We start from the raw sequence: 52746 nt of genomic DNA on the forward strand, positions 1-52746 counted from the left end.
GCGCTACCCCCGCGCCGCCCGCCGCTTCATCCGCTGGGCGAACCGCCGGTCGCTCCCCGCCGGCTTCCCCCTCGATCCCCATTTCACGCCCCCCTATGCGCCATGGGACCAGCGGCTGTGCGCGGTGCCGGATGGCGACTATTTCGCCGCGCTGCGGGGCGGGCGGGCATCGATCGTCACCGGTACCATCGCCCGCTTCGACGAAACGGGCCTCGTCATGGCGTCGGGCGAGCGGATCGCGGCAGATATCGTGGTGACCGCGACCGGCCTGAAGCTGCAACTGTTCGGCGGCGCGACCCTCTCGATCGACGGCAGGACGATCGATCCGGCGGAGCATCTCGTCTACAAGGGCATGATGCTGGACGGCGTTCCGAACTTCAGCTTCACCGTCGGCTATACCAACGCCTCCTGGACGCTGAAGGTCGGTCTGATCTGCCGCCATTTCTGTCGCTTGCTGGAAATGATGGATGCACGCGACGCCCGGATCGTCGTTGCCGAACGGCCGGACGGCCCGATCGAAAACCGCCCCCTGCTCGACTTCGCCGCCGGCTACGTCACCCGCTCCCTCGACTCCCTCCCCAGACAAGGCGACGCCGCCCCCTGGCAAATGACCGTCGACTATGCCCGCGACACCCGCCACCTCACCCGCGACCCCATAACCCACCCCGCCCTGCACTTCCTACCGGGGCCACAGGAAGCCCGCTGAGTCGGCCCTCAGTCGCTCGGCATCATGAACGATGACCTCCAACAGGCGGAGGGTCGCGCCCGATGCTGGTCCAATCGCTGCTCATGCCGGGGGGGGAGTGGAGCCTGATCGCTGCGCTGGCATATGCTCCGGACGCGCCTTGCCCAGCTTCACCATCTCCTCATCCAGAAACGAAAAAGGGCGGCCCCGAGGGACCGCCCTGTCTTCTTTCACCTGACCGTCAGCGATCAGAAATCGTTGCGATACTGCTCGTTGCCGATGAAGCCGAGCTTCGTCACCGCCGACCGCTTGATCACCGCGAGCGTGCGGTCCACCGCTTCATACTTCGCGTTGGGCGCGGGCTGGAAGTGGAGTTCCGGCTCGGGATTGATCGCAGCCGACTGGTCGAGATACTGGCGCAACGTCACCTCATCGACCGGCGATCCGTTCCAGGTGACGACACCCGCCTCATCGATACCCACCTTGTTCTTCTGCGGGTCGACAGGGTTCTGCGGCGCGTTCTTCGAGTTGACCGGAAGGTCGACCTTCACCGCGTGCGTCTGGATCGGGATGGTGATGATGAACATGATGAGGAGAACGAGCATGACGTCGATCAACGGCGTCGTGTTCATTTCCATCATCGGCTCGCCGTCGTCAGATCCGGCGCTCATTGCCATGGCAAGCTACTCCTTCAGGCCGCGTGTCAGGCGCGCGGGTTTTGGCCGGGGGCCGGCTCGGAGATGAAGCCGACGCGGGCGAAACCGGCCTGCTGCATCGTGTAGATGGTGCCGCCGATGCACCGGTAGGGCGTATTCACGTCCCCGCGGATATGCGCTTCGGGCAGCTGATCCGGCGTGATGTTCGGGCCAAGCCGATCCACCTCGGCCTGGAGCTTGGTGACGGCACGTTCACGCAGTTCGTTGGAATTGACCCGGGTCAGGTTCCAATAGACCGCGCACTGGCCGTTCTCGGACGTGACGGAAAGCGACACGTTTTCCGGCTTGGTCGTGGTCGGGTCGAACCGCACATCGGGCAGCTTGAGCGGCACCGACTGGATCACAACGGGAACCGCGATCAGGAAGATGATGAGAAGCACCAGCATGACGTCCACGAGGGGCGTCGTGTTGATCTCCGACATCGGTTTCTCGGAGGAGTCCCCTCCAACGCTCATCGCCATGTGCGAGCTATCCTATCCATCATTCTGTCGCCGGTGTGGTTACACCGGCCCGACCGAGGGTTCATACCCGCGGCCGGGTTGCAGGGCCGCCACCACGGCGACCCTGCCCCTGCTTGGTTCAGGCGCGCGTCTGAACACCACCGGCCTGGCCGGCGGTCGTCGTGGCGGGGGTCGCCTTCACGGTTGCGGGCTTGCCGGCGGCAGCCGAACCGGTCGTCGGGCGAACCGCACCGTTCGAAGCCAGGAAGCCGAGCACGTCGTTCGAGAAGGCCGACAGGTCTTCCGCGATGCCCTTGTTGCGGCGCTGCAGCCAGTTGTAGGCGAGCACGGCCGGAACCGCGACGACCAGGCCGAGTGCGGTCATGATGAGCGCCTCGCCGACCGGACCGGCGACCGCGTCGATCGATGCCTGGCCCGACGAACCGATCTTGATCAGTGCGCGGTAGATGCCGATCACGGTGCCGAACAGACCGATGAACGGTGCGGTGGCGCCCACGGTCGCGAGGAAGGCGAGACCGCCACCCAGCTTCGAGTTGATCGCCGCTTCCGAACGCGCCAGCGAGCCGTGCAGCCAGTCATGCGCCTCGACCGGATCGGTCAGCTTCGAGTGCTGGTCCTGAGCCGCCAGGCCGTCGTCGACGATCTGCTTGTAGGCCGAGTTCTTCTCGAGCTTGGCCGAACCCTCGCGCAGCGAGTTCGAGCTCCAGAAGCCCTGACGGACGCGCTTCGCCTGGTTGATGATCTTCTGCTGCTCGAACAGCTTCGAGAACAGGATGTAGAAGGACACGACCGACATGAGCACGAGGATCGTGAACACCGACTGCGAGATCAGGCCGCCTTCGCGAAGCGCAGCGCCGAGGCCGTAAGGGTTTGCCTCGGCTCCGGCCGCAGCGCCGCCCGCGGCGAGGATGGTGGTGAGCATGATTGGTTAGGTCCTCTGACTAAATCGTAAAAACGGGATGGTGCTGAACGTCACTCTTGCGGCAGGCGCCACGTCACGCGTCGCGACGAGCTCGACCGGATCGGATTGCCCGACTGATCCATGGCGGGGCTGTAGCGACCGCGGCGCGTGATCGCGCGGCATGCCGCGTCGTCCAGCGCTCTGGATCCGCTCGACTGGGTCACCACGCAGTTCTCCACACGGCCTTGCGTGTTGATGTCCCACTTGATGGCGGTCGTGCCCTCTTCCTGTGCGCGGATCGAGCTCGGCGGATAGTCGTCCGTCGAGATCCACTGCGCGGGATCACCCTTTGCACCCGCGGCCTTGCTGACCACCGGAGCCGCAGGCGGCGCAGGCGGGGCGGGCGGAGCAGGCGGAGCGGGCGGCGCCGTCGGCTGGCTCAGCGGGATGATGCTCGTCGTCGAGATCGACGGTGCCGGAACCGGCACGTTGACGATCGGCGGCGGCGTCACCACCGTGGTCGGCGGCGGCGGCAGGTTCGGCTGATCCGGCGGCGGGGGCGGCGGCTCGTCCGGCGGCGGCGGGGGCGGTGGCTCCTCGACGTCGAACGTATTCAGCTTTTCGGCAGCCTTCTTCACGAAATTGGTCGCAAGACCAGTGACGAGGGCATAGCCCAGGACGGCGTGGATCAGCACCACGATTACGATGGCGCCGATTTTGCCCCCAGACATCTTCTGGTCAGTATAGGCCATTCAGCAACGACACTCCTCAATCTGCCAGTTTCGCTTCGCCGTGGTCGGGAATGCGGAAACTCCTGCCAAGGCGCATAGCATGCACGGCAGAGCCTCAACCCTATCGCGACCCATGCCGTGGTGCAAACGCTTTGTCAGACGTAATAATCCTACAATCCAGCCGTGACGGAATTATTTCTGTATCGTTAATCCGCAACCGCCTATGTGCAAGCGCATGATGCGCTGTAGCTCTTCTTTTTTCGCCGCCGCCACCGCGATGCCCGCCCTGGCGCTCGCATTCGCCGCGATCGGCACGCAGCCGGCCATTGCCGCGAATCAGGCAGCCGCCATTGCACCGGTCGGCCCCGGCTATGCCGATCTGGCCGATCTGGTCCTGTCGGCACCGGTGATCGTCGACGCAACCATCCGTTCGGCGACCAGGATCAAGGGCGCGGAAGCCGCCTCGGTCCCACCAGGACAGCAGCGCTTCTATATCGAGGCGGACGTGACCGCGCTGGTACGCGGTGCCGGTGGAGTGCCGCCGCGGGTTGGTTACCTGCTAGATGTCGGGCTGGACGCACGCGGTCGCGCGCCCAAGCTGAAGAAGATGCGCGTGCTGCTGTTCGCACGGCGCGTGCCCTCCGCGCCCGATCAGCTGCAGCTGGTCGCACCGGACGCGCAACTGCCCTGGTCCGCGGATCTCGATGCGCGCACCCGCGCCATCACCCGCGATGCCCTGGCGCAGGCGGCGCCCCCGGTCATCACCGGCGTCGGCAACGCCTTCCATGTTCCCGGGTCACTACCGGGCGAGGGCGAGACGCAGATCTTCCTCACGACCTCGGACAATCGGCCGGTGTCGCTGTCGGTGCTGCGCCGGCCGGGCGAACAGCCGCGTTGGGCGGTCGCGCTCAGCGAGATCGTGGACGAGGCCGCCGGGCCGCCGCAGCGCGACACGCTGCTCTGGTACCGCCTTGCCTGCGCGCTGCCCGACACGCTGCCCGATGCCAGCACGGATCAGTTGCAAGGCAGCGATGCCGAGATCGCGCGCGAGGATTATCGCTTCGTCTTGGCAGCGCTGGGCCCTTGCGGGCGTGCGCGTCAGGTGCCGACCGCCAACACCTGACCCGTGGTGGACGGGGCGGCGTCCAGAAATGCCGCCGCGGCCTTCACCGCGGCGGCCCCCGCCCCCTCCCCCACTACAACCGCGTTGATCCGGTCCGGCGCGCGTTCGACCGCCAGCGGCCCGATCGCCGCCAGCGCAAGCGCCTGCGCCAGATCGTCGCGACCGGGATGGATCACCAGCACCACCGATTCGCCGCGCGTGCCGCGGATCAGGCCGGCGACATCGTCACCGGGATGGGCATCGACCCGCACCGGGTTCAGCGCCGATGGCGGACCAGCGTGATGCCGATCGCCTCGCCATCCTCGGCGATCGCCAGCTTCACGATCTTCACCTGCACCCGCCGCACCCGCGCATCCTGCAGGAACAGCGTTTCGCAGATATGGTCGGCCACCCCCTCGATCAGGGTGAAATGCACGCCCGCCGGCAACGCCGTGGTCGCGGCATGTTTCAGGTCGAGATAGTTTTTCGACGCGCCCAGCGGCGTATCGGGCGCGAACCGGGCGGGGCATTCCAGGTCCACCGTCAACGAGATGCGCAGCGGTTGCGGCAGATGCGTCTCTTCCGAATAGATGCCGGTCAGCACCTGGACTTCGAGATCGTGAACTTCGAGCTGAAGGCTGTCTTCCATGGGCAGCGGCCTCTACTCGCTTGGCCTCCAAAGGCAATGCCGCTTGCGTTCGCCGCCCGCCGCGGTAAGGCGCGCGCGTTTCGTGGCCTTCCGGCCCGGCCAGGAATTTTGCGCCCGTGACGACCTCCCCGATAGCGATCGCCCCGCTCGATCCCGCCGACGCCGCCGACGTGGAGGCGCTGCTCGACCGTGCGTTCGGAGCCGGCCGCCACACCCGCACCGCCTACAAGGTCCGCGGCGACGCGCAGGCGATTCCCGAACTCGGCTTCGCGGCACGGGAAGATCGCACGTTGATCGGCTCGATCCAGTGCTGGCCGATCGCGCTCGCCCGCGACGACGGCACCGCGCATCCGCTCGTGATGGTCGGCCCGGTCGCGGTTTCGCCCGATCGCCAGCGCGACGGCATCGGTCGCCGCCTCGTCGCCCGTACGCTGGCGGCCGCCGCCGAACACGGCCTCGACGGCGCCCTGATGCTGATCGGCGACCCGGAATATTATGGCCGCTTCTTCGGCTTTTCCGCCGAGCATACCAGGGGCTGGCGCCTGCCCGGCCCGGTCGAGCGGCACCGCCTGCTCGCCCGCGGTGGCGACGTGCCGGATGCTCCCGGCCTGCTCGGGCCCCGCCACCGCGCGCCCGCCTGAACCTTTACGTCGCTCGCCCGCGCGCCTACCTCGCACGGCGATGCCCATGGATCTTCCCCCCGATATCGCCACGATGAGCCTGGCCGAGATCGCCCGCGCCGTCGACGAGGCGCGCCTGCCGCCGGTCGACAGCTGGACGCCCGCGCATTGCGGCGACAGCGAGATGCGGATCGCGCGCGATGGCACCTGGTATCACCAGAACAGCCCGATCGGTCGCCCGGCCATGGTCCGCCTGTTCTCCACCATCCTGCGCCGCGAGGCGGATGGGTCGCATGTTCTCGTCACGCCGGTCGAAAAGCTCGACATCGCGGTGGAGGATGCGCCCTTCGTCGCGGTGGCGATGCAGGCGGAAGGGCAAGGCCGCACCGCGCGCCTGGCTTTCCAGCTCAACACCGGCGACCTCGTCACCGCCGGCCCCGACCATGCGCTGCGTTTCGTGCCGGGCGAGGATGGCCCCCGCCCCTATCTCCACGTCCGCCGCGGGCTGGAGGCGCTGGTGGCGCGGCCGGTCTATTACGAACTGGTCGAGCGCGCGCTTGCCGGCGACGATGCGGTGCCGGGTCTGTGGAGCAACGGCGCCTTCTTTCCGCTGGAGCCTGCGGCATGACGCTGGCCCGGCGGCTTGCCGCCGCGATGGCCGAGACGCCGGTGGTCGACCTGCTCGCCGGCGACATGGCGGACGACATCGCCGATCCGTCGTCACTGACCGATGCCGGCGTCCTTGTCGCGATCACCGACCGCGCCGCCCCCGGCGTGATCCTGACCCAGCGGACCGAAACGCTGCGCCGTCATGCGGGCCAGATCGCCTTTCCCGGCGGCCGCGCCGATGCGGAGGATGCCGACATCGTCGCCACCGCACTGCGCGAGGCGGAGGAGGAAATCGCCCTGCCCCCCGCTGCGGTGACCGTGGTCGGCATCGCCGATCGCTATCGCACCGTCACCGGCTATGCGGTCACCCCCGTCATCGGCATCGTCCCGCCGGACCTGCCCCTCGTGCCGGCCGAGGCCGAGGTGGCCAGCGTGTTTGAGGTCCCCCTCGCCTTTCTGCTCGACCCCGCCAACCATGTGCGTGCCAGCGCCCATTGGCGCGGGCAGGATCGCCATTTCTTCGAGATCATGTGGAACGACCGTCGCATCTGGGGCGCCACCGCGGCGATGATCGTCAACCTGTCGCGGCGCCTCGCCGCCACGCCGGCCTGGGTGCGCCCGGCGGCATGACGACCCTTCTCTCCACCGCGTCGTGGCAGACGCATGACGGACTGCCGGCGCTCGCCGCCGCGCTTGCCGCCATACCGGGCAACCCCCGCATCGTCGGCGGGGCGGTGCGCGATACGCTGCTGGGCATCGCGGTCGCCGATATCGATCTCGCCACCCCCCTGCCGCCGGATGCGGTGATGGAACGCGTCGCGGCGGCCGGGTTCAAGGCGGTGCCGACCGGCATCGCGCACGGCACGATCACCGCGGTCCTGCCCGGCGGCCCGGTCGAGGTGACGACGCTGCGCCGCGACGTCACCACCGACGGCCGGCATGCCGTTGTCGCCTTTACCGACGATTGGCGCGAGGATGCCGGTCGCCGCGACTTCACGATGAACGCGCTGTATGCCGATCCGGTCACCGGCGAATTGTACGACTATTTCGACGGGCTGACCGATCTTCATGCCGGCCGCGTCCGCTTCATCGGCGATCCGCGGCAACGCATCGCCGAGGATCACCTGCGCATCCTGCGCTTCTTCCGCTTCCACGCGCGTTTCGGGGATGCGATCGACGATGCCGGCCTGGAAGCGTGCACGCAGCGCGCCAACGACCTGATGGCGCTGTCGCGCGAACGGATCGCGAGCGAACTGCTGAAGCTGCTGGTCACTGCCGGCGCGGTCCCGGTCCTCGGCCTGATGGTCGATCGCGGCATCCTGCGGGCGGTGCTGCCGGAAATCGACAGCGACGGCGTCGCCCGTCTGGCGCTGCTCGCCGGGCGGGAGGCGGAGGCGGGCATGGCGGCCGATGCCGTTCGCCGGCTGGCCGCGCTGGTGCCGGCCGCATCCGCCGAAAGCGTGGGCGCGCGGCTGAAGCTGTCCAACACCGATCGCAAGCGGCTGGTCGCCGCCACCCAGGGTCCCGGCGAGGAAGGCGCCCGCGCGCTCGCCTATCGCCACGGCCCCACGCTCGCCATCGATCGCCTGTTGCTGTCCGGGGCCGACCCGGCGGCACTGGCCGGCTGGACCCCGCCGACGCTGCCGATCGGCGGCGGCGCGCTGGTCGAACGGGGTTTGCGCAAAGGGCCGCAGGTCGCCGCCGTGTTGCGCGCGATCGAGACGCAGTGGATCGCGGAAGGCTTCCCCCCTGCCCCCCGCGTGCTCGAACTCGCCGACGATGCGGTGGCTCAGGCGTTGCGCTCGGCCAGCATCGACCAGGCGGCCGCCGCATCCAGCGGCCGGGCATAGACATAACCCTGCCCGTAGTTGCAGCCGAGCGCCCCCAGCGTCTGACCCAGCTCGATCGTCTCCACCCCTTCGGCGGTGGTCCGCATCCCCAGGGCCTGGGCCAGGCCCAGGATCGCGCGCACGATCGCAAGCTTGTCGCGATCGGCGAGCATGCCGGTCACGAAGCTGCGGTCGATCTTCAGAATGTCGATCGGCAGCTTCTGCAGATAGGCCAGATTCGAATAGCCGGTGCCGAAATCGTCGAGCGCCAGCGTCGCCCCCAGTCCCTTCAGCGCCAGCATGGTGTCCGCGATCCGGTCCGGGTCGCTCACCATCACGCTTTCGGTCAATTCCAGCGTGAAGCGGTCACCGGTCAGCCCGGCGGCGGTCAGCGTCCGCTCGATCACGTCCACCACGGTATCGCGCTGCAACTGGATCGCGGACAGGTTCACCGCCATGCGCACGCCGCTATTGCCGCCCGCGGCCCTGTCCCACCCCGCCAGCGTCGACGCCGCTTCCTCGATCGCCCAGCGGCCGAGCGGCACGATCAGGCCGGATTCCTCCGCCACGGGAATGAACTCGGTCGGTGAAATCTCGCGCCCGTCCTGCGTCCGCCACCGCGCCAGCGCCTCGAACTTGGTGATCCGCCCCGATGCCAGGTCGCAGATCGGCTGATAATGCAGCCGCAGGCGCTTTTCCTCCACCGCGTGACGCAGTTCGGTTTCCATCGCGAATTGCGCGCGCGCGATGGTGAACGCCGCCGGCTGATAGACTTCGGACCGGCCGCTCTCCTTGGCCCGCTTCACCGCGAACTGCGCGTGGCGAATCATCTCCTCGGCGTCGTCATCCCCTTCGAAGCCATAGGCGATGCCCACCGCCCCCTCGACGCTGATCTCGTAATCGGTCAGGCGAAACGGCGCGGCGAACGCACGCTGGATGCGCTCGGCCAGAATCTGCGCTTCCTCGGCTTGGTCGTCGATCGCCATCAGGATGCCGAACTCGTCGCCGCCGATCCGCCCCAGCGTGTCGCGCCCGCGCAGCGCCCCCTTGATGCGGCGCGCCACCGTGATCAGCAGCTCGTCGCCGACCAGCGATCCCATGCAGGCATTCAACTGCCCGAATCGGTGCAGATCGACCACCAGCACCGCGTGATGCCGCCCGCCCACCGTCGCCTGTTCGATCAGGTCGCCGAATCCTTCGCGATTGGGCAATCCGGTCAGCGCATCGGTCTTCATCTCGCGGCGCAGGGAGCGCTCGCTCAGATGCTGTGCGGTCTGGTCGACCAGCATCACGATGCATTCGTCGCGCACCATCGGGCTCGATCGCGACAGTGTCACCTGGAAGAAGCGGCAATCGATCGCCTCGCCATGCGCATGGGCAAAGGCGCTTTGCCGCTCGCCAGACGCCAGAAACGCCTCGATCCGCTCACCCAGCGCGGTCAGCAGTCGTGCGCGCCCGTTCACCACGCCCAATCCGGCGCGCCGGAACGCGATGTTGGTCGCAGAGGCGATGACCGCCCCATTGCCCAGCCCGACGATCGCCGCCGGGATCGACATCATGTCGATCATCCGCGCCGCGACGGAGGCGTCCAGCCCCAGCGGATAGTCGGTCGGATCGAGTGCAGCGGTAGCCATTGCCAGACCGGTCTACGACTCGGTTCGTTAAGGCGACCTAAAAGCATCAGCCCGTTTTCACCGGAACCATCCGTTTCACAGGCACGAACGGCCAGCACGTGATAGTCAGGTGAAGCGATTATCCCTGGGGAAGCCGGTCGGCGGCATCCGCCCCGCCGCCCCGCGCGCGGTGCGCCACGCCGACAGGTCATGCTCCACCCGCACGCGCCCGGTATCGCCGCCCATCGGCCAGCTCAGCCCGTCCTTGAACACGAAGGTCGTCGCATCAGACAGGCCACCGTCGCGATACCGCTGCAACTGCACCCCGGTACCCCGCGACAGCTCGGCAAACTCCGTCAATGGAAACACCAGCATCTTGCGGTTGTCGCCGATCGCCGCGACATAATCGTCCTCGGGCTTTACCGGCCGCACCACCTTCAGCACGGCGCCGGCGCGCGTCGTCACCACCGTCTTGCCCTTGCGCGTTTCCGCGATCACGTCGCCGGTCTGCACCACGAAGCCGCGCCCGTCCGACGCCGCCACCAGCAGCCTGGCCGCGCGTGCGGCGGGCAGGAAGCCGACGATCCCGACCGATCCGTCCAGATCGATCATCGCCCGCACCGGCTCACCGAAACCGCGCCCACCCGGCAGCTTGTCGGCGGGCAGCGTGAAGAAACGCCCGTTCTCCGCTGCCAGCAACAGCTTGTCGGTCGTCTGCGCATGAAAGGCGAAGGCGGGGCCGTCACCTTCCTTGAACTTGGCGGTGTCGGCCGAGGCGAGATCGACATGCCCCTTCATCGCCCGCACCCATCCGCGCTGCGACAGGATCACGGTGATCGGCTCGCGCTCGATCATCGCCTCCAGCGGGATGTCGCGCGTCGGTGCCGCTTCCTCGATGCCGGTCCGCCGCCTGCCCAGCACGGTTTCCGGGCCATAGCGGTCGCGCACCTTGCCCAGGTCGCGCTTCATCCGCGTCCGCTGCCTTGCTTCCGAGCCCAGCAGCGTGGTCAGCGAGTCGCGCTCCTTGTCCAGCGCATCGCGCTCGCCGCGGATCTCGAACTCCTCCAGCCGGCGCAGGGAGCGCAGCCGCATGTTCAGGATCGCCTCCGCCTGCCGGTCGGTCAGGCTGAACTCGGCGATCATCACCGCCTTGGGCTCGTCCTCGGTGCGGATGATCTCGATCACCCGGTCGAGGTTCAGATAGGCGATCAGATAACCGTCGAGCAGCTCGATCCGGTCGGCGATCTTGCCCAGGCGATGCTCGGACCGCCGCCGCAGCACCACGAACTGATGCTCCACCCACGCCGCCAGCGCCTCGCGCAGCGACATGACGCGCGGGGTGCGGTCCTTGTCCAGCACGTTCAGGTTCAGGCTGATGCGCGTTTCCAGATCGGAAAAACGGAACAGCCCGTCCATCAGCACCTGCGGATCGACGGTGCGCGCCCGCGGCTCCAGCACGATGCGCACCGCTTCGTCCGATTCGTCGCGAATGTCGGCGAGGATCGGCAGCTTCTTGTCGTTGATCAGCCCGGCAATCTGTTCGATCAGCTTGCCCTTGGCCACGCCATAGGGGATCTCGCTGACCACGATCTGCCAGCCGCCGCCCTTCTCGCGCTCGATCTCCCAGCGCGCCCGCACCCGAAAGCCGCCGCGCCCCGTGGTATAGCTTTCGCGCAGCACCGCCGGCGGATCGACCACCAGCCCGCCGGTTGGGAAGTCCGGGCCCTTCACCAGCGCCAGCACCGCGTCGTCGTCGGCGGCGGGATCGTCGATCAGCAGGATCGCGGCATCGAGCAGTTCGGCGGCATTGTGCGGCGGGATGCTCGTCGCCATCCCCACCGCGATCCCGCTCGCCCCGTTGGCCAGAAGGTTGGGGAACAGCCCGGGAAACAGCTCGGGCTCCTGCTCCTCGCCATTATAGGTCGGGCGATAGGCGACCGCGTCCTCGTCCAGCCCGTCCATCAGGTCGGTGGCGACACTGGTCAGCCGCGCCTCGGTATAGCGGTACGCCGCGGCGTTATCGCCGTCGATATTGCCGAAATTGCCCTGCCCGTCGACCAGCGGGTAGCGCAGCGCGAAATCCTGCGCGAGGCGCACCATCGCGTCATAGACCGACTGGTCGCCATGCGGGTGATATTTGCCGATCACGTCGCCCACGACGCGCGCGCACTTCTTGTACCCCGAGGCCGGGTCCAGCTTCAGCAGCCGCATCGCCCAGAGCAGCCGCCGATGCACCGGCTTCAGCCCATCGCGCACGTCCGGCAGGGAGCGCGCGGTGATCGTGGACAGCGCATAGACAAGGTACCGCTCGGACAGCGCACTGTCGAAGGGGGCATCGAGGATGCCGATCGGGGGATTGTCGGAAAGGTCGGTCGCCATGGTTCGGTATACAGCCTAGCAGCAAAATGTCGGCCATGGCAATTCTCTGGAACATAAAGGGTACGCGTGCGATCCGCGATCAAAAAAACCATCGTATTTCGTCGCTTGTAGAGGGCGCTTGACCGCAATTCCCACCCGGATGATAGTGATTGCCGTGGCAGCGGGAGAGGCGACGATGCGCAGGCGGATGGCGAGCCTGATGGTGCTGGCGGCAATGCTGGCCGGATGTGGCAAGGTGGCGGACGACAGCCCCACCGATCCGCAACAGTTGCCCGATGTCGCGCTGACCGCCGCGCCCGGTGTCGCCTTCACCTATCGCTACGCCTTCCGCCTGCCCTTCGACCGGGTCGCCGCCGCGCAGGAGGCGCATGCGCAGGCTTGCGAGCGGCTGGGCATCGCGCGCTGTCGCATCACCGGGATGCAGTACCGCGTGCTGGGTGAAAAGCGGATCGAGGGGATGCTCTCCTTCCGCCTGGCCCCCGACATCGCCCGCCGCTTCGGCAAGGCCGCCGAGGGCGAGGTCCGCACCGCGGGCGGCGCGCTGGTCGATGCCGAGATCACCGGCACCGATGCGAGCCGGGACATCGCCGCCCTCACCGCACAGCGCCGGTCCGATGCCGCGGCGATGAAGCAGGTGGAAGCCGACCTCGCCGGCACCGATGGCAAGGCGGGCGACCGCATCGATCTGCAGGAGCGTCGCGCCGAGTTGCAGCGCAACCGCGCCGCCGCCGACGCCGCGATCGCCGACCGTCGCGACAGCCTCGCGGCCACGCCGATGACCTTCACCTATGCATCCGGTGGCGGCATCGGCACCTTCGACACCAGCGCCCCCTTCGCCAGCGCCGTCGGGCTGGCGCGGGATTCGGTGGTCCTGACAATCACGATCGCCCGGGGCCTGCTCGGCCTTGCCGGGCCGCCGGTGCTGCTTGGCCTGTTGCTCTGGTGGCTGGGGCGGCGCTTTGTCCCTCCGGCGCCTCAGCGCCCGTCGGACGGCTGAGCCGGCTCCCGCTCGAATTGCCAGTCATGATCGACCACGATGATCGAGCGTACCGGCCGTCCATCGACATCGCGTGACGGATCGTAGCGGAAGCGCTTCTCGATCAGGCGGCAGGTCACCGCGTCCAACGCCGCATTGCCGCTCGACCGGGTGACCGCGCAGTGCGTCGCGCGGCCATTGGTTTCCACATAATAGCGCACCGACACGGTACCCCCGGCGCCGGCATCCGCCGCCGCTTCCGGATAATCCGAGTCGCGGATGCGTCCCGCGATCCGCCGCGGCGGCGTCTCGAACCCGTCGCCATCGCCGTCGCCGTCGCCGCCCGCGCCGCTGCCATCGCCCTGGCCGCCCGCCCCGGTTCCCGGCCCCGGCCGGTCGGACGCCCCTGCGGTCGGATCATTGCCGGTGCGCGCCACCGGCGCGGTCACGACCGGCACCACCACCGGCAGCGGCACGATCGGCACCGGCGCCACCAGCTCGGTCGCCTCGGAGCGCAGGTTGCGCGGCGAGGCCCGACCCGCCGCCCGTTGCGAGGGTATCCGCTCGGGCACCGCTCTGGGTCGCGGCGGCACCGGCGGCACGACCGTGAACACCGACAACCCGTTCTCCCGAACCGGTGCCCCGATCTCCACGCCCAGCCCGTACACCAGCGCCGCGCCCAGCAGCCCGACCACCACCAGGGTCGGCACCCCCGCGCGCGCCCGCGCCGCCCATCGCTCCTGCCACGTCCTCACGCCCCCGATCTGGTGCGCCCCGCATCCGTTCGCCAGAGCCCCCCGCATCGTCAGGCGGCGATCGCACCCCCGCCATGCTCGGCCAGCACGCCCTCCACGAAACCGCGACGCAGGTCGCAGTCGAAGCGTCTGCCCAGCGGCGCCGCGCCGCGCAGCATCACCGCCTTCACCCACGCCTTGGCGACATAGCGCCGCAGGCCGTTCCGCCCTTCCAGCCGGAACCGCCGCAGCGTCGACACGCCCTCCCAATAGGCACGGTCACGGACCCAGGCCCGTTCCAGCCGTTCGGGCGGCACATGGTGCAGCACGCGCAGCCGGTCCGAATGCCAGATGCGCCACCCCCGCGCGATCAGCAGCGCGATCAGGTGCGACTCCTCGCCGCTGAGCAGTGTCGCGCCGTCCCGGCCCAGCCGGGGATCGAAGCCCCCGACGCTGCGCATCGCCGCCATGCGCATCACCGCATGCCCGATCCCGAACCATGGCCGCTCGCTCTGGTCGAACTCGCCGGCCTGCTCGATCATGCTCAGATAGGTCAGCCAGCGTCGCCCGATGCGCGGGGCGTCGCGCCTTTCCCAGTCCGGCACCACATCGCCGCCGCACCCTGCACAATCCGCGGGCAGCCGGGCGATCAGGGCCAGCACCGCATCCAGCCAACCGGCGACCGGCACCTCGTCATCGTCCAGAAACGCGATCCACGGCGTATCGCACGCCAGCAGCGCGGCATTGCGCGCCAGGGCGATGCCCGGCACCTCCAGCCGCACCACGCACACATCCGCGTCCAGCGCGGCGATCCGCGGCGCCACCGGCTCGACGCTCGCGCTGTCGATCACCAGCAACGCCACCCCGCAATCGCGCAGCGCCGGCAACAGCCCGGCGACCAGCCGTTCCAGCATGTCGGGGCGATCATGGGTGCAGATCGCCACCGTGACCGGCGATCCGCTCATGCCCGCAATCTCGCCAGCCGCAGGTGGCGTCCCATCCGCCCCACCCGCTCCCGCGCCGCCAATCGCCCGGTACGCAGCCCCTGCTCCGCCATCATCGCCAGTGTGCGCGCCAGCAGCAGCGGCGCGATCCGCGCGGCCAGCGGCGAAGCGGCGTCGAACGGGTCCTCGTGCAACAGCGCGATCGAACCCGGGAAGTGCCTCGATCGCCGCGCCCGTGCCACCGCCACGCCGCATCGCGCCGCCACGTTCGCCTCCCCCTCGCATCCATCGGCCAGCGTCCAGTCCAGAAAGGAATAGCGCCAATGGACGATCTGCACGTCCGGGCGCCACCCGCGCAACACGCGGTGCACCCGCGCATCGCCATGCCCCGACCCATAGGGCAGGCGCAGCAGATACGGGTGCGGCGTCGGCCGGATCGGGGCGAGCAGCGCCTCGATCCGCTCCATCTCGGCGACGATCTCGGCATCGCTCAACCGGTCCATCCGCACATGGCTGTACCCATGCGCGTAGATTTCGTGTCCCGCATCCGCAATCGCCCCGGCCAGGGCGGGATGCGCCTTCACCCGCTGCCCCGCCAGGAAGAAGGCCGCTGTCGCCCCGTGCGCCGCCAGCAGGTCGAGGATCGCCGGCGTCGTCGCGGGGGAAGGCCCGTCGTCGAAACTCAGCACCACCTCGTGCGCGCTTGCCGCCCGCGACAGGATCGGCACCCAGGCACCCGCCGCCGAAACCCGGCGCATGATCTTCAGCATCGCGGCCATCGCGCCCCCCAGATGGCGCCACCGACGCCCGCCCGGCCCCCTTGCCCGGCCGATCATCGATACCCGGCGGGTCGCAGCGGCCACCATATGGTTTTCAGGGCTAAACAACCTGGATTAGCATCGATATGGATGTATGCCGCCGCTGCATCGATCGCTGTCCTACAGGGCGCCGCGCTGCTATCCCCGACGCATGCCTTGTACTCGATCCTGCCTGTCCGCACCGGCACGAACGACGATTGCAAAAATGGTAAGTGGACACGGACGGGGGGGTGTAGTGTCCACTTCCGGCATTCCGGTCCCGCAGACCCGCATGGGGCGGCTGCGAATCGGTACGCGCGATCCATCCGCCCTCACCCGATTGCGCGCTCGCCACCCTTCCTTTATAGGCGCGCGCATTCCGCCCCGGCCTCGCACCCACGCGCGCCGGGGTCGCTCATTTTCAGGGGACCGCCACATGGCTCGCCGCCGCCAGATCTACGAGGGCAAGGCCAAGATCCTGTACGAGGGCCCCGAGCCCGGCACGCTGATCCAGTATTTCAAGGACGACGCCACCGCCTTCAACGCGCAGAAGAAGGGGACGATCAACGGCAAGGGTGTGCTCAACAACCGTATTTCCGAGCATGTCTTCACGCTGCTCGATCATATCGGCGTGCCCACCCACTTCATCCGCCGCCTCAACATGCGCGAGCAGTTGATCCGTCAGGTGGAGATCGTGCCGATCGAGGTCGTGGTGCGCAACGTCGCCGCCGGCTCGCTGTCCAAGCGGCTGGGGATCGAGGAGGGCACGAAGCTGCCCCGCACGATCATCGAATATTACTACAAGGACGATGCGCTCGGCGATCCGATGATCTCGGACGAGCATATCGCCGCCTTTGGCTGGGCCAGCCAGGAGGAGATGCACGACATCGCCGATCTGGCGATCCGGGTGAACGATTTCCTGTGCGGCCTGTTCGCCGGCGTCGGCATCCGCCTGGTCGACTTCAAGCTGGAATTCGGCCGCATCTGGGACAATGACTTCGGTCGCATCATCCTGGCCGACGAGATCAGCCCCGATGGCTGCCGCCTGTGGGACATGACCTCGGGCGAAAAGCTCGACAAGGACCGGTTCCGCCGCGACCTTGGTGGCGAAGTCGAGGCTTATCAAGAGGTTGCGCGCCGGCTTGGCCTGCTGCCCGACGGCGGCGACAATTCGGTCCTCGACCTGGAAGAACACCGCAAGAGCCGGGGTAAGTGATGAAGCTGCGTATTTTCGTGACCCTGAAGCCGGGCGTGCTCGACCCGCAGGGCAAGGCGATCCACCACGCGCTCGAGGGTCTCGGCTTCGGCGGGGTCGAGGATGTGCGCGCCGGCAAGCTGATCGAGATGCAGGTCGCCGACGACACCAGCGATGCGCAGGTGGACGAGATGTGCCGCAAGCTGCTCGCCAACACGGTGATCGAAAATTACCGGGTGGAGCGCGCCTGATGAAGACCGCGGTCATCGTCTTCCCCGGCTCGAACTGCGACCGCGACGTGGCGGTGGCGCTGGAACAGGTGACCGGCGTGAAGCCCGCCATGGTGTGGCACGGCGACAGCGACCTGCCGGACGGGCTGGACTTCGTCGCGGTGCCCGGCGGCTTCTCCTATGGCGACTATCTGCGCTCCGGCGCGATCGCCGCCCGCTCGCCGATCATGCGCTCGGTGGTCGAACAGGCGGACAAGGGCCTCAAGGTCTTTGGCGTCTGCAACGGCTTTCAGGTGCTGACCGAGGCGGGGCTGCTGCCCGGCGCGCTGATGCGCAACGGCGCGCTCAACTTCGTCTGCCGCGACGTGAAGCTGGAGGTGGCGAACGCCGACAGCGCCTTCACCCGCCTCTACGCTGCGGGCGAGACGCTCACCGTCCCCGTCGCGCATCATGACGGCAACTATTTCGCCGACGCCGACACGCTCGACCGGCTGGAGGGCGAAGGCCAGGTCGCGTTCCGCTACGCCGAGCCCGTCAACGGCTCCGCCCGCAACATCGCCGGCCTGCTCAACGCGAAGGGCAACGTGCTCGGCATGATGCCCCACCCCGAACGCCGCATCGAGGCCGCCCATGGCGGCACCGACGGCCGCCGCCTGTTCGAAGCCGTCCTGGAAACGGTCAGCGCATAATCCCTGAAACCCCTCTCCCCTCCGGGGAGAGGGAGGGGCCCATCGCACAGCGATGGGAGGGTGAGGGGCAGCCCCAAACGCCCCCTAAGCAACTGTCACTGCCCAATATCCCGCCGAAACGTCTCCGGCAGGAACAGCACCCCCAGCACCAGCGTCACGCTCGCCAGCACCACCGGATACCAGAGCCCGTAATAGATATCCCCGGTCGCCGCGACCATCGCGAACGCCGTCGTCGGCAGGAACCCGCCGAACCACCCGTTGCCGATATGATAGGGCAACGACATCGAGGTGTACCGGATGCGCGTCGGGAACAGCTCGACCAGCAAAGCCGCGATCGGTCCGTAGACCATGGTCACCAGCAGTACCATGAACCACAGGATCGCCACCACCGCGACCGTGTTCATGCCCTCCGCCTTGGCCGGATACCCCGCCTCGGCCAGCGCCCCCTTCAACGCGGCCTGATACGCGGCCACCGCCCCTTTGCGTACCTCGCCGGTCACGACGGAGGGATCGGGCGCCACCAGCCGCCGCGCGCCGATCCGCACCTCCGCCACCGCCCCTTCGGCCGCCTCGACATTGGCATAGCTGATGCCGTTCTTGGCCAGATACGATTTGGCGATGTCGCAACTGCGCGCATCGAAGGTGTTGCGCCCGACGGGATCGAACTGGAACGAACAGTCGCCGCCATGCGCCACCACGCTGACCGGCGCCGCCGCCTGTGCCCGCGCCAGCGCCGGGTTGGCGGCCCCGGTCAATGCGCCGAACAGCGGGAAATAGGTCACCGCCGCGAGCGCGCAGCCGGCCATGATGATCGGCTTTCGCCCGATCCGGTCCGACAGCCAGCCGAAGATCACGAAGAAGGGCGTGCCCAGGGCAAGCGCCACCGCCATCAGCACGTTCGCCGTGGCGCCATCCACCTTCAGCATCTTTTCCAAGAAGAACAGCGCGTAGAACTGCCCGGTGTACCACACCACCGCCTGCCCCATCGCCGCCCCGAACAGCGCGATCAGCACGACCTTCAGATTGCCCCACCGCCCGAACGCCTCGGTCAGCGGCGCCTTTGATGTCGTGCCCTCTTCCTTCATCTTCAGGAACACCGGGCTTTCCGACAGTTGCAACCGGATCCACATGGATACGCCGAGCAGGATGATCGAAACTAGGAACGGCAACCGCCAGCCGAAGCTGCCGAACGTCTCCTCGCCCAGCATGTTGCGGAACCCGATCACCACCAGCAGCGCCGCGAACAGCCCCAGCGTGGCCGTTGTCTGGATGAAGCTGGTATACAGCCCCCGCTTGCCGTCGGGCGCATGCTCGGCGACATAGGTCGCCGCCCCGCCATATTCGCCGCCCAGCGCCAGCCCCTGCAACAGCCGCAATCCGACCAGGATGATCGGTGCCGCGATTCCTATCGTGGCATAGGACGGCAGCAGCCCCACCGCGAAGGTGGACAGCCCCATGATTCCCATCGTCACGAGGAACGTGTTCTTGCGCCCCACCAGGTCGCCGATTCGCCCGAACACCAGCGCTCCGAACGGCCGGACCGCAAAGCCCGCGGCAAACGCCCCCAGCGCCAGGATGAACCCGGTCGTCTCGTTCACGCCCGAAAAGAACTGCTTCGAAATGTGCGTCGCCAGCAAGCCGTACAGGTAGAAATCATACCATTCGAATACCGTGCCCAGCGACGATGCGCCGATCACCAGCTTCTCGTTCTGCGTCGTGCCCCTTCGTTCCGCGCCATAGATGGTCGCCATGTGCATCCTCTTCCTGTCTCCGGGCGGCCCTGTTGGAACGGGGCGATCCTCGGTGCGTAAGGATGACAGCGTCGGCCGGCACGGTCGATAGAGGAAGTGCTGCGATGGTCCCACCGCGACGCGCTTGACCAGAGAGCCACCTCGCCCGAGGGATAGTTCAACAAGGAGAGGCCATGACCGAAACCATCCATGCCGCACCCACCGGCGTCGAGGGCAGCATCGACCGGGCAGACTATGAACGGCAATACCGCGCCTCGGTCGAGGACAGCGACGCCTATTGGCGCGATCAGGCGCAGGCGATCGACTGGATCACCCCGTTCCGGCAGGTGCAGGACACCTCGTTCAACGAGGCGGATTTCCGCATCCGCTGGTTCGCCGATGGTGAATTGAACGTCTCGGTCAACTGCGTCGACCGCCACCTTGCCACTCGCGGCGATCAGGTCGCGATCGTCTGGGAGGGCGACGAGCCCGGCGAAACCCGCTCGATCACCTATCGCGAACTGCACCGCGATGTTTGCCGCTTCGCCAATGTCTTGAAGGATCTCGGCGCGAAGAAGGGCGATCGCATCACCCTCTACCTGCCGATGATCGCGGAGGCCGCCGCCGCGATGCTCGCCTGCACGCGGATCGGCGCGATCCACTCGATCGTCTTCGGCGGCTTCTCGCCCGACAGCCTGGCGAACCGCATCCAGGATTGCGATTCGCGCATCGTCATCACCGCCGACGAAGGCTGTCGCGGCGGCAAGCGCATCCCGCTCAAGGCCAATGTCGACAAGGCGTTGGCGCAGTGCCCGTCTGTCGAACACGTCCTCGTCATCCGCCGCACCGGCGGCGACGTGGCCTTCACCGAGGGTCGCGATATCTGGCTGCACGACGCGCTTCAGGGGGTGTCGGACGATTGCGCGCCCGAGCCGATGAATGCCGAGGACCCGCTGTTCATCCTCTACACCTCCGGCTCCACCGGCAAGCCCAAGGGCGTGCTGCACACCACCGGCGGCTACCTCGTCTGGGTGACCAAGACGTTCCGCGACGTGTTCGACTACCGCGATGGCGAAGTCTATTGGTGCACCGCCGATATCGGCTGGGTCACCGGGCACAGCTATGTCGTCTACGGCCCGCTCGCCAACGGCGCGACCACGGTGATGTTCGACGGCGTGCCGAACTATCCCGATCATGGCCGGCTGTGGGAGACGATCGATCGTCTCGGCGTCAACATCCTCTACACCGCCCCCACCGCGATCCGCGCGCTGATGCGCGAGGGCAAGGACTGGGTGACGAAATACAGCCGCCGGTCACTGCGCCTGCTCGGCACGGTGGGCGAGCCGATCAACCCGGAGGCATGGGACTGGTATTACCGCGTCGTCGGCGACAGCCGCTGCCCGGTCGTCGATACCTGGTGGCAGACGGAGACGGGCGGCATGCTCATCGCCCCCCTGCCCAATGCCACCGATCTCAAGCCCGGTTCCGCCACCAAGCCGCTACCCGGCGTGCAGCCGCAGATCGTCGATACCGAGGGCAAGGTGCTGGAGGGGGCCACCGAGGGCAATCTGGTGATCGCCGACAGCTGGCCCGGTCAGATGCGCACCGTCTGGAACGATCATGATCGCTTCGTCCAGACCTATTTCTCCACCTATCCCGGCAAATATTTCACCGGCGATGGCTGCCGCCGCGACGCGGACGGGTATTACTGGATCACTGGTCGGGTGGACGATGTCATCAACGTCTCCGGCCACCGCATGGGTACCGCCGAGGTGGAATCGGCGCTCGTCGCCCATGCCAAGGTCGCCGAAGCCGCGGTCGTCGGCATGCCGCACGAGGTGAAGGGCCAGGGCATCTATGCGTATGTGACGCTCAACGCTGGCGAGGAGCCTTCGGAAGACCTGCGCACCGAGTTGCGGCAGTGGGTCCGGCAGGAAATCGGCCCCATCGCCAGCCCGGATGCGCTGCAATTCGCGCCCGGCCTGCCCAAGACGCGCTCCGGCAAGATCATGCGCCGCATCCTGCGCAAGATCGCGGAGAACGACGTGGGCAATCTCGGCGACACCTCGACCCTCGCCGATCCGGCGGTGGTCGACACGCTCGTCGCCGAGCGGGTGCGGTAAGCGGACCGCTCAGACGCGGGCACGAAACGGCGTGAAGTCGGTGCCCGCGTCGAACACGTCGACGCCCTCGGCGCGCTTCAGCCCGCCGACCACCAGATAGGTGAGCGGGGTCAGCAGCACCTCCCACCCGACCTTCAGCGCCCATTGCGTATACAGCACCGTCACCACCAGCCCGGTCGTCCACCCTTGCGCACCCCAGAAAGCGAGCGGATAGAAGATCAGGCTGTCGACGCCCTGTCCGACCACGGTCGAACCGATCGTGCGCATCCACAGATGCCGCCCGCCCGACCACAGCTTCATGCGCGCCATCACATAGGCGTTGACGAACTCACCCGCCCAGAACGCACAGACGCTGGCCAGCACGATCCGCGGCACCTGCCCGAACACCGTCTCGTACGCGGCCTGGTTGGTCCAGCTTGGCGCCGGCGGCAGCGCCACGACAATCCAGCTCATCAGCGCCATGAACAGCACCGCCCCGGTCCCCGCCCAGATCACCCGGCGCGTCCGCGCATAGCCGTACACCTCGGTCAGCACGTCGCCGATGATGTAACTGAGCGGAAAGAACAGGATACCCGCACCGAACGGCCACGGCCCCAGCAGCGGCAGGGTGATGGTCGCGACCTTGCCCGCCCCGATCACGTTTGACAGCAACAGGATGGTGACGAACGCCGCCATCACATAGTCGAACCAGCGGAAGTCACGTCCCCTCAGGTCGCGCGCCGTGACCCTCACGGCCGGTGAAACGTCCATGTCCATGGGCGAGGACTTTATCGCCATTCCATCCGGCATCAAACCGCGCTAAACGCTGCCATGTCCGCGCGTCCGTAGCTCAGTTGGATAGAGCAAGGAGCTTCTACCTCCTCGGTCGGGGGTTCGAATCCCTCCGGGCGCGCCACCTTTCCCAAATGAAAAACGGCGGCACCAGGGCCGCCGCATCTCAGAGGATCATTCCCACTCGATCGTCCCCGGGGGCTTGGACGTATAGTCGTAGGTCACCCGGTTGATGCCGCGCACCTCGTTGATGATGCGCGTCGCGATCCGCGGCAAAAAGTCGCCGGGAAAGTCGAACGCCTGCGCGGTCATGCCGTCGACCGATGTCACCGCGCGCAGCGCCAGCACATGGTCGTAGGTGCGACTGTCGCCCATCACCCCCACCGTTCGTACCGGCAGCAGCACCGCAAACGCCTGCCAGATCGCATCGTACAGGCCGGCGCGGCGGATTTCCTCCAGATAGATCGCATCCGCCTTGCGCAGGATGTCGCAGCGTTCCTTGCTGACCTCGCCAGGGATGCGGATCGCCAGCCCGGGTCCGGGAAACGGATGCCGCCCGACAAATGCCTCGGGCAGGCCGAGTTCGCGGCCCAGCACGCGCACCTCGTCCTTGAACAACTCGCGCAGCGGCTCGACCAGCTTCATGTTCATGCGATCCGGCAGACCGCCGACATTGTGATGACTCTTGATCGTCACCGACGGTCCGCCGGTGAAGCTGACGCTCTCGATCACGTCCGGATACAGCGTACCCTGCGCCAGGAACTCGGCCCCACCGATCTTCTTGGCCTCGGCCTCGAACACGTCGATGAAGGTCTTGCCGATGAACTTCCGCTTGGCTTCCGGATCGGTCACCCCGGCCAGGCCGGTCATGAACAGCTCCTCGGCATCCACATGGACGAGCGGGATGTTGTAATGACCGCGGAACAGGCCGACGACCTCTTCCGCCTCGCCCGAGCGCATCAGCCCGTGGTCGACGAACACACAGGTCAGCTGGTCGCCGATCGCCTCGTGGATCAGCACCGCCGCCACCGCCGAATCGACACCGCCGGACAGGCCGCAGATCACCCGCCCCGTGCCGACCTGCTTGCGAATGTCCGCGATCTTGGCCTCGCGGAATTCGGCCATCGTCCAGTCGCCCGACAGGCCGACCACATGCCGCGCGAAATTGGCGATCAGCTTGCCGCCATCGGGGGTATGCACCACTTCCGGGTGGAACTGCATCGCATAGATGCGCCGCGCATCGTCGGCGATGATCGCAAACGGCGCGCCCGGGCTGGTGGCGACGACACGGAAGCCGGGCGCCAGCGCCGTCACCTTGTCGCCATGGCTCATCCATACCTGATGACGATCGCCCAGGTCCCACAGGCCATCGAACAGCGCACAAGGCTCGTCGATCGTCACATAGGCTTCGCCGAATTCGCCGCTGTCGCCCTTCTCGACCTTGCCGCCCAGTTGCTCGGTCAGCGCCTGCTGGCCGTAGCAGATGCCCAGCATCGGCAGGCCGCTGTCGAGGATCGCCTGCGGAATGCGCGGGCTGTTCTCGTCGGGCACCGAGGCAGGCCCGCCGGACAGGATGATGCCGGCGGGCCGGATGCGCGCAAAGCCTTCGGCGGCGGATTGAAAGGGAACGATCTCGGAATAGACCCCCGCCTCGCGCACGCGGCGCGCGATGAGCTGGGTGACCTGGCTGCCGAAATCGACGATGAGGATGCTGTCGGGGTGCTCCATGGCGGTCCGATAGCGACGTCGGACGCGAAATGCTACCGTGCCGGTGGCCGTTGCGGATCATCGATCACGACGCTGCGTACCGCCTGCGACTCGACCGTACAGCGAAAGCCGCGCAGATCCCCGGCATCGCGGTAGCTGGCACGCACCAGCACGTCGCCACGGATCGCATAGCCGTCGCCATGCGGCTCGACCGTCTGGATCTGCCCCACCTGCGCCAAGGGCGAAACTTGCCGCGCTTCGCCTTCCACCGAACCGGCACAGGCCTGCACCGCGGCGTCGGCATCCGTGTCCACCCGCATCGGCGGCGTGGCGGCCTCGGGGATCATTGCCGCGCCGTCCCCGTTCTGCGCGACCAGCTCTTCGGTAACATCGCTCCCGCGCGTCTTGCCGCGTAACGCGAGGATACCCACCGCCAGCAGCGCGCCGATCACGATGCCGCCGGTGCGCGCCTCGCGCCTTTCCTGGCGGCGACGCTCTCGCAGGATGTGCCGGTCGGCAGGGGGCAGGCGCGGCCCGGCGCGGACATGCCGGTATCAGTAGCGGCCTTGCCGGGGGGAGGAACGGCCTCCTGCATGGCGGCCGCGCCCGTCACGCTCCATGCCCCCAAAGCTACCCCCAGCGCGGCCTTGCGCATCACCCGTCTCCCGTCAGGTTCGATCGCGCCATGTTGGTCCGGTCGTGCTTTCGACACGATGAACCGCCCGCGAAACGAAAACGGCCGCCCCGGTGAGGGGGCGGCCGTTCGATCGGTTTGGACGATGTCCCGACGGGCTCAGGCGGCCTCGTCGAAATCCTCTTCGGTCTGCACCGGACCCGAATCCTGGCCCTTGGCGGACACGTCACGGTCGACGAACTCGATGATCGCCATCGGTGCCGCGTCCGACGCCCGGATACCGGCCTTGATGATGCGGGTATAACCGCCGGCGCGATCGGCGTAGCGGGTCGCCAGCACGTCGAACAGCTTCACGAGTTGCACGTCGTCCAGCAGACGGGCATGCGCCAGACGGCGGTTGGACAGGCCACCCTTCTTGCCCAGCGTCACCAGCTTCTCGACATAGGGGCGAAGCTCCTTCGCCTTGGCGAGCGTGGTGGTGATCTGCTCGTGCTTGATCAGCGCGGCCGACATGTTGCGGAACAGGGCCGTACGATGAGCCGAGGTACGCTGCAGCTTACGACCGCCTACGCGATGACGCATGTTCAATTCCTTTGTTCGTTAAGGGGCCGTCTTACGGAAAACCCCAGACCCGGTGACACTTGAGGCGGCCACCCTTTGCCTGTCTTGATCCTCCCCGTCCGCGATGGACGGAGGAAACCGGTTTGACCGGCTAAGTCGCCGCGGCGAGCCCGCGTCGTGACATCGAACGGGTCGGCTCGTCGCCAACCCGCCGGCCGGGCCTGCCGCGTCTCCGGTGCAGCAACGCTGCACCGGTGTGCGTCAGCCCATGATCTCCTGTTCCAGCTTCTTGGCCATTTCCTCGATGTTCTCGGGCGGCCAGCCGGGGATTTCCATGCCAAGGCGCAGGCCCATGGACGACAGCACTTCCTTGATCTCGTTCAGGGACTTGCGGCCGAAGTTCGGGGTACGCAGCATCTCGGCTTCGGTCTTGCCGACCAGATCGCCGATATAGATGATGTTGTCGTTCTTCAGGCAGTTCGCCGAACGGACCGACAGCTCCAACTCGTCCACCTTCTTGAGGAGGTAGCGGTTGATCTGCTGCGTGTCGCTCTGCGGCTCCGCCCCTGCGACCGGCACGGCGGCCTGGCCGACGGGCGCAGCACGCGTGACCGAGGAGTCGTCGAAGTGGACGAACAGCGCAAGCTGGTCCTGAAGGATGCGGCCGGCATAGGCCACCGCGTCTTCCGGGGTCACCGTGCCATCGGTTTCGATCGTCAGCGTCAGCTTGTCATAGTCGAGGTCCTGCCCGACGCGGGTCGGGTCGACCTTGTACGACACCTGGCGCACCGGCGAGTAGAGCGCATCGACCGGGATCAGGCCGATCGGCGCATCCGCAGGGCGATTGGCGTTTGCCGGAACATAGCCCTTACCGATGTCGGCGGTCAGCTCCATGTTGAGCGTGGCGCCTTCGTCGAGATGGCAGATCACCAGGTCCTTGTTCATGACCTCGATGTCGCCCGACACTGCGATGTCGCCTGCCTTCACCTCGGCCGGACCGGTGGCGGAAAGCTGGAGCCGCTTCGGGCCTTCGCCCTGCATGCGGATCGCAATCTGCTTCACGTTCAGCACGATGTCGGTCACGTCCTCACGGACACCCGCGAGGCTCGAGAACTCGTGCAGCACGTTCTCGATCTTGATGGAGGTGACCGCCGCGCCCTGGAGCGACGACAGGAGCACGCGACGCAGCGCATTGCCGAGCGTCAGGCCGAAGCCACGCTCCAGCGGTTCGGCGACGAACGTCGCCTTGCGCTTGCCATCGCCGCCCTTCTTTTCGAGCGCGTTGGGCTTCTTCAGTTCCTGCCAGTTCTTTGCATTGACAGACACGGGGTTCCCCTGCGTTGGGGGCCGGAACGGGGACGGTTCCAGCCAAGAAAAAGCACGGCCGGCTCGTCAGCCGGCCATGTGGGCCATCAGACGCGACGGCGCTTGGACGGACGGACGCCGTTGTGCGGGATCGAGGTCACGTCGCGGATCGAGGTGATCTGGAAACCGACCGCCTGCAGCGCGCGCAGCGCCGACTCGCGGCCCGAACCCGGACCCTTGACCTCGACTTCGAGGGTGCGGACACCGTGCTCGGCAGCCTTCTTGCCGGCATCCTCGGCGGCGACCTGGGCGGCATACGGGGTCGACTTGCGCGAACCCTTGAAGCCCATCATGCCGGCCGACGACCATGCAATGGCATTGCCCTGCGCGTCGGTGATCGTGATCATGGTGTTGTTGAAGCTGGCGTTCACGTGCGCGACGCCGGCGGTAATGTTCTTGCGCTCGCGACGGCGAAGACGCTGCGGTGCTTGTGCCATTGATGAAATCCTGACCTTGTCTCGTGGTACGGTGGCCGGGAGGCTATCCGCCTCGTACCGGCCTCCGGCGGAGAAGAATGAAAACAGTCCCCGGGACTGTTCTTACTTCTTCTTGCCCGCGATCGGCTTAGCCTTGCCCTTGCGGGTGCGCGCGTTGGTGTGCGTGCGCTGGCCGCGGACCGGCAGGCCCTTGCGGTGGCGCAGGCCGCGATAGCAGGCCAGGTCCATCAGGCGCTTGATGTTCATCGCGGTTTCGCGACGAAGATCACCCTCGACAGTGTGGTCGGCGTCGATCGTCTCACGGATCTGCAGGACTTCCTGGTCCGACAGGTCCTGGACGCGGCGGTCGGCCGCGATGTTCAGCTTGGCCGTGATTTCCTTGGCCTTGGCCGGACCGATGCCGTGGATGTAGGTCAGCGCGATCACCACGCGCTTGTTGGTCGGGATATTGACACCCGCGATACGTGCCATGGAATATATTCTCCTAGCTCCACGGGGCATGGCATGGCAGCGCACACCCCATCTCGACGCGTTGGCTCCACCACGCACGATCGCGACGCACGCGCAAAGCGGCGCCGAAACCATGGTACAGTGGAAGGACGGTCAGTTAGGCGCCTCGCAACACTCTGTCAAGCGAGAGGTTCCCGCATTCGTCGCAGACGCAGCCATCGCTGGAACGAAACCGCCGCCCAGAACAGCTCGACCACGCCGAATGGCCATGCGCCTTGCAGAAAACCGTAGGCCGACCCGGCGAGGCATCCCAGAACGAAGCCGAGGGTCCACCAGTGCGCCCCGCTTTCCATCGCATAGCAGATCAGGGTGAACGAAACGGCGACCAGGCCGAACAGGGACAGGGTATCCATCCCTCGCCTATAGAGTGCCTGCCACGCCTGACGATATGCCTGGCGAAGTCCGGGCGCCATCGCCTGCCAAAAGCCACTCGAGCGCAGGCTCCGCTGTATCGAACACCTGCAAATAGGGCTGGGTCATCAGCCGGCGGACCTGCATGCGGGTGATGGCGCTCGGCGTCACGATCGCGATGGCGCTGGCACGGGGAAAGCCGCGAAGCTGCTCATGGATCACCGACGCGCCGACTTGGGATTGCACCGGGCTGGCCGTCATGTCCATGCGCAGGAGATAGCCCGGCTTGAAGCGTTCCGCGGCGAAGCGTTGAAGCACCTCGCGGGCATAATCGGCGGCGCTGTCGCGTGTGAACTGTCCCATCCAGGCGATATCCAACAAATTGATATCGTGGCGGAAGGTGATGGTGTGCATCCCTCCCTTCTGGTCAACGCCGGTTGCCAAACCGCTAATGGGGGGCATGGAGACAGGATCGCGTGCGCCCGCACCTCATCGGCAAGCGAAAGGCCGACGGAAGACCCCTTCCGCCGGCCCCGGCGGCGCCCCCGGGAGTTCGGGCGCCGATGCATCCCCTATACGCTGCCGCGAACCATTTGATCCTGACAGGCACATGAACTTTACGTCATGTTGCGACGTCGGTCAGTTGCCGTCGAGGATCGCACTCACCGCCCGACCGACCTCTGCCATGTCCGCCATGCCGTCGACACGCCGCACCAGCCCGCGTGCTTCGTAGATCGGCAGGATCGGCGCGGTCTTGGCACGATATTCGGCCATTCGCGTGCGCACCGTTTCGGCATTGTCGTCGGGGCGGCGCTTGAACTCGGTTGCGCCGCAGACATCGCACACGCCCGCGACCGCGGTCGGCTTGAAGCTGTCGTGATATCCGGTGCCGCAATTGGCGCATGTGAAGCGGCCGGTGATCCGCTCGACCAGCGCATCCTCGTCCACCTCAAGCTCGATCACATAGTCGAGCGCACGTCCGCGCTCGTCGAGCAGCAGGTCCAGCGCCTCTGCCTGCGCCGCGGTCCGCGGATATCCGTCGAAGATCGCCCCGCCCGTGGCGTCCGCCTCGTCCAGCCGCTCGCCGATCAGCGCGGAGACGATCGCATCCGACACCAGTTCGCCCGCATCCATGACCGCCTTGGCCTGCAGACCGACCGGCGTACCGGCCTTTACCGCGGCCCGCAGCATGTCCCCCGTCGACAACTGCACCATGCCCCGCTCCGCAACCAACCGCTGCGCCTGCGTCCCCTTGCCCGCCCCCGGCGGCCCCAACAGGATGATGTTCACGCGCGTCTTCCCCTTCCGATTATGCTGGCCGACGCCGCCTCAGCGGAGACGCCCGCCCTTCAGCTTCGCCTTCTTGATCAGATCGCCATATTGATGCGCCAGCAAGTGGCTCTGGATCTGCGTCACGGTATCCATCGTCACGTTGACCACGATCAGCAGGCTCGTGCCGCCCAGATAGAACGGAATCTGCAACGCGGAGACGAGATATTCTGGCAACAGGCAGATGATCGTCAGATAGGCCGCGCCGATCACGGTAATCCGGGTGAGCACGTAATCCAGATAGGTCTCGGTGTTTTTGCCCGGACGGATGCCGGGAATGAACCCACCGTAGCGCTTCAGATTGTCCGCGGTTTCTTCCGGATTGAACACGACCGCGGTGTAGAAGAACGAGAAGAAGATGATACCGGCGCCGTATAGCAGCATGTAAACGGGCGAGCCGTGCTGCAGATACTGGTTCAGGCTGATGATGAAATCGCCCCAGGCACTCTCACCCGCCACGCGCTGCCCCGCAAATTGCGAGATGGTCAGCGGCATCAGCAGCAGCGACGACGCGAAGATCGGAGGGATCACGCCCGCGGTATTCAGCTTCAGCGGCAGGTGGCTGCGGTCGGCCTGCATGCCGCGCTGCGTCGCGCGCTTGGGATATTGGATCAGGATGCGACGCTGTGCCCGTTCCATGAAGCAGATGAACAGGATCAGCACGATCACCGCCACGATGATACCGATCAGGCGCAGCGGATCGATGCTGCCCGAGCGGCCACCCTCCAGCAGATTGATCAGCGTGGTCGGAAGATGGGCGACGATGCCGGCCATGATGATCAGCGACACGCCGTTGCCGATGCCGCGGCTGGTGATCTGCTCACCCAGCCACATCAGGAACATCGTACCACCGATCAGCGACACGACCGCAGCGATGCGGAAGGTGAAGCCCGGTTCGATCACCGCCTGCACACCGGAATTGGCGCCCAGCGCCTCCAGACCGACAGCGATGAAATAGCCCTGGATCGCCGTCAGTAACACGGTGCCGTAACGTGTATACTGGTTCAGCTTCTTGCGACCGCTCTCACCTTCCTTCTTGATCGCGGCAAGCTGCGGGCTGAGCGAGGTCGCGAGCTGCACCACGATCGAGGCGGTGATGTACGGCATCACGCCCAGCGCGATCAGCGACATGCGGCTCAGCGAACCGCCGGAGAAGGTGTTGAAGAAATCGAGCACGCCACCGCTGGTGCGCTGGCTGAGGATGCCCAGCGCGGTCGGGTCGACGCCCGGGAGCGGAACATAGCTGAGCAGGCGGAAGACGATCAGCACGCCGATCGTGAACCACAGCCGCTTCTTGAGGTCGGTGGCCTTGGCGAATTTCGCCAGGCTGATGCTTTGCGCCATCTGGTCGGCTGCGGATGCCATAAGCTGCGTTTATCCTGGAAACGAAAAGCGGCGGGATGCGTTTTGACCCGCCCCGCCGCTCATATAGGCAGCCGAGCCGCCTTGTCTAATGGTTGCCGGCCAAAGCGCGACAACCCGGATGCGACGGCCCGACACTGAATGCCCCGGCGTGGCACCGGGGCAACAGCGCCTTACTTGGCCTTGCGGGCAGCCTTGACGGTGCCCTTCTTGGCGGCCGCCTTCTCGGCGGCAGGCACCACCTTGATAACTTCCACCGCGCCGCCGGCCTTTTCGACCGCTTCGCGGGCGCTGCCCGATACGCCCGCGACCAGGAAGGACAGCTTCGTGGTCAGCTCACCCTTGGCGAGCAGACGGACGCCGTCCTTGCCACCGCGGGCAAGGTTTGCCGCCTTGAGCGCAGCATGGTCGATGGTGCCGTTGGCATCCAGCTTGCCGGCATCCACCGCCTTCTGGATCGCACCCAGGTTCACCTCGGCATAATCCTTGGCGAAGATGTTGTTGAAGCCACGCTTCGGCAGACGCATGTGGAGCGGCATCTGACCGCCCTCGAAGCCCGCGATGGACACGCCCTCACGGCTCTTCTGCCCCTTCTGGCCGCGGCCGGCGGTCTTGCCCTTGCCCGATCCGATGCCGCGACCGACGCGGATCTTGGACTTGCGGGCACCTGCGTTGTCGGAAAGTTGGTTCAGCTTCATGATATGCACTCGCTTTCGCTTTTTGCGCGCTGTTCCCACGTCGGGAACGGATAAAAGGAAGGGGGCCGCTTAGCCCCCTTCCCCGTGTTTGTCACCGGTGAAGTGAAAGGGCTCAGCCCTGCACTTCCACCATGTGCTGCACCTTACGGATCATTCCGCGGACTTCGGGGCTGTCTTCCAGCTCCGACACCCGGTGCATCTTGTTGAGGCCCAGACCAATCAGCGTCGCGCGCTGATCCTTGGTCCGGCGGATCGGCGAACCGGTCTGCTTGATCTTGATGGTAGCCATGTCGGATTACTCCGTGACGGCCGCGGCATCAGCCTCGGCGGTCTGCGACCCACCGCGGCCGAGCAGGTCGGCGATCTTCTTGCCACGACGCTGCGCCACCGACTTCGGGCTGGTCTGTTCGCCAAGCGCCTCAAAGGTAGCACGGATCATGTTGTACGGGTTGGACGTGCCGACCGACTTGGTCACCACATCGGCGACGCCCAGGCTCTCGAAGATGGCGCGCATCGGGCCACCCGCGATGATGCCCGTGCCCTGCGGCGCGGAACGCACGGTCACACGACCCGCACCGAAATGGCCGTTGCCATCATGGTGCAGCGTACGGCCATCCTTCAGCGGAACACGGATCATGGCCTTCTTGGCCGCCGCGGTCGCCTTGGAGATGGCTTCCGGCACTTCGCGCGCCTTGCCGTGACCGAAGCCCGTGCGACCCTTGCCGTCGCCCACGACGACCAGTGCCGCAAAGCCGAAGCGCTTGCCGCCCTTCACGGTCTTCGAGACGCGGTTGATGTGGACGAGCTTCTCGATCAGCTCCTCGCCCTGGTCCTCGGCGCCGCGACGATCGTCACGACGGCCGCGGTTGCCGTCACGGCCGCCACGACCACGATCGCCACCGCCCGGACCACCACGGCCACGGCCACCGCCGCCACCGCGCGGGCCACGACCGCCCTGGCCGCCGAAGCCGCCCTGGCCACCGGCGTTGTAGCCGCCGGCGTTCTGGCCGCCATTCTGCGGTGCGTCCTGCGAACCGCCCTCGGCGCCCGCCGCAACCTGCGGCTGGTTGTTCTCGTCAGCCATTCTTAGAACTCCAATCCGGCTTCACGCGCGGCCTCGGCCAGTGCCTTGACGCGGCCATGGAAGAGGAAGCCGCCACGATCGAAGACGACCTGCGTCACGCCGGCAGCCTTGGCTGCTTCCGCGACGCGCTTGCCGACCTCGGTTGCCGCTGCAACGTTGGCGCCCGACGTATCGCGCGCGCCCTTCTCCAGCGTGGAGGCCGATGCGACGGTACGACCCGCCTCGTCGTCGATCACCTGCGCATAGATGTGCTTGCCCGAACGGTGCACCGACAGGCGTGGACGACCGCCCGAGCGCGCCTTGAGCGCGGTACGGTTGCGCCGACGGCGCTTCTCGAAAAGAGAGAGACCCTTGGTCATTACTTCTTCTTCCCTTCCTTGCGGAAGATGAACTCGCCGTCGTACTTGATGCCCTTGCCCTTGTACGGCTCCGGCTTGCGCCAGCGGCGGATCTCGGCGGCCAGCTGGCCGACCTTCTGCTTGTCCGCACCGCTAATCTCGACGGTGGTGTTGTCGGGCGTCTTCACCTCCAGGCCTTCCGGCACGTCGATGTTGACGTCGTGGCTGTAGCCGAGCTGCAGCTTCAGGGTCTTGCCCTGTGCCGCGGCACGGTAGCCGACGCCCGTGATCAGCAGCTTCTTCGAGAAGCCGGTGGTCACGCCGGTCACCAGGTTCTGCACCAGCGTACGCTGCATGCCCCAGAAGGCGCGAGCGCGCTTGGTGTCGTTCGCCGGCTGCACCGAGATGCCGTCCTGCTGGACGTCATAGGTGATCTCGTCGGCGAGCGGGAGCGTCAGGGTGCCCTTGGGCCCCTTCACGCTGAGGGTGCGGCCCTCGATGTTCGCCGTCACGCCGGCCGGAACCGGGACGGACTTCTTACCGATGCGGCTCATCAGAACACCTCCGCCAGCACTTCGCCACCGGCATTCTGCTCGCGCGCCTCGGCGTCGGACAGAACGCCACGCGGCGTCGACACGATGGTGATGCCCAAGCCGTTGCGAACGCGCGGAAGCTCCTGCGCGCCCGAATAGATACGGCGGCCGGGCTTCGAGACGCGCGCGATATGCTTGATCGCGGGCTGGCCCTCGAAATACTTCAGCTCGATGCGGATGCCGGCCGCGGGGCCCATCTGCTCTTCGCTGTAGCCACGGATATAGCCTTCGCGCTGCAAAACGTCGAGCACGCGGACGCGCAGCTTCGACGCCGGCGAGAGGACGGAGTCCTTCTTCGCACGCTGGCCGTTGCGGATGCGGGTGAGCAGGTCACCCAGGGGATCGGTCACTGCCATCTCTAGGTCCTTACCAGCTCGACTTGGTGACGCCGGGGATCATGCCCTTGTTGGCGAGATCACGCAGCATGACGCGAGCGAGACGGAACTTGCGGTAATATGCACGCGGGCGACCGGTGATCTCGCAACGGTTGCGGATGCGGGTCGGATTGCCGTTGCGGGGGATCTCGGCCATCTTCAGGCGCGCGATCAGGCGCTCGGTTTCGTCGAGACTGGTGTCGTTCGCGACGGCCTTCAGCTTCGCGTACTTGCCCGCATACTTCTTGACGAGGGCGCGGCGCCGCTCGTTCTTGTTGACTGAACTCAGTTTCGCCATGGACTTAAGCTCTTCTCTCTACTGATCCCCTCCCGCCCGAAGGCAGGAGGGGTTTGGGATTATGCCGCCTGCTTTTCCTCGGCGGTCTCTTCCTGCGGGAACGGGAAGCCGAACAGACGGAGCAGCTCGCGCGCCTCGTCGTCGGTCTTCGCCGTCGTCGTCACGATCACATCCATGCCGCGCACCTTGTCGATGCGGTCATAGTTGATTTCCGGGAACACGATCTGCTCCTTGATGCCGCAGGCATAGTTGCCGCGGCCATCGAAGCTCTTCGGGTTCAGGCCGCGGAAGTCGCGGACGCGGGGCAGCGCGATCGTGATGAAGCGGTCCAGGAACTCGTACATGCGCTCGCGACGCAGCGTCACCTTGACGCCGATCGGCATGCCTTCACGCAGCTTGAACTGCGCGATCGACTTCTTCGCCTTGGTGATGACCGGCTTCTGACCGGCGATCAGCTCCATCTCGGACGCGGCCTGATCGACGCGCTTCTTGTCCTGCGTCGCCTCGCCAACGCCCATGTTCAGCACGATCTTGTCGAGCCGCGGGATCTCGTTGACGTTCTTGTAGCCGAACTTCTCGACCATGGCGGCGACGATGCGATCCTCGTAGATCGCCTTCATCCGGGGCTTGTAATCAGCCATCGATCTTGTCTCCGGTCTTGACGGCCACGCGGACCTTCTTGCCATCCTGCGTTTCGAAGCGAACGCGGGTCGGCTTGCCGTCGGCGGTCACATGCGCGACCTTCGAGATGTGAAGCGGGGCTTCGATGCGCTCCAGGCCACCCTGCGGGTTTGCCTGGCTGGGCTTGCGGTGGCGGGTCGCGACGTTGACGCCCTCGACCACGACCTTGGCGTCCTTGGGCATCGAGACGGTCACGGTGCCGGTCTTGCCCTTGTCCTTGCCGGACAGGACGATCACGCGGTCGCCCTTCTTGATCTTTGCGGCGGCCATTACAGAACCTCCGGAGCCAGCGAGATGATCTTCATGTGCTTCTTGCCACGAAGTTCACGCACGACCGGGCCAAAGATACGGGTGCCGATCGGCTCCTCGTTCTTGTTGACCAGAACCGCGGCGTTGCCGTCGAAACGGATCACCGAACCGTCTGCACGGCGGATGTCCTTGGCGGTGCGCACGATGACCGCACGATGCACGTCGCCCTTCTTCACGCGGCCACGCGGCTGCGCTTCCTTGACGCTGACGACGATGATGTCGCCCACGCCTGCAGTACGGCGCTTGGAACCGCCAAGCACCTTGATGCACTGTACCCGCTTCGCGCCGCTGTTGTCAGCGACGTCGAGATTGGATTGCATCTGGATCATGGATCCTGCTTCCTTCTCTCTTGGGGTGGATTCCGACCCTACCCCGCCTTTAAAAAACGACCCCCGGCGCAGCGAAGCCGCACCAGGGGGAGCGGCCACCTAGCCGCCCCTGGCAAGGAACGCAAGGCCCCTTGCCCATTTCACGGAAAACGCCGCCCGGTCGAAACCAGGGCGGCGGCGTTCCGTATCAGCCCTCTGCCGAGGCCCGCTCCGGCGTCGCGTGGGTGTTCACCCGCTCGATCACCTTCCAGGTCTTCAGCTTCGAGATCGGCGCGGTCTCTTCGATGCGCACCGTCTCACCGGCCTTGAACTCGTTGCCCTCGTCATGGGCATGATACTTCTTCGACCGACGGATGATCTTGCCGTACAGCGGATGGCGAACCTTCCGCTCTACGTTGACAACAACCGTCTTGTCGGTCTTGTCCGAGACGATCACCCCGGTCAGCACGCGCTTCGGCATGTGTCTCGGTCCTTACTTGGCAGCCGCAGCGTTGCGCTGCGCCTGCAGGGTCTTGATCCGCGCGATGTCGCGACGGACTTCCTTCACGCGGCTGGACTTCTCCAGCTGGCTGGTCGCCGCCTGGAAGCGCAGGTTGAACTGCTCGCGCTTCAGGTTGCCCAGCGCCTCGACGAGCTGGTCGTCGCTCTGCGCGTTATAGTCGGTCTTGGCCATTACTCGCCTCCGAGGTGCGAGGTGTCGCCCAGACGGGCAACGACCTTGGTCTTGATCGGCAGCTTCATCGCGGCGCGCTCGAAAGCCTCCGCTGCGATCTTGCCTTCGACGCCGTCCAGCTCGAACAGGATCCGGCCGGGCTTGACGCGGGCCGCCCAGAACTCGGGCGAACCCTTACCCGATCCCATGCGGACTTCGGCGGGCTTCGACGAAACCGGCACATCCGGGAAGATACGGATCCACAAACGCCCTTGGCGCTTGATGTGACGGGTGATCGCGCGGCGAGCCGCCTCGATCTGACGGGCGGTGATCCGCTCCGGCTCCATGGCCTTCAGACCATAGGCGCCGAAGTTCAGGCTCGTGCCACCCTTGGCGTCGCCGTGAATGCGGCCCTTGAAGGCCTTGCGGAATTTGGTGCGCTTCGGTTGCAGCATCTCATCTATTCCTTAGCGACGATCGTCGCGGGCCGGACGGACGCCGGAGGTCTGAGCCTCCATCATCAGCCGGTCCTGCGCCATCGGGTCGTGACCCAGGATCTCGCCCTTGAACACCCAGACCTTGACGCCGCACACACCGTAAGCGGTGTGTGCCTGCGCCTCGGCATAGTCCATGTTCGCGCGCAGCGTGTGAAGCGGCACGCGACCCTCGCGGTAGCTCTCGGAGCGGGCGATTTCCGCACCGCCGAGACGACCGCCGCAGGCGACGCGGATGCCGTCGGCACCCAGGCGCATCGCCGACTGCACCGCGCGCTTCATCGCACGGCGGAACGCGATACGGCGTTCCAGCTGATCGGCGATGCCCTGCGCAACGAGCTTGGCGTCGATCTCTGGCTTGCGGATCTCGACGATGTTCAGCGACACGTCGGACGAGGTCATCGAGCCGATCTGCTTGCGCAGCTTCTCGATGTCCGAGCCCTTCTTGCCGATGATCACGCCGGGGCGTGCCGCAAAGATCGAGATGCGGCACAGCTTGGCCGGACGCTCGATCACCACCTTGGAGATCGCGGCCTGGGGCAGCGTCTTCATGATGTACTGGCGGATCTTCAGATCCTCCAGCAGCAGGCGACCATAGTCCTGGCCTTCCGCGAACCAGCGGCTGTCCCAGGTGCGGTTGATCTGCAGGCGCAGACCGATCGGGTTGCTCTTATGACCCATTAGGCTTCTTCCTGCTCGCGCACGACGATGCGCAGACGGCTGAACGGCTTCAGGATGCGGGTGGACTTGCCACGGCCGCGGGTCGCGAAGCGCTTCATGGTGATCGACTTGCCAACCGACGCCTCGGCGACGACGAGCGCGTCGACGTCGAGGTTGTGGTTGTTCTCGGCATTGGCGATGGCGGACGCCAGCACCTTGCGCGCGTCGACCGCCATGGCCTTCTTCGAGAAGGTCAGGATGTTCAGCGCGTCACCGGCCTTGCGGCCACGGATCAGGCCCGCGACCAGGTTCAGCTTCTGCGCCGAACCACGGATCTGCGTGCCGACCGACAGAGCTTCCTTCTCGCCGACCTTGCGGGGGGATGCGGGCTTCGACATCAGCGCTTACCCTTCTTGTCGGCAGCGTGACCGGGGAAGTAGCGCGTGGGCGCAAACTCGCCGAGCTTCATGCCGACCATGTCCTCGTTCACCGAGACGGGAACGAACTTGCGGCCGTTATAGACATTGAAGGTCAGGCCGACGAACGACGGGAGGATCGTCGAGCGGCGCGACCAGGTCTTGATCGGACCCGAGCGGCCGGACGCGTCCTGCGCGGTCTCGGCCTTCTTCAGGAGGTGGAGGTCCACGAAAGGACCCTTCCATACGGAACGAGCCATCGCTTAGCCCTTCTTCTTCGCGTGACGGCTACGGATGATCATCTTGTCCGTCGCCTTGTTGTGCCGGGTGCGCGCACCCTTGGTCGGCTTGCCCCACGGGGTTACCGGGTGACGGCCGCCCGAGGTCCGGCCTTCACCACCGCCGTGCGGGTGGTCGACCGGGTTCTTCGCAACACCGCGCGTCAGCGGGCGGCGGCCGAGCCAGCGGTTACGCCCCGCCTTCGCCAGGTTCTGGTTGGCGTTGTCGGGGTTCGACACCGCGCCCACCGTCGCCATGCACTCGCCACGGATGTAGCGCTGCTCGCCCGAGTTCAGTCGGACGATAACCATGCCGCGGTCACGGCCAACGACCTGCACGTACGTGCCGGCCGAACGGGCGATCTGGCCACCCTTGCCCGGCTTCATCTCCACGTTGTGGACGATGGTGCCGACGGGCATCTGGCCCAGCTCCATCGCGTTGCCTGGCTTCACGTCGGTCTTCTTGCCGGCGATCACCTTGTCGCCCACGCCCAGGCGCTGCGGCGCGATGATGTACGCGACATCGGCCTTGCCAGCCTCGTCGGTGCCATAATTGACCAGCGCGATGAAGGCGGTGCGGTTGGGATCATATTCGATCCGCTCCACGGTGCCCTCAACGTCCCAGCGGCGGCGCTTGAAGTCGACATAGCGATAGCGCTGCTTGTGACCGCCCGCGATGCCGCGCGACGTCACATGGCCCTTGTTGTTGCGGCCACCGGTCTTGCGCTTGCCTTCGGTCAGCGACTTTACCGGCGCGCCCTTCCAGAGCGCCGAACGGTCGACGAGGATCAGGCCGCGGCGGGCCGGGCTCGTCGGATTATATTGCTTGAGTGCCATTAGCCCTGGACCCCCGTCGTCACGTCGATGGACTGGCCGTCCTTCAGCGTCACGATCGCCTTCTTCATGTCGGAGCGCTGGTACGGAGCGCCCTTCCACTTCTTGGTCTTGCCCTTCTGGACGATCGTGTTCACGCCCGTCACGGTGACGTCGAAGAGAGCCTCGACGGCAGCCTTGATCTGCGGCTTGGTCGCGTCACCGGCGACCTTGAACACGACGGCGTTGTGCTCGGAGAGCAGCGTCGCCTTCTCGGTGATGTGCGGCGCGACGATCACGTCGTAATGACGGTTGTCGATCGCCTTCTGCTGCTTAGCCATGGAAACGGGCCTCCAGCTTCTCGACAGCAGCGCGCGTCAGCACCAGCGTGTCATGCTTCAGGATGTCGTAGACATTGGCGCCGGCGGCCGGGAGGACGTTGATGTCCTTCAGGTTGCCTGCGGCCAGCGCGAACGACGTCTCGACGGCATCGCCATCGATGACCAGCGCGGACTTGCCGAAGCCGAGCTTGGCGATGTCGCCGATCAGCGTCTTCGTCTTGTTGCCCTCGACCGACAGCGAGTCCATCACGACCAGCGAGCCGGCCTTTGCGTGGCTCGACAGCGCCATCTTCAGGCCCAGCGCGCGGATCTTCTTGTTAAGCGACGGATCGAAGTCGCGAACACGGGCACCGTGAGCCTTACCACCGCCGATGAAGACGGGAGCGCGGCGATCGCCGTGACGTGCCACACCGCCGCCCTTCTGGCGACCGAGCTTCTTGCCCGAACGGGCGACGTCCGCACGCTCGCGGGTGCCGCGCGCAGTGGCGCGACGCTTCTCAAGCTGCCAGGTCACGACGCGGTGCAGGATGTCGGCACGCGGATCGAGGCCGAAGACCTCGTCGTTGAGCTCGATGTCCGCGGCGTCGGTGCCGGCAAAGGATGAAACCTTGACCTTCACGACTTAGCCCTCCTGGCCATCGGTGGCTTCCGGAGCGGGCTCGGCAGAAGCGGTATTGTTGGCGGCAACGCTCTTCAGCGCGGCCGGGAACGGGGCGTCCGCATGGCGCGCAACCTTCACCGCGTCCTTGACGATCAGCCAGCCACCCTTCGATCCGGGCACCGAGCCCTTGACGAAGATCAGGCCGCGCTCGACGTCGGTCGACACGATTTCCAGGTTCTGCTGCGTGCGGTTCTTGTCGCCCATGTGGCCGGCCATCTTCTTGTTCTTGAAGACGCGACCCGGATCCTGGCGATTACCGGTAGAACCATGCGAACGGTGCGAGACGGACACGCCGTGCGTGGCGCGCAGACCGCCGAAGTTCCAGCGCTTCATCGCACCGGCAAAGCCCTTGCCCTGCGTACGACCCTGGATGTCGACCATCTGGCCGGCAACGAAGTGGTCGGCACCGATCTCGGCGCCCACGTCGAGCAGACCGTCCTCGTTCACGCGGAACTCGGCAACGATAGCCTTGGGCTCCACTTCGGCCTTGCCGAAATGGCCGCGCTGCGGCTTGGCGACATTCTTAGCCTTGGCGACACCTGCACCAAGCTGGACGGCAGTGTAGCCGTCACGATCCATCTCGCGGCGGGCGACGACCTGTACGCCTTCAAGCGCCAGAACGGTAACCGGCACGTGCCGACCATCGTCCTGGAACAGGCGGGTCATCCCCATCTTCTTCGCGATCACGCCGGTACGCATGATCCTGTTCCTTCCTCGACAGAGGCCCCCAAGAACCATTCAAGGGGGGCATATCCAGCCCGGATAAATCGAAACGAGCCCCCGTCCCGGGCTGGCGATCGGCGCATGGCCGATCAGACGGGGGACGCTGTCCCCGGCACCCTTTCGGCCGAAGCCGAACCGCCGGGCGGTATCCCTTGTACCGCGCAGATCAGGGCGAACCCCGGAATACGCGAAAGGCCCGCGGGACGAGAACGTCAACCGCAGGAAGCGGGCGCTTTACGCCAGCTTGATCTCAACATCAACACCCGCAGCGAGATCGAGCTTCATCAGCGCGTCAACGGTCTGCGGGGTCGGCTGCACGATATCGAGCATCCGCTTGTAGGTACGCACCTCGAACTGCTCGCGCGACTTCTTGTCGACGTGCGGGCCACGGTTGACCGTGAACTTCTCGATGCGCGTGGGAAGCGGGATCGGACCGCGGATGAGCGCGCCGGTACGGCGTGCGGTGTCGGCGATGTCGCCGGTCGCCTGATCGAGCACGCGATGGTCGAACGCCTTCAGACGAATGCGGATATTGCTGTCCATGATCCCTACCGATGCGAAAGAGCGGGAACGCAGCTTCGACCCTATCCCTTGCGTCGGTTTATCCGACCACCCGACAAGCGGACCCCGATCGGTGACCGGGACAAGCGATGAAGCCGATGAAACGCTCCGAAACGAACTCTGGTTGTTGCGGCATCGCCGGCGATACCGACGATGCTCTCACTAAAAGCGAACGGCCACTCCGGTTTCCCAGAGCGGCCGATTCACTCAAGAAAGGCGCCTATATCCCGACCACCCGAAGGTGGCAACCCTCTTCGCATCGCATCAGCGTGGAAAAGGTTCCCGGTCCTGCACCCCTTGCAAAAGGAAAAGGCCGGCTCCGTGTCCGGAGCCGGCCGATCCTTCTCACGACCTTTCGGTCAGGAGATTACTTGCTGATGCCGCTGACGACACCGGCGCCGACGGTCCGACCACCCTCGCGGATGGTGAAGCGCTGGCCGACGTCCATGGCGATCGGCGCGATGAGCTTGATGCCCAGCGCGACGTTGTCGCCCGGCATCACCATCTCGGTGCCCTCGGGCAGCTCGACAGTGCCGGTCACGTCCGTGGTACGGAAGTAGAACTGCGGACGATAGTTGCCGAAGAACGGCGTGTGACGGCCACCTTCGTCCTTCGACAGCACGTACACTTCCGACTGGAAGTCGGTGTGCGGCTTGATCGAGCCCGGCTTGCAGAGCACCTGGCCACGCTCGACTTCGTCGCGAGCCACGCCGCGGATCAGCGCGCCGACATTGTCGCCAGCCTGGCCCTGGTCGAGCAGCTTGCGGAACATTTCCACGCCCGTGACGGTGGTCTTGCGGACGTTCGGGTGGATGCCGACGATCTCGACTTCCTCACCGACCTTGACCACACCGGTCTCGACGCGGCCGGTCACCACCGTACCACGACCCGAGATCGAGAACACGTCCTCGATCGGCATCATGAACGGCTTGTCCAGCGGACGCTCCGGCTGCGGGATGTAGTCGTCAACCGCCTGCATCAGCTCCAGCACGGCTTCCTTGCCGAACTTGTCGTTCGAACCCGAAAGCGCGCAGGTCGCCGAACCCTTGATGACGGGGATGTCGTCGCCAGGGAACTCGTACGAGGACAGCAGCTCGCGAACTTCCAGTTCGACCAGCTCCAGGATTTCCTCGTCGTCGACCAGGTCAACCTTGTTCATGAACACGACCATCGCCGGCACGCCGACCTGACGGGCGAGCAGGATGTGCTCGCGGGTCTGCGGCATCGGGCCGTCGGTAGCCGACACGACCAGGATCGCGCCGTCCATCTGCGCCGCGCCGGTGATCATGTTCTTCACATAGTCGGCGTGGCCCGGGCAGTCGACGTGCGCATAGTGGCGCGAGTTCGTCTCATACTCGACGTGCGCGGTCGAGATGGTGATGCCGCGCTCGCGCTCTTCCGGAGCCTTGTCGATGTTGGCGAAATCAACCGCCGCGTTGCCCGCGACGTTGTCGGCCAGCACCTTGGTGATCGCGGCCGTCAGCGAGGTCTTGCCGTGGTCGACGTGGCCGATGGTGCCGATGTTGAGGTGCGGCTTGGTCCGCTCGAATTTTGCCTTTGCCATTTTCCTACCTTCTGATTCGAATTCGGTGCCGCCGACGGGGCCACGCGAACGCGGCCACATAGCGGGTGTTTGCAACGAATGCCAGCCCTGCGCGGGGGACGCTCCGGTTGCCCGCCCGCCCCCGCACCAGGAGCCGTTACGCCAGCTTCGCCTTGACCTCGTCCGCAACGTTCTGCGGAACTTCGTCATAGTGCGAGAACTGCATGCTGTACTGCGCGCGGCCCTGGGTGAACGAGCGGAGCGCGTTCACATAGCCGAACATGTTCGCCAGCGGGACCATCGCCTCGACCGTCTGCGCGTTGCCGCGCGTGTCGGTGCCCTGGATCTGGCCACGACGGCTGTTCATGTCGCCGATGACGTCGCCCAGATAGTCCTCCGGGGTGACGACCTCGACCTTCATGACCGGCTCGAGCAGCGTGATGCCCGACTTCTGGGCCGCTTCGCGCATGGCGCCGCGGGCACAGATTTCGAACGCCAGCGCCGATGAGTCGACGTCGTGGTAGGCGCCGTCATACAGCAGCACCTCGAAGTCGATGATCGGGAAGCCGACCAGCGATCCGGTTTCCGCCGTCTCACGGAAGCCCTTCTCGATCGCGGGGATATATTCCTTGGGAATATTGCCGCCCTTGATCTCGTCCTTGAAGACGAAGCCGCTGCCGCGCTCGCCCGGCGACAGCTTCACCTTCACGCGGCCGAACTGGCCGGTACCACCCGACTGCTTCTTGTGCGTGTAGTCGATGTCGACCGGCTTCTTGAGGTATTCGCGGTACGCCACCTGCGGCGCGCCGACATTGGCCTCGACCTTGAACTCGCGCTTCATGCGGTCGACCAGGATCTCGAGGTGGAGCTCGCCCATCCCCTTGATGATGGTCTGGCCGGACTCGGCGTCCGACGACACGCGGAACGACGGATCCTCGCGTGCGAGACGATTGAGCGCGACGCCCATCTTCTCCTGGTCGGCCTTGGTCTTCGGCTCCACCGACAGCTCGATCACGGGCTCGGGGAACTCCATCCGCTCCAGGATGATCGGCGCCGACTGCGCACACAGCGTGTCACCCGTGGTGGTGTCCTTCAGGCCCGCCAGCGCGACGATGTCGCCGGCGAACGCTTCCTGGATGTCCTCACGGCTGTTCGCATGCATCAGCAGCATGCGGCCGACCTTTTCCTTCTTGTCCTTGACCGAGTTCTGGACGGTCGAGGCGGATTCGAGCTTGCCCGAATAGATGCGTGCGAAGGTCAGCGTACCGACGAACGGGTCGTTCATGATCTTGAACGCCAGCGCCGAGAACGGCTCGCTGTCCGACGAAGGACGCTCGTCCGGCGTTTCGCCGTCGAGCTTCACGCCCTTGATCGCCGGCACGTCGAGCGGCGACGGCAGATAGTCGACCACTGCGTCGAGCAGCGGCTGAACACCCTTGTTCTTGAACGCCGAACCGCAAACGACCGGCACGAACGCCATCTCCAGCGTACCCTTGCGGATCAGCTTCTTAAGATCGGCGACCGACGGCTCGTTGCCTTCCAGATACGCCTCCATGAGGGCGTCATCCTGCTCAACGGCCATCTCGATCAGGTCGCTGCGGTACTTGGCGGCCTTTTCCGCCATGTCCTCGGGGATGTCCTGATAGACGAACTTCGCGCCCAGGCTCTCTTCGAGCCAGATGATCGCGCGGTTCTCGACCAGGTCGACCAGGCCCTTGAAGCCGCCCTCGATGCCGATCGGCAGATACAGCACCGCCGGACGCGCGCCGAGGCGCTCGATGATCGAGTTGACGCAGAAATAGAAGTCGGCGCCGGTGCGGTCGAGCTTGTTGACGAAGCACATGCGCGGCACGCCGTACTTGTCGGCCTGACGCCACACGGTTTCGGACTGCGGCTCGACGCCGGCGACGCCGTCGAAGCACGCGACCGCACCGTCGAGGACGCGCAGCGAACGCTCGACTTCGATCGTGAAGTCGACGTGGCCGGGCGTGTCGATGATGTTGATGCGATGCTCGAGGCCCTTGCCCTCGTCAGCACTCCAGAAACAGGTCGTCGCGGCCGACGTGATGGTGATGCCGCGCTCCTGCTCCTGCTCCATCCAGTCCATCGTCGCCGTGCCTTCATGCACTTCGCCGATCTTGTAGGACTTGCCGGTGTAATAAAGAATGCGCTCGGTCGTGGTCGTCTTGCCGGCATCGATGTGGGCCATGATGCCGATGTTGCGATATCTGTCGAGCGGATGGCTGCGGGCCATGATCGATCTTCCTCAAGCGTGCGGGGGAGCCGGTCGGCCCGGCTCCCCTCATATAGGTAGCATGCGTTACCAGCGGAAGACCGCCGGCACCGACCGTTTTACCAGCGGTAGTGGCTGAATGCGCGGTTCGCTTCCGCCATGCGGTGCGTGTCCTCGCGCTTCTTGACCGCATTGCCGCGATTGTTCGCGGCGTCCATCAGCTCGCCCGACAGGCGCGCCGACATGGTGTTCTCCGAACGCGCACGCGCGGCCGAGATCAGCCAGCGGATCGCCAGCGCCTGGGCGCGCTCGGGGCGCACCTCGACCGGCACCTGGTAGGTCGCACCGCCGACGCGGCGCGACCGGACCTCGATGCCCGGCTTGATGTTGTTCAGCGCATCGTGGAACACGCCCAGCGGCTCGCGCTTGGCGCGGGTCTCGACGGTTTCCAGTGCGCTGTAGACGATCAGCTCCGCGACGGACTTCTTGCCGTCCAGCATGACCGAATTCATGAACTTCGACAGGACCTGATCCCCGTATACGGGATCGGGCAGGATTTCCCGCTTTTCGGGACGACGACGACGAGCCATTCTCGTATTTCCTTACAAATCTTCAGCCTTGGATGGTCCAGATGCCCGTTTGCACGGGCCCGACCGGCTTACTTCGGACGCTTCGCGCCGTACTTGGAGCGGGACTGACGACGATCCTTGACGCCCTGCGTATCGAGCACGCCGCGCAGGACGTGGTAACGAACGCCGGGAAGATCGCGCACACGGCCGCCGCGGATGAGCACCACCGAGTGCTCCTGCAGGTTGTGGCCTTCGCCCGGAATGTAGCTGATGACTTCGCGGCTGTTGGTCAGGCGGACCTTGGCCACCTTGCGCAAAGCCGAGTTCGGCTTCTTCGGGGTCGTCGTGTACACGCGGGTGCAGACGCCGCGCTTCTGCGGGTTCTGCTCCATCGCAGGGACCTTGGACTTGGCCTTCTGCGGTTCGCGGCCCTTGCGGACCAGCTGGTTGATCGTGGGCATTGAAGCCTTCACCTCATCTAGGGTTACTTTGCTGGAGCCTTCACAGCACATAGGAATACAAAAAGGGGCGACGGCCGGCTTTTCACCACCGTCCAGGCCCATAAATGCATCCAGCAATGTTCAAGCTTGCCTTCCGGAGAATCCTCCTTCGAGCAGCGGCGCCTATACGCAGTTGCGCGATTAGCGTCAACGGCACCGCCACCCGGGGCCGGGACCGCACCCACGGCTCGGCACCGAATATTTGATCCTCCAGCGAAAAGCACCGCTTGCCCTGCCCCCAAACGCCGGCTAAGGGCCGCCGCAGGCTAGGAGTGTAGCTCAGTTGGTAGAGCATCGGTCTCCAAAACCGAGGGCCGTGGGTTCGAGTCCCTCCACTCCTGCCATTTTCTCCGACATCGATGGGCAATCCGCCGGACGTGCATCGCGCATGCACGGTGTCGTTGAGCGAATTACAACAGCTTTGCATGCCTTTTTGGGATGACAAGATGATTGTCGCCTGCAAAAGACGCTAACCATGTTCGAGATTACGCGCGAAATCGTCGCCTACGGCATCATCGGTGGCATCGTCGTGCTGGGCGCGCCCTTTGTCGTCGCCACCCTTCGCAAGCGGCATCGGGACAAGCTGCGCCGCCGCGGCATCAAGCGCTACGGGCACTGACCGCAAGCGCCTGAAGGCGGGTCCGGCACGCGCGCCCCGCCAGCCCCCTTGCGCCTGATCCAAGGCGCGGCTACATCCGTGCTTCATCCGACAGCGGTGGTGGTATCCGCCCGCTTGCTCCGACGGGGCGGCGGTCGGGGCTTCACGCCTCCGTCGTCATCTCCATCCAAGGGTGCGAGCAACCGTGGCAAAGACGACTCCGATCGAGTTCATCAACCAGGTCAAGGCCGAGACCAAGAAGGTCGTTTGGCCGTCCCGGCGCGAGACCGTGATGACCGGCGTCATGGTCGTCATCATGACGACGATCCTCGCGATCTTCTTCCTGGGCGTCGATTCGTTCTTCGAAGCGCTCGTCCGCGCCCTGCTCAGCCTCGCTCAGTAAAGGTCACGCCGATGGCGCGCTGGTACATCATTCACGCCTATTCCGGGTTCGAGGGCAAGGTCCGCGACTCGATCATGGCCGAAGCGGCCCGCATGGGGCTGGAGCAACTGGTCGAGCAGATCGAGGTCCCGACCGAAACGGTGACCGAGGCGCGTCGCGGCAAGAAGATCGCGGTCGAGCGCAAGTTCATGCCCGGCTACGTCCTTGCCAAGCTCGACATGACCGATCAGGTCTATCACCTCGTCAAGAACACGCCCAAGGTCACCGGCTTTCTCGGCTCCAGCGGCAAGCCGCAGGCGATCAGCGAGAGCGAAGCCACGCGCATGCTGAACTCCAAGGAGGAGGCAGCGGCCGCGCCGAAGCACAAGATCAAGGTCGATTACGAGATCGGCGACGCGGTCAAGGTGCTGGAGGGTCCCTTCGCCAGCTTCAACGGCGTGGTCGAGGAACTGGATTTCGACAAGTCGAAGGTCAAGGTGTCCGTGTCGATCTTCGGCCGCGCGACGCCGGTCGAACTCGATTTCGAACAGGTCGAACGCTCCAAATAAGCAGACGGCCGCTCATTCGGGCTGGCATGACGGGCCGGGGCGCGGGCGACCGCACCTCGGCCTTTTTCGTATCTGCGGCGATGCGGCCTTATCGCATCAGCATTTCGGATGCGTAGATCACCGCATCTGCCGCAAAGCGCGCAAAGAACATAACACTCACCAGCACGGCTGCGCCTGCCGCGGCGACGGCGGTATGATGTCCGACGGATTTGATCGTGGTCATGGCCTATCCTCTCCAAAAGGAGCCGGGGGCCACCTGTATCCGGGGTCTCCCGGCCGCTGCCATCATGCCATAAAGCGGATGCGCGGGCAATATCGGGGAGAAGAGCCTGCCCGGCTGTTCCGGGGCAAACGACCGGCACAGACGACGTGACAATCCCCATTTCCCGAACAGCGGCCGATCATCTGCTCACGGGGTGATCCTGCATCGATCGGCATCGACCTCCCCCATCGGTCTGAACGAAAATGCCTTTTGAGTACGCTGACGTATCTTGCCGGTGAAGTGTATCGCGCCTAGCCTGCCCCGCGTGGCAGCAGATCGGCAGGATCACGCGGCGTCGGCACGCGCGCGTCTGGTGGAGGCACTGGTCGCAACCGGTCACGAGGATCGCGAAGCCTTTCGCACCGTCTATCGTCTTACTTCCGCGAAGCTGTTCGGCATTTGCCTTCGTATCTGTGGTGATCGTCAGGATGCGGAGGATGTGTTGCACGATGTCTATGTCATCGTCTGGAGACGGGCCGGCGCATTCGAGCCCGGCCGGGCCAGCCCGATCACCTGGCTCGCCACGATCGCCCGCAACCGCGCCATCGACTGGCAGCGCGGGCGCACGCGCCATCCCGCCGACCCGATCGACGATGCGGCGCTGGCCCTGCCCGATCCGGCGCAAGCCCCTGTCGACCGGCTTGTGGACGAGGAAACGGTCGCCCGCCTCCAGGCATGTCTGGGCACGCTGGAGACGCGCCAGCGCGAGGCGATCCGCATCGCCTTTTTCGATGGCGTCCGCTATCCGGAAATCGCTCACCGGCTGACGCTGCCGCTGGGCACGGTGAAAAGCTGGGTACATCGTGGGCTCGCGCGCTTGAGGACCTGTCTCGATGGCGACCACTGACCCCGTCGATCCCGACATGACTGCCGCCGATCTGGCACTGGATCTGCTGAATGGCGACGAACGCGCGGCGGCCACGCGCCGCGCGCTCACTGACCGCGATTTCGCGGCGCAAGTGGCATGGTGGCGCCAGACGCTGGCGGGCCTCGTCGCCTGGTTGCCCGCCGTCGAGCCACCACCGGGGCTGGAAGCGCGGGTCATGGCATCGACCACGCCCCATGGGCCATCGGCCAGTCGCGCCCCGGATCCGGTACGCGGCGTCGCCCCCTGGTGGCGCGTCGCGACGGTCGCCCTTGCCGGTGTCGCAGCCGTTCTCGCCCTGATGCTCGTGCTGCCCCGACATGCGCCCCCCCCACCTCCGGCGCGCACGGCCACGGCGCCGCTGATCGCCGCCATCGTGCCGGCCGCCGACCCGGCGGCTCCCGCCGCCCCCCTGCCGGCGCTTTACGAGCCCGATACCGGCATGCTCCGCCTGTCCGGCGCCGACATAGCGCCAGCGAACCGCAGTGCGCAGCTATGGGCGATCGGAGCGGACGGCATCCCTCATGCCCTCGCCGTTCTGGCCCGCACCCCCGAAGCCAGGATCACGATCGCCAGCGCCGACCGCGCCCGGCTGGTGCCCGGCGCCGTTCTGGCCATCTCGCTCGAACCGCCGGGCGGCGCGCCGGGGCCCGTCCCCACCGGCCCGGTTGTCGCAACAGGTCCGCTCACACGCCTTTGAAATACAGGAAGCCGCTGGACGGAGCCTCTGACGCGCCTCCCGATCACATCCCCAGGCGGGGTTGTTCACGCGAAGACGCGAAGGCGCAAAGATGGGCCGGTCGGCTGAGCCTTTCCTGACCAGTCGACCGGGAGACAAGCCTCGTCCGATATCGAAGAAGCCTTCGGCTCGCACACCATCTCCGCGCGAGAACCTCCTCCGCGTCTTCGCGTGAAATACGTCTCTACCGCCCCCGCCCAGGCAAGCAGCACCAGCATTGCGTTCCGCCCCCCGTTCGGCTATGCGCGCGCCTTCCCAAGCGACAGCGACGGAAATCCGCGGGAGGGCGCGGGGCGAAGGCCCTCGCCCGCCAGTACCGCTAGACTCGAAACGAGAGTGACATGGCAAAAAAGATTACCGGTTATATCAAGCTGCAGGTGCCTGCGGGCTCCGCAAACCCCTCGCCGCCGATCGGCCCGGCGCTGGGTCAGCGCGGCGTGAACATCATGGAATTCTGCAAGGCGTTCAACGCGCAGACCGGCGACGTCGAGAAGGGCACCCCGCTGCCCACCGTCATCACCGTCTATGCGGACCGTTCGTTCTCGTTCGAGACGAAGACGGCGCCGGCCACCTACCTCATCAAGAAGGCCGCCAACCTGAAGTCGGGCTCGAAGGAGCCGGGCAAGGTGTCGGCGGGCAAGATCGCGCGCTCCAAGCTCGCCGAGATCGCCCAGACCAAGATGAAGGACCTGAACGCCAACGACATCGAGGCTGCGACCAAGATCATCGAAGGCTCCGCCCGCGCGATGGGCCTCGAAGTGGTGGAGGGCTGATAACATGGCCAAGCTGACCAAGAAGCAGAAGGCGATCACGGTCGACCGCGAGAAGCTGCACGCCATCGACGAGGCGATCAACCTCGCCAAGTCGGGTGCAACTTCGAAGTTCGACGAGACCATCGAGATCGCGCTGAACCTGGGTGTCGATCCGCGTCACGCCGACCAGATGGTCCGCGGCGTGGTGAACCTGCCCAAGGGCACCGGCAAGACAGTGCGCGTCGGCGTGTTCGCCCGCGGTGCCAAGGCCGAGGAAGCCAAGGCGGCCGGTGCGGACGTCGTCGGCGCCGAGGACCTGATGGAAACCATCCAGGGCGGCACCATCGATTTCGATCGCTGCATCGCCACCCCGGACATGATGGGCATCGTCGGTCGCCTGGGTAAGGTGCTGGGTCCCAAGGGCCTGATGCCGAACCCGAAGCTGGGCACGGTGACGATGAACGTCGCGGACGCCGTGAAGGCCGCCAAGAGCGGTCAGGTCGAGTACCGCGTCGAGAAGGCCGGCATCATCCACTCGGGCATCGGCAAGGCGAGCTTCCCGGCCGAGGACCTGCGCGCGAACTTCGACGCGCTGGTCGATGCGGTCATCAAGGCCAAGCCGTCGGGCGCCAAGGGCAAGTATGTCCGCAAGGTCGCCGTGTCGTCCACGATGGGCGCCGGCATCAAGGTGGACGTGGCCGAGATCGCGGGCGCCTAAGCCCTCGTTCGGTTTACCGATCCGACACGGAAACGCCTGTGCGGGGACCCCTCCGCACAGGCGTTTTTCGTTGTTGACCGCTCCTGTCGAAAGGCGGACGCTGGCACCCATGATCCTGCTGACCCTCGCGCTGCTCGGCACCACGCCCATCTGCACCGACACCCGCCAGATCTGCCGCGCCTGCTGGACGCTGAACGGCAAACAGACCTGCTCCACCCCCGGCATCGCCTGCCAGCCCCTGAGGCGCGTCTGCCGGCCAAATACCCCCTCCCCCCGCCGGGAAGAAGAAGCCCGGCGCACACGCGATGGCAAGGTGAAGGGCATCCAGGCAGCGCAACGCTGATACGAAAACGTCCACCCCAAAAAGCTGGCACGCTCGTCTATCAACGCTAAACCCGGCGCCGCCCCCTCAGGAGCCGACCGCTTGCCCTTCCCCAGAACGCTCTTTGCCCTCCCCCTGCTCACGGCCGCTGCCGCGTGCAGCACCACCCACTATCGCCCTGCCGTTGACACTCCGGTCAAGATCGGCCGCCCCTATACGGTTCGCGGCGTCACCTACACGCCCGCCGCCGAACCGAATTACGACATGCTTGGCTTGGCCGGCTGGTACGGCAACGAATCCGGTCATCAGACCGCCAATGGCGAACGCTTCCGGGTAAAGGCGATCGCGGGCGCGCACACCACCCTGCCGCTGCCCAGCTATGTCGAGGTGACTGCGCTGGATACCGGGCGCACCATCCTCGTCCGGATCAACGATCGCGGCCCGTTCGTGCGCGGGCGCATCATCGATCTCAGCCGCGGGGCGGCACGCCAACTGGGCATAGAGGGACGCGGTATCGCCTCCGTCCGCGTCCGCCGCGTCGATCCACCCGAACGCGACCGCGCCAGACTCCGCAAGGGTCGCGCAGCGCCGCTGCGTCCCGATGCGCCTGCCGCCTCGCTCGCAGCGTGGCGCGCCCAGCTGGCCGGCGCACCGGCGGCGCCGTCGGCCACTGGCGCGCCATAGCCGCGCCGATCTCGCCCGATGCCTGTAGTGGCGGCGCCATTTGCGCCGAGTGTTGCACGCTCGCATCACCTCTGTCACGCAAACGCCATAAAGCAGTTCTAGCGGCCCGAAGCACCGGGACACATCAAAGGGGCTCCGCCGGGGAGGCGGGCCCGAGCGTGGGAATTGCAGACCATCATGACATCGTGGATCAAGCGCGCCGCCCTGCTGGGTTCGGCGCTGGGCGTGCTGGCGATCGTGCCGGCCGCGGCCCAGACCGCAGATACCGCCACCAGCGCAGCTGATACCCAGCCTGCCGCCGAGGGCCTCGAGGACATCACCGTCACCGCCGAGCGGCGCTCCGAAAGCCTGAACCGCGTGCCGGTGTCGGTCGCGGTCGTCGGCGGCGCCGATCTGCGCAGCTTCCAGACCGGCGGCGAGGACATCCTGGCGCTGTCCGGTCGCGTACCAGGCCTGTATGCCGAGACGACGACGGGTCGCATCTTCCCGCGTTTCTACATTCGCGGCCTCGGCAATATCGACTTCTACCTGGGCGCGTCGCAGCCCGTGTCGGTGATCCAGGACGATGTCGTGCTGGAACATGTCGTGCTGAAGTCGAATCCGGCGTTCGACGTGGCGCAGGTCGAGGTGCTGCGCGGTCCGCAAGGCTCGCTCTTCGGTCGCAACACGACCGCCGGCATCATCAAGATCGACACGATCAAGCCGACCCAGACCTTTCAGAGCCGCGCCACCGCCTCGATCGGCTCGTACAACACCATGCACCTCGACGCGGGCGTCGGCGGCCCGATCATCAGGGACGTGCTCGCCTTCCGCGCCTCCGCGCTGATACAGCACCGCGACGACTGGATCGACAACACCTATGCCGGCCCCAGCCTCGACGGCACCCTCACCCCGCGCAAAAACGCCATGGGCGGCTTCACCGAACGCGACGTGCGCCTGCAACTCGCCTTCACCCCGACCGACCGGC

71 protein-coding genes and 2 tRNA genes (1 of these 73 only partly in view) are annotated in these 52746 nt (G+C 66.2%); 23 read left to right on the top strand and 50 right to left on the bottom strand.

The annotated features are described in order from the left end of the window. On the top strand, positions 1 to 706 hold a 706-nt coding region (locus OXR08_RS07760), incomplete at its 5' end, for an NAD(P)/FAD-dependent oxidoreductase (protein ID WP_267349181.1). A gap of 227 nt (positions 707 to 933) precedes the next feature. Here OXR08_RS07760 and OXR08_RS07765 read toward each other — a convergent pair. The 4 genes from OXR08_RS07765 to OXR08_RS07780 all read right to left on the bottom strand — a co-directional run bounded on the left by OXR08_RS07765 (position 934) and on the right by OXR08_RS07780 (position 3515). Further along, entirely contained in the window at positions 934 to 1362 is a 429-nt protein-coding gene (locus tag OXR08_RS07765; protein ID WP_112381110.1) for a biopolymer transporter ExbD, read from the bottom strand. Positions 1363 to 1388: 26 nt separating this feature from the next. Next, a complete protein-coding gene (locus OXR08_RS07770; protein ID WP_112381111.1) occupies positions 1389 to 1862 on the bottom strand; it encodes a biopolymer transporter ExbD in 474 nt (157 codons plus the stop codon). A 118-nt stretch (positions 1863 to 1980) separates the two neighbouring features. Further along, on the bottom strand, positions 1981 to 2784 hold the full coding sequence (locus tag OXR08_RS07775) for a MotA/TolQ/ExbB proton channel family protein (RefSeq protein ID WP_112381112.1): 804 nt from the start codon (positions 2782 to 2784) through the stop codon (positions 1981 to 1983). A gap of 50 nt (positions 2785 to 2834) precedes the next feature. Further along, the gene (locus OXR08_RS07780; RefSeq protein WP_112381113.1) at positions 2835 to 3515 is read right to left on the bottom strand and encodes an energy transducer TonB; all 681 of its coding nucleotides are present in this window, start codon (positions 3513 to 3515) and stop codon (positions 2835 to 2837) included. A 214-nt stretch (positions 3516 to 3729) separates the two neighbouring features. Between OXR08_RS07780 and OXR08_RS07785 the strand changes: the two genes are divergently transcribed. After that, a complete protein-coding gene (locus OXR08_RS07785; protein WP_267349184.1) occupies positions 3730 to 4617 on the top strand; it encodes a hypothetical protein in 888 nt (295 codons plus the stop codon). Here the strand turns inward: OXR08_RS07785 and OXR08_RS07790 are convergent. Together OXR08_RS07790 and OXR08_RS07795 are read right to left on the bottom strand one after the other, a co-directional pair. After that, positions 4593 to 4868: a Rossmann fold domain-containing protein gene (locus OXR08_RS07790; protein ID WP_267349186.1), complete on the bottom strand. Its 276-nt coding sequence runs from the start codon at positions 4866 to 4868 to the stop codon at positions 4593 to 4595. The two genes, OXR08_RS07785 and OXR08_RS07790, sit on opposite strands and share 25 nt — an antisense overlap. 5 nt (positions 4869 to 4873) lie before the next feature. Continuing rightward, positions 4874 to 5245 carry a dihydroneopterin aldolase gene (locus OXR08_RS07795; RefSeq protein ID WP_112381115.1) on the bottom strand — a complete coding sequence of 124 codons (372 nt, stop codon included), beginning with the start codon at positions 5243 to 5245 and terminating at the stop codon, positions 4874 to 4876. 116 nt (positions 5246 to 5361) lie between these two features. On the opposite strand from OXR08_RS07795, the gene OXR08_RS07800 reads away from it, so the two are divergent. The 4 genes from OXR08_RS07800 to OXR08_RS07815 are packed head-to-tail and all read left to right on the top strand — an operon-like array spanning position 5362 to position 8324. Continuing rightward, the gene (locus OXR08_RS07800) at positions 5362 to 5886 is read left to right on the top strand and encodes an N-acetyltransferase (RefSeq protein ID WP_267349189.1); all 525 of its coding nucleotides are present in this window, start codon (positions 5362 to 5364) and stop codon (positions 5884 to 5886) included. Between the two features lie 40 nt (positions 5887 to 5926). Continuing rightward, positions 5927 to 6493 carry a DUF1285 domain-containing protein gene (locus tag OXR08_RS07805; RefSeq protein ID WP_112381116.1) on the top strand — a complete coding sequence of 189 codons (567 nt, stop codon included), beginning with the start codon at positions 5927 to 5929 and terminating at the stop codon, positions 6491 to 6493. Then, complete coding sequence (locus OXR08_RS07810; protein WP_267349190.1) at positions 6490 to 7104, top strand: CoA pyrophosphatase; 615 nt, start codon at positions 6490 to 6492, stop codon at positions 7102 to 7104. Before OXR08_RS07805 ends, OXR08_RS07810 begins: the two co-directional genes overlap by 4 nt. Continuing rightward, entirely contained in the window at positions 7101 to 8324 is a 1224-nt protein-coding gene (locus tag OXR08_RS07815) for a CCA tRNA nucleotidyltransferase (protein WP_267349191.1), read from the top strand. The genes OXR08_RS07810 and OXR08_RS07815 overlap by 4 nt, the downstream gene beginning before the upstream one ends. Here the strand turns inward: OXR08_RS07815 and OXR08_RS07820 are convergent. Together OXR08_RS07820 and parC are read right to left on the bottom strand one after the other, a co-directional pair. Beyond that, entirely contained in the window at positions 8264 to 9937 is a 1674-nt protein-coding gene (locus tag OXR08_RS07820) for a bifunctional diguanylate cyclase/phosphodiesterase (RefSeq protein ID WP_267349192.1), read from the bottom strand. The two genes, OXR08_RS07815 and OXR08_RS07820, sit on opposite strands and share 61 nt — an antisense overlap. Positions 9938 to 10042: 105 nt before the next feature. Then, the gene (gene parC / locus OXR08_RS07825) at positions 10043 to 12295 is read right to left on the bottom strand and encodes a DNA topoisomerase IV subunit A (RefSeq protein WP_112381119.1); all 2253 of its coding nucleotides are present in this window, start codon (positions 12293 to 12295) and stop codon (positions 10043 to 10045) included. A gap of 139 nt (positions 12296 to 12434) precedes the next feature. On the opposite strand from parC, the gene OXR08_RS07830 reads away from it, so the two are divergent. Then, on the top strand, positions 12435 to 13292 hold the full coding sequence (locus tag OXR08_RS07830) for a hypothetical protein (protein WP_267349193.1): 858 nt from the start codon (positions 12435 to 12437) through the stop codon (positions 13290 to 13292). Here OXR08_RS07830 and OXR08_RS07835 read toward each other — a convergent pair. The 3 genes from OXR08_RS07835 to OXR08_RS07845 are packed head-to-tail and all read right to left on the bottom strand — an operon-like array spanning position 13271 to position 15815. Then, positions 13271 to 14026, bottom strand: coding sequence for a TonB family protein (locus OXR08_RS07835; RefSeq protein ID WP_267349194.1), 756 nt, complete (start codon positions 14024 to 14026; stop codon positions 13271 to 13273). The two genes, OXR08_RS07830 and OXR08_RS07835, sit on opposite strands and share 22 nt — an antisense overlap. Positions 14027 to 14076: 50 nt before the next feature. After that, complete coding sequence (locus tag OXR08_RS07840; protein ID WP_267349196.1) at positions 14077 to 14970, bottom strand: glycosyltransferase; 894 nt, start codon at positions 14968 to 14970, stop codon at positions 14077 to 14079. Next, entirely contained in the window at positions 14967 to 15815 is an 849-nt protein-coding gene (locus OXR08_RS07845; RefSeq protein ID WP_267349198.1) for a polysaccharide deacetylase family protein, read from the bottom strand. The genes OXR08_RS07840 and OXR08_RS07845 overlap by 4 nt, the downstream gene beginning before the upstream one ends. A gap of 367 nt (positions 15816 to 16182) precedes the next feature. On the opposite strand from OXR08_RS07845, the gene purC reads away from it, so the two are divergent. Genes purC through purQ form a run of 3 tightly spaced genes read left to right on the top strand, consistent with a single transcriptional unit; the run spans position 16183 to position 17860 of the window. After that, positions 16183 to 16962 (top strand): phosphoribosylaminoimidazolesuccinocarboxamide synthase, encoded by a 780-nt coding sequence (purC, locus tag OXR08_RS07850; protein WP_112381124.1) that lies wholly within the window; start codon positions 16183 to 16185, stop codon positions 16960 to 16962. Then, the gene (gene purS / locus OXR08_RS07855; protein ID WP_112381125.1) at positions 16962 to 17192 is read left to right on the top strand and encodes a phosphoribosylformylglycinamidine synthase subunit PurS; all 231 of its coding nucleotides are present in this window, start codon (positions 16962 to 16964) and stop codon (positions 17190 to 17192) included. Before purC ends, purS begins: the two co-directional genes overlap by 1 nt. Further along, positions 17192 to 17860, top strand: a complete 669-nt coding sequence (purQ, locus tag OXR08_RS07860; protein ID WP_267349201.1) for a phosphoribosylformylglycinamidine synthase subunit PurQ — start codon at positions 17192 to 17194, stop codon at positions 17858 to 17860. The genes purS and purQ overlap by 1 nt, the downstream gene beginning before the upstream one ends. Positions 17861 to 17955: 95 nt before the next feature. Here the strand turns inward: purQ and OXR08_RS07865 are convergent, their stop codons facing one another. After that, entirely contained in the window at positions 17956 to 19611 is a 1656-nt protein-coding gene (locus OXR08_RS07865) for an MFS transporter (RefSeq protein ID WP_267349203.1), read from the bottom strand. A gap of 173 nt (positions 19612 to 19784) precedes the next feature. Here OXR08_RS07865 and acs point away from each other — a divergent pair, with 173 nt between their 5' ends. Next, on the top strand, positions 19785 to 21713 hold the full coding sequence (acs, locus tag OXR08_RS07870; RefSeq protein ID WP_267349205.1) for an acetate--CoA ligase: 1929 nt from the start codon (positions 19785 to 19787) through the stop codon (positions 21711 to 21713). A 9-nt stretch (positions 21714 to 21722) separates the two neighbouring features. On the opposite strand, the gene OXR08_RS07875 is transcribed toward acs, so the two are convergent. Next, entirely contained in the window at positions 21723 to 22463 is a 741-nt protein-coding gene (locus OXR08_RS07875; RefSeq protein ID WP_267349262.1) for a queuosine precursor transporter, read from the bottom strand. A gap of 68 nt (positions 22464 to 22531) precedes the next feature. Between OXR08_RS07875 and OXR08_RS07880 the strand changes: the two genes are divergently transcribed. Then, a tRNA-Arg gene (locus OXR08_RS07880) sits at positions 22532 to 22608 on the top strand. Positions 22609 to 22658: 50 nt separating this feature from the next. Here OXR08_RS07880 and guaA read toward each other — a convergent pair. From guaA to rpsL, 36 genes are all read right to left on the bottom strand, one after another. Beyond that, positions 22659 to 24212 carry a glutamine-hydrolyzing GMP synthase gene (guaA, locus tag OXR08_RS07885; protein WP_112381129.1) on the bottom strand — a complete coding sequence of 518 codons (1554 nt, stop codon included), beginning with the start codon at positions 24210 to 24212 and terminating at the stop codon, positions 22659 to 22661. 32 nt (positions 24213 to 24244) lie between these two features. Continuing rightward, entirely contained in the window at positions 24245 to 24643 is a 399-nt protein-coding gene (locus OXR08_RS07890; protein ID WP_267349207.1) for a hypothetical protein, read from the bottom strand. After that, entirely contained in the window at positions 24640 to 24849 is a 210-nt protein-coding gene (locus OXR08_RS07895; RefSeq protein ID WP_267349209.1) for a hypothetical protein, read from the bottom strand. Before OXR08_RS07895 ends, OXR08_RS07890 begins: the two co-directional genes overlap by 4 nt. Positions 24850 to 24984: 135 nt before the next feature. After that, positions 24985 to 25407 (bottom strand): 50S ribosomal protein L17, encoded by a 423-nt coding sequence (rplQ, locus tag OXR08_RS07900; RefSeq protein ID WP_267349211.1) that lies wholly within the window; start codon positions 25405 to 25407, stop codon positions 24985 to 24987. A 240-nt stretch (positions 25408 to 25647) separates the two neighbouring features. Next, positions 25648 to 26712, bottom strand: a complete 1065-nt coding sequence (locus OXR08_RS07905; protein WP_112381131.1) for a DNA-directed RNA polymerase subunit alpha — start codon at positions 26710 to 26712, stop codon at positions 25648 to 25650. Positions 26713 to 26798: 86 nt separating this feature from the next. Further along, on the bottom strand, positions 26799 to 27188 hold the full coding sequence (rpsK, locus tag OXR08_RS07910) for a 30S ribosomal protein S11 (protein ID WP_112381132.1): 390 nt from the start codon (positions 27186 to 27188) through the stop codon (positions 26799 to 26801). 102 nt (positions 27189 to 27290) lie between these two features. Then, the gene (gene rpsM / locus OXR08_RS07915; protein ID WP_112381133.1) at positions 27291 to 27659 is read right to left on the bottom strand and encodes a 30S ribosomal protein S13; all 369 of its coding nucleotides are present in this window, start codon (positions 27657 to 27659) and stop codon (positions 27291 to 27293) included. A 158-nt stretch (positions 27660 to 27817) separates the two neighbouring features. Then, entirely contained in the window at positions 27818 to 28051 is a 234-nt protein-coding gene (locus OXR08_RS07920; protein ID WP_149680919.1) for a hypothetical protein, read from the bottom strand. A gap of 7 nt (positions 28052 to 28058) precedes the next feature. Continuing rightward, positions 28059 to 28463, bottom strand: a complete 405-nt coding sequence (locus OXR08_RS07925; RefSeq protein ID WP_267349216.1) for an STAS/SEC14 domain-containing protein — start codon at positions 28461 to 28463, stop codon at positions 28059 to 28061. A 225-nt stretch (positions 28464 to 28688) separates the two neighbouring features. Next, positions 28689 to 29339 (bottom strand): adenylate kinase, encoded by a 651-nt coding sequence (locus tag OXR08_RS07930; RefSeq protein ID WP_267349218.1) that lies wholly within the window; start codon positions 29337 to 29339, stop codon positions 28689 to 28691. 39 nt (positions 29340 to 29378) lie between these two features. Next, positions 29379 to 30743 carry a preprotein translocase subunit SecY gene (gene secY / locus OXR08_RS07935; RefSeq protein ID WP_112381137.1) on the bottom strand — a complete coding sequence of 455 codons (1365 nt, stop codon included), beginning with the start codon at positions 30741 to 30743 and terminating at the stop codon, positions 29379 to 29381. Positions 30744 to 30913: 170 nt separating this feature from the next. Beyond that, the gene (gene rplO, locus OXR08_RS07940; protein ID WP_112381734.1) at positions 30914 to 31438 is read right to left on the bottom strand and encodes a 50S ribosomal protein L15; all 525 of its coding nucleotides are present in this window, start codon (positions 31436 to 31438) and stop codon (positions 30914 to 30916) included. Between the two features lie 112 nt (positions 31439 to 31550). Next, on the bottom strand, positions 31551 to 31727 hold the full coding sequence (rpmD, locus tag OXR08_RS07945; RefSeq protein WP_112381138.1) for a 50S ribosomal protein L30: 177 nt from the start codon (positions 31725 to 31727) through the stop codon (positions 31551 to 31553). A 6-nt stretch (positions 31728 to 31733) separates the two neighbouring features. Beyond that, complete coding sequence (gene rpsE / locus OXR08_RS07950; protein ID WP_112381139.1) at positions 31734 to 32522, bottom strand: 30S ribosomal protein S5; 789 nt, start codon at positions 32520 to 32522, stop codon at positions 31734 to 31736. 2 nt (positions 32523 to 32524) lie between these two features. After that, entirely contained in the window at positions 32525 to 32881 is a 357-nt protein-coding gene (rplR, locus tag OXR08_RS07955) for a 50S ribosomal protein L18 (protein ID WP_112381140.1), read from the bottom strand. After that, positions 32881 to 33414: a 50S ribosomal protein L6 gene (gene rplF, locus OXR08_RS07960; RefSeq protein ID WP_112381141.1), complete on the bottom strand. Its 534-nt coding sequence runs from the start codon at positions 33412 to 33414 to the stop codon at positions 32881 to 32883. The genes rplR and rplF overlap by 1 nt, the downstream gene beginning before the upstream one ends. Further along, positions 33414 to 33809, bottom strand: coding sequence for a 30S ribosomal protein S8 (rpsH, locus tag OXR08_RS07965; protein ID WP_112381142.1), 396 nt, complete (start codon positions 33807 to 33809; stop codon positions 33414 to 33416). Before rpsH ends, rplF begins: the two co-directional genes overlap by 1 nt. A 10-nt stretch (positions 33810 to 33819) precedes the next feature. Further along, the gene (rpsN, locus tag OXR08_RS07970; protein WP_112381143.1) at positions 33820 to 34125 is read right to left on the bottom strand and encodes a 30S ribosomal protein S14; all 306 of its coding nucleotides are present in this window, start codon (positions 34123 to 34125) and stop codon (positions 33820 to 33822) included. A 59-nt stretch (positions 34126 to 34184) separates the two neighbouring features. Next, positions 34185 to 34766 (bottom strand): 50S ribosomal protein L5, encoded by a 582-nt coding sequence (gene rplE / locus OXR08_RS07975; RefSeq protein ID WP_267349227.1) that lies wholly within the window; start codon positions 34764 to 34766, stop codon positions 34185 to 34187. Continuing rightward, the gene (gene rplX / locus OXR08_RS07980; protein WP_112381145.1) at positions 34759 to 35076 is read right to left on the bottom strand and encodes a 50S ribosomal protein L24; all 318 of its coding nucleotides are present in this window, start codon (positions 35074 to 35076) and stop codon (positions 34759 to 34761) included. Before rplX ends, rplE begins: the two co-directional genes overlap by 8 nt. Continuing rightward, entirely contained in the window at positions 35076 to 35444 is a 369-nt protein-coding gene (rplN, locus tag OXR08_RS07985; protein ID WP_022687056.1) for a 50S ribosomal protein L14, read from the bottom strand. Before rplN ends, rplX begins: the two co-directional genes overlap by 1 nt. 187 nt (positions 35445 to 35631) lie before the next feature. Then, a complete protein-coding gene (gene rpsQ, locus OXR08_RS07990) occupies positions 35632 to 35904 on the bottom strand; it encodes a 30S ribosomal protein S17 (RefSeq protein ID WP_112381146.1) in 273 nt (90 codons plus the stop codon). A gap of 12 nt (positions 35905 to 35916) precedes the next feature. Continuing rightward, positions 35917 to 36117, bottom strand: coding sequence for a 50S ribosomal protein L29 (gene rpmC / locus OXR08_RS07995; RefSeq protein ID WP_267349235.1), 201 nt, complete (start codon positions 36115 to 36117; stop codon positions 35917 to 35919). Beyond that, positions 36117 to 36551 (bottom strand): 50S ribosomal protein L16, encoded by a 435-nt coding sequence (gene rplP, locus OXR08_RS08000; RefSeq protein ID WP_055845527.1) that lies wholly within the window; start codon positions 36549 to 36551, stop codon positions 36117 to 36119. Before rplP ends, rpmC begins: the two co-directional genes overlap by 1 nt. Positions 36552 to 36563: 12 nt before the next feature. Continuing rightward, positions 36564 to 37271 carry a 30S ribosomal protein S3 gene (gene rpsC / locus OXR08_RS08005; protein WP_112381148.1) on the bottom strand — a complete coding sequence of 236 codons (708 nt, stop codon included), beginning with the start codon at positions 37269 to 37271 and terminating at the stop codon, positions 36564 to 36566. Beyond that, positions 37271 to 37648 carry a 50S ribosomal protein L22 gene (rplV, locus tag OXR08_RS08010; RefSeq protein ID WP_112381149.1) on the bottom strand — a complete coding sequence of 126 codons (378 nt, stop codon included), beginning with the start codon at positions 37646 to 37648 and terminating at the stop codon, positions 37271 to 37273. Before rplV ends, rpsC begins: the two co-directional genes overlap by 1 nt. Continuing rightward, positions 37648 to 37926, bottom strand: coding sequence for a 30S ribosomal protein S19 (gene rpsS, locus OXR08_RS08015; RefSeq protein WP_112381150.1), 279 nt, complete (start codon positions 37924 to 37926; stop codon positions 37648 to 37650). The genes rplV and rpsS overlap by 1 nt, the downstream gene beginning before the upstream one ends. A gap of 3 nt (positions 37927 to 37929) precedes the next feature. Next, entirely contained in the window at positions 37930 to 38781 is an 852-nt protein-coding gene (rplB, locus tag OXR08_RS08020; protein WP_267349240.1) for a 50S ribosomal protein L2, read from the bottom strand. Further along, on the bottom strand, positions 38781 to 39098 hold the full coding sequence (locus tag OXR08_RS08025) for a 50S ribosomal protein L23 (protein WP_112381152.1): 318 nt from the start codon (positions 39096 to 39098) through the stop codon (positions 38781 to 38783). Before OXR08_RS08025 ends, rplB begins: the two co-directional genes overlap by 1 nt. Next, a complete protein-coding gene (rplD, locus tag OXR08_RS08030; protein ID WP_112381153.1) occupies positions 39091 to 39717 on the bottom strand; it encodes a 50S ribosomal protein L4 in 627 nt (208 codons plus the stop codon). The genes OXR08_RS08025 and rplD overlap by 8 nt, the downstream gene beginning before the upstream one ends. 3 nt (positions 39718 to 39720) lie before the next feature. Next, the gene (rplC, locus tag OXR08_RS08035; protein ID WP_112381154.1) at positions 39721 to 40458 is read right to left on the bottom strand and encodes a 50S ribosomal protein L3; all 738 of its coding nucleotides are present in this window, start codon (positions 40456 to 40458) and stop codon (positions 39721 to 39723) included. A 258-nt stretch (positions 40459 to 40716) separates the two neighbouring features. Continuing rightward, positions 40717 to 41025 (bottom strand): 30S ribosomal protein S10, encoded by a 309-nt coding sequence (gene rpsJ / locus OXR08_RS08040; RefSeq protein ID WP_066776796.1) that lies wholly within the window; start codon positions 41023 to 41025, stop codon positions 40717 to 40719. 385 nt (positions 41026 to 41410) lie between these two features. After that, on the bottom strand, positions 41411 to 42607 hold the full coding sequence (tuf, locus tag OXR08_RS08045) for an elongation factor Tu (RefSeq protein WP_112381155.1): 1197 nt from the start codon (positions 42605 to 42607) through the stop codon (positions 41411 to 41413). Between the two features lie 136 nt (positions 42608 to 42743). Next, complete coding sequence (gene fusA / locus OXR08_RS08050) at positions 42744 to 44840, bottom strand: elongation factor G (RefSeq protein ID WP_112381156.1); 2097 nt, start codon at positions 44838 to 44840, stop codon at positions 42744 to 42746. 98 nt (positions 44841 to 44938) lie between these two features. Next, positions 44939 to 45409 carry a 30S ribosomal protein S7 gene (gene rpsG, locus OXR08_RS08055; protein ID WP_112381157.1) on the bottom strand — a complete coding sequence of 157 codons (471 nt, stop codon included), beginning with the start codon at positions 45407 to 45409 and terminating at the stop codon, positions 44939 to 44941. 68 nt (positions 45410 to 45477) lie between these two features. Then, positions 45478 to 45849, bottom strand: coding sequence for a 30S ribosomal protein S12 (gene rpsL, locus OXR08_RS08060; protein WP_112381158.1), 372 nt, complete (start codon positions 45847 to 45849; stop codon positions 45478 to 45480). A 307-nt stretch (positions 45850 to 46156) separates the two neighbouring features. Between rpsL and OXR08_RS08065 the strand changes: the two genes are divergently transcribed. The 4 genes from OXR08_RS08065 to nusG all read left to right on the top strand — a co-directional run bounded on the left by OXR08_RS08065 (position 46157) and on the right by nusG (position 47437). After that, positions 46157 to 46232 (top strand) — tRNA-Trp (locus OXR08_RS08065). Between the two features lie 131 nt (positions 46233 to 46363). Then, positions 46364 to 46507, top strand: coding sequence for a hypothetical protein (locus OXR08_RS08070; protein ID WP_162843967.1), 144 nt, complete (start codon positions 46364 to 46366; stop codon positions 46505 to 46507). A 184-nt stretch (positions 46508 to 46691) separates the two neighbouring features. Then, a complete protein-coding gene (gene secE, locus OXR08_RS08075; RefSeq protein ID WP_112381159.1) occupies positions 46692 to 46889 on the top strand; it encodes a preprotein translocase subunit SecE in 198 nt (65 codons plus the stop codon). Positions 46890 to 46900: 11 nt separating this feature from the next. Further along, positions 46901 to 47437, top strand: coding sequence for a transcription termination/antitermination protein NusG (gene nusG, locus OXR08_RS08080; RefSeq protein WP_112381160.1), 537 nt, complete (start codon positions 46901 to 46903; stop codon positions 47435 to 47437). An 88-nt stretch (positions 47438 to 47525) separates the two neighbouring features. On the opposite strand, the gene OXR08_RS08085 is transcribed toward nusG, so the two are convergent. After that, the gene (locus OXR08_RS08085; protein WP_260173173.1) at positions 47526 to 47660 is read right to left on the bottom strand and encodes a hypothetical protein; all 135 of its coding nucleotides are present in this window, start codon (positions 47658 to 47660) and stop codon (positions 47526 to 47528) included. Positions 47661 to 47964: 304 nt separating this feature from the next. Here OXR08_RS08085 and OXR08_RS08090 point away from each other — a divergent pair, with 304 nt between their 5' ends. The 7 genes from OXR08_RS08090 to OXR08_RS08120 form a co-directional block, all read left to right on the top strand. Next, a complete protein-coding gene (locus OXR08_RS08090) occupies positions 47965 to 48546 on the top strand; it encodes a sigma-70 family RNA polymerase sigma factor (protein WP_267349252.1) in 582 nt (193 codons plus the stop codon). Then, a complete protein-coding gene (locus OXR08_RS08095; RefSeq protein WP_267349254.1) occupies positions 48533 to 49264 on the top strand; it encodes an anti-sigma factor in 732 nt (243 codons plus the stop codon). The genes OXR08_RS08090 and OXR08_RS08095 overlap by 14 nt, the downstream gene beginning before the upstream one ends. A gap of 380 nt (positions 49265 to 49644) precedes the next feature. Then, complete coding sequence (gene rplK / locus OXR08_RS08100; RefSeq protein ID WP_112381162.1) at positions 49645 to 50076, top strand: 50S ribosomal protein L11; 432 nt, start codon at positions 49645 to 49647, stop codon at positions 50074 to 50076. Between the two features lie 4 nt (positions 50077 to 50080). Next, positions 50081 to 50773, top strand: coding sequence for a 50S ribosomal protein L1 (rplA, locus tag OXR08_RS08105; protein WP_112381163.1), 693 nt, complete (start codon positions 50081 to 50083; stop codon positions 50771 to 50773). Between the two features lie 109 nt (positions 50774 to 50882). Next, positions 50883 to 51116, top strand: coding sequence for a hypothetical protein (locus OXR08_RS08110; RefSeq protein ID WP_267349256.1), 234 nt, complete (start codon positions 50883 to 50885; stop codon positions 51114 to 51116). A 114-nt stretch (positions 51117 to 51230) separates the two neighbouring features. After that, a complete protein-coding gene (locus tag OXR08_RS08115; RefSeq protein WP_267349263.1) occupies positions 51231 to 51779 on the top strand; it encodes a septal ring lytic transglycosylase RlpA family protein in 549 nt (182 codons plus the stop codon). Positions 51780 to 51956: 177 nt separating this feature from the next. Then, positions 51957 to 52746, top strand: the 5' portion of a protein-coding gene (locus OXR08_RS08120) for a TonB-dependent receptor (protein ID WP_267349257.1). 1565 nt of this gene lie beyond the right edge of the window; only the first 790 of its 2355 coding nucleotides appear in the window; the start codon lies at positions 51957 to 51959; the stop codon falls past the right edge of the window.

It is taken from the genome of Sphingomonas sp. GM_Shp_2, assembly GCF_026540875.1.
In the GTDB taxonomy this organism is placed as follows: domain Bacteria; phylum Pseudomonadota; class Alphaproteobacteria; order Sphingomonadales; family Sphingomonadaceae; genus Sphingomonas; species Sphingomonas carotinifaciens.

What these genes read in the sequence shown, in the direction of transcription:
- rpsQ (WP_112381146.1), bottom strand. Translation starts at nt 35,904, where the DNA reads ATGCCGAAGCGCGTGCTGACCGGGGTGATCGTCTCGGACAAGACCGAC.
- rpmD (WP_112381138.1), bottom strand. Translation starts at nt 31,727, where the DNA reads ATGGCTACCATCAAGATCAAGCAGACCGGTTCGCCGATCCGCCGGACC.
- purQ (WP_267349201.1), top strand. Translation starts at nt 17,192, where the DNA reads ATGAAGACCGCGGTCATCGTCTTCCCCGGCTCGAACTGCGACCGCGAC.
- nusG (WP_112381160.1), top strand. Translation starts at nt 46,901, where the DNA reads ATGGCGCGCTGGTACATCATTCACGCCTATTCCGGGTTCGAGGGCAAG.
- OXR08_RS08085 (WP_260173173.1), bottom strand. Translation starts at nt 47,660, where the DNA reads ATGACCACGATCAAATCCGTCGGACATCATACCGCCGTCGCCGCGGCA.
- rplC (WP_112381154.1), bottom strand. Translation starts at nt 40,458, where the DNA reads ATGCGTACCGGCGTGATCGCGAAGAAGATGGGGATGACCCGCCTGTTC.
- rpsG (WP_112381157.1), bottom strand. Translation starts at nt 45,409, where the DNA reads ATGGCTCGTCGTCGTCGTCCCGAAAAGCGGGAAATCCTGCCCGATCCC.
- tuf (WP_112381155.1), bottom strand. Translation starts at nt 42,607, where the DNA reads ATGGCAAAGGCAAAATTCGAGCGGACCAAGCCGCACCTCAACATCGGC.
- rplE (WP_267349227.1), bottom strand. Translation starts at nt 34,766, where the DNA reads ATGGCTGATTACAAGCCCCGGATGAAGGCGATCTACGAGGATCGCATC.
- OXR08_RS07770 (WP_112381111.1), bottom strand. Translation starts at nt 1,862, where the DNA reads ATGGCGATGAGCGTTGGAGGGGACTCCTCCGAGAAACCGATGTCGGAG.
- rplV (WP_112381149.1), bottom strand. Translation starts at nt 37,648, where the DNA reads ATGTCGAAGCCCGCATCCCCCCGCAAGGTCGGCGAGAAGGAAGCTCTG.
- OXR08_RS07795 (WP_112381115.1), bottom strand. Translation starts at nt 5,245, where the DNA reads ATGGAAGACAGCCTTCAGCTCGAAGTTCACGATCTCGAAGTCCAGGTG.
- OXR08_RS07810 (WP_267349190.1), top strand. Translation starts at nt 6,490, where the DNA reads ATGACGCTGGCCCGGCGGCTTGCCGCCGCGATGGCCGAGACGCCGGTG.
- fusA (WP_112381156.1), bottom strand. Translation starts at nt 44,840, where the DNA reads ATGGCCCGCAGCCATCCGCTCGACAGATATCGCAACATCGGCATCATG.
- rplO (WP_112381734.1), bottom strand. Translation starts at nt 31,438, where the DNA reads ATGAAGCTGAACCAACTTTCCGACAACGCAGGTGCCCGCAAGTCCAAG.
- parC (WP_112381119.1), bottom strand. Translation starts at nt 12,295, where the DNA reads ATGGCGACCGACCTTTCCGACAATCCCCCGATCGGCATCCTCGATGCC.
- OXR08_RS08070 (WP_162843967.1), top strand. Translation starts at nt 46,364, where the DNA reads ATGTTCGAGATTACGCGCGAAATCGTCGCCTACGGCATCATCGGTGGC.
- OXR08_RS07925 (WP_267349216.1), bottom strand. Translation starts at nt 28,463, where the DNA reads ATGCACACCATCACCTTCCGCCACGATATCAATTTGTTGGATATCGCC.
- rplK (WP_112381162.1), top strand. Translation starts at nt 49,645, where the DNA reads ATGGCAAAAAAGATTACCGGTTATATCAAGCTGCAGGTGCCTGCGGGC.
- rpsN (WP_112381143.1), bottom strand. Translation starts at nt 34,125, where the DNA reads ATGGCGAAACTGAGTTCAGTCAACAAGAACGAGCGGCGCCGCGCCCTC.
- OXR08_RS07780 (WP_112381113.1), bottom strand. Translation starts at nt 3,515, where the DNA reads ATGGCCTATACTGACCAGAAGATGTCTGGGGGCAAAATCGGCGCCATC.
- acs (WP_267349205.1), top strand. Translation starts at nt 19,785, where the DNA reads ATGACCGAAACCATCCATGCCGCACCCACCGGCGTCGAGGGCAGCATC.
- rpsL (WP_112381158.1), bottom strand. Translation starts at nt 45,849, where the DNA reads ATGCCCACGATCAACCAGCTGGTCCGCAAGGGCCGCGAACCGCAGAAG.
- rplB (WP_267349240.1), bottom strand. Translation starts at nt 38,781, where the DNA reads ATGGCACTCAAGCAATATAATCCGACGAGCCCGGCCCGCCGCGGCCTG.
- OXR08_RS08110 (WP_267349256.1), top strand. Translation starts at nt 50,883, where the DNA reads ATGATCCTGCTGACCCTCGCGCTGCTCGGCACCACGCCCATCTGCACC.
- secY (WP_112381137.1), bottom strand. Translation starts at nt 30,743, where the DNA reads ATGGCATCCGCAGCCGACCAGATGGCGCAAAGCATCAGCCTGGCGAAA.
- OXR08_RS07920 (WP_149680919.1), bottom strand. Translation starts at nt 28,051, where the DNA reads ATGGATACCCTGTCCCTGTTCGGCCTGGTCGCCGTTTCGTTCACCCTG.
- purC (WP_112381124.1), top strand. Translation starts at nt 16,183, where the DNA reads ATGGCTCGCCGCCGCCAGATCTACGAGGGCAAGGCCAAGATCCTGTAC.
- rplA (WP_112381163.1), top strand. Translation starts at nt 50,081, where the DNA reads ATGGCCAAGCTGACCAAGAAGCAGAAGGCGATCACGGTCGACCGCGAG.
- rplR (WP_112381140.1), bottom strand. Translation starts at nt 32,881, where the DNA reads ATGACCAAGGGTCTCTCTCTTTTCGAGAAGCGCCGTCGGCGCAACCGT.
- rplX (WP_112381145.1), bottom strand. Translation starts at nt 35,076, where the DNA reads ATGGCCGCCGCAAAGATCAAGAAGGGCGACCGCGTGATCGTCCTGTCC.
- OXR08_RS07805 (WP_112381116.1), top strand. Translation starts at nt 5,927, where the DNA reads ATGCCCATGGATCTTCCCCCCGATATCGCCACGATGAGCCTGGCCGAG.
- rpsH (WP_112381142.1), bottom strand. Translation starts at nt 33,809, where the DNA reads ATGGCAGTGACCGATCCCCTGGGTGACCTGCTCACCCGCATCCGCAAC.
- rpmC (WP_267349235.1), bottom strand. Translation starts at nt 36,117, where the DNA reads ATGGCCAAGACCGACTATAACGCGCAGAGCGACGACCAGCTCGTCGAG.
- OXR08_RS07840 (WP_267349196.1), bottom strand. Translation starts at nt 14,970, where the DNA reads ATGAGCGGATCGCCGGTCACGGTGGCGATCTGCACCCATGATCGCCCC.
- OXR08_RS07830 (WP_267349193.1), top strand. Translation starts at nt 12,435, where the DNA reads ATGATAGTGATTGCCGTGGCAGCGGGAGAGGCGACGATGCGCAGGCGG.
- OXR08_RS07815 (WP_267349191.1), top strand. Translation starts at nt 7,101, where the DNA reads ATGACGACCCTTCTCTCCACCGCGTCGTGGCAGACGCATGACGGACTG.
- rpsJ (WP_066776796.1), bottom strand. Translation starts at nt 41,025, where the DNA reads ATGGACAGCAATATCCGCATTCGTCTGAAGGCGTTCGACCATCGCGTG.
- OXR08_RS07865 (WP_267349203.1), bottom strand. Translation starts at nt 19,611, where the DNA reads ATGGCGACCATCTATGGCGCGGAACGAAGGGGCACGACGCAGAACGAG.
- OXR08_RS07775 (WP_112381112.1), bottom strand. Translation starts at nt 2,784, where the DNA reads ATGCTCACCACCATCCTCGCCGCGGGCGGCGCTGCGGCCGGAGCCGAG.
- rpsE (WP_112381139.1), bottom strand. Translation starts at nt 32,522, where the DNA reads ATGGCTGACGAGAACAACCAGCCGCAGGTTGCGGCGGGCGCCGAGGGC.
- rplP (WP_055845527.1), bottom strand. Translation starts at nt 36,551, where the DNA reads ATGCTGCAACCGAAGCGCACCAAATTCCGCAAGGCCTTCAAGGGCCGC.
- rpsC (WP_112381148.1), bottom strand. Translation starts at nt 37,271, where the DNA reads ATGGGTCATAAGAGCAACCCGATCGGTCTGCGCCTGCAGATCAACCGC.
- guaA (WP_112381129.1), bottom strand. Translation starts at nt 24,212, where the DNA reads ATGGAGCACCCCGACAGCATCCTCATCGTCGATTTCGGCAGCCAGGTC.
- rplN (WP_022687056.1), bottom strand. Translation starts at nt 35,444, where the DNA reads ATGATCCAGATGCAATCCAATCTCGACGTCGCTGACAACAGCGGCGCG.
- rplF (WP_112381141.1), bottom strand. Translation starts at nt 33,414, where the DNA reads ATGAGCCGCATCGGTAAGAAGTCCGTCCCGGTTCCGGCCGGCGTGACG.
- purS (WP_112381125.1), top strand. Translation starts at nt 16,962, where the DNA reads ATGAAGCTGCGTATTTTCGTGACCCTGAAGCCGGGCGTGCTCGACCCG.
- rpsS (WP_112381150.1), bottom strand. Translation starts at nt 37,926, where the DNA reads ATGGCTCGTTCCGTATGGAAGGGTCCTTTCGTGGACCTCCACCTCCTG.
- rpsK (WP_112381132.1), bottom strand. Translation starts at nt 27,188, where the DNA reads ATGGCACAAGCACCGCAGCGTCTTCGCCGTCGCGAGCGCAAGAACATT.
- OXR08_RS07820 (WP_267349192.1), bottom strand. Translation starts at nt 9,937, where the DNA reads ATGGCTACCGCTGCACTCGATCCGACCGACTATCCGCTGGGGCTGGAC.
- OXR08_RS07785 (WP_267349184.1), top strand. Translation starts at nt 3,730, where the DNA reads ATGATGCGCTGTAGCTCTTCTTTTTTCGCCGCCGCCACCGCGATGCCC.
- OXR08_RS07845 (WP_267349198.1), bottom strand. Translation starts at nt 15,815, where the DNA reads ATGGTGGCCGCTGCGACCCGCCGGGTATCGATGATCGGCCGGGCAAGG.
- OXR08_RS07875 (WP_267349262.1), bottom strand. Translation starts at nt 22,463, where the DNA reads ATGGACGTTTCACCGGCCGTGAGGGTCACGGCGCGCGACCTGAGGGGA.
- rplQ (WP_267349211.1), bottom strand. Translation starts at nt 25,407, where the DNA reads ATGCGTCATCGCGTAGGCGGTCGTAAGCTGCAGCGTACCTCGGCTCAT.
- OXR08_RS08025 (WP_112381152.1), bottom strand. Translation starts at nt 39,098, where the DNA reads ATGGCTAAGCAGCAGAAGGCGATCGACAACCGTCATTACGACGTGATC.
- OXR08_RS07765 (WP_112381110.1), bottom strand. Translation starts at nt 1,362, where the DNA reads ATGGCAATGAGCGCCGGATCTGACGACGGCGAGCCGATGATGGAAATG.
- rpsM (WP_112381133.1), bottom strand. Translation starts at nt 27,659, where the DNA reads ATGGCACGTATCGCGGGTGTCAATATCCCGACCAACAAGCGCGTGGTG.
- OXR08_RS08095 (WP_267349254.1), top strand. Translation starts at nt 48,533, where the DNA reads ATGGCGACCACTGACCCCGTCGATCCCGACATGACTGCCGCCGATCTG.